General features: G+C 66.9%; 60 protein-coding genes (2 of these 60 cut by a window edge). 32 read left to right on the forward strand and 28 right to left on the reverse strand.

Going from position 1 to position 53607, the window contains the following annotated elements:
• On the forward strand, window positions 1-396 hold the 3' portion of the coding sequence (locus ACWIKC_RS13135) for an OsmC family protein (protein ID WP_454597893.1). It extends 36 nt beyond the left edge of the window; 396 of the gene's 432 nt are visible here — the last part of the coding sequence; the start codon falls outside the window, past its left edge; it ends in the stop codon at window positions 394-396.
• A gap of 30 nt (window positions 397-426) precedes the next feature.
• Here the strand turns inward: ACWIKC_RS13135 and ACWIKC_RS13140 are convergent, their stop codons facing one another.
• Window positions 427-1071, reverse strand: a complete 645-nt coding sequence (locus ACWIKC_RS13140) for a YqaA family protein (RefSeq protein ID WP_454597894.1) — start codon at window positions 1069-1071, stop codon at window positions 427-429.
• A 315-nt stretch (window positions 1072-1386) separates the two neighbouring features.
• Between ACWIKC_RS13140 and ACWIKC_RS13145 the strand changes: the two genes are divergently transcribed.
• The 20 genes from ACWIKC_RS13145 to ACWIKC_RS13240 all read left to right on the forward strand — a co-directional run bounded on the left by ACWIKC_RS13145 (window position 1387) and on the right by ACWIKC_RS13240 (window position 17446).
• Window positions 1387-2082, forward strand: a complete 696-nt coding sequence (locus ACWIKC_RS13145; RefSeq protein WP_454597895.1) for a hypothetical protein — start codon at window positions 1387-1389, stop codon at window positions 2080-2082.
• On the forward strand, window positions 2069-3400 hold the full coding sequence (locus tag ACWIKC_RS13150) for a DNA-packaging protein (protein WP_454597896.1): 1332 nt from the start codon (window positions 2069-2071) through the stop codon (window positions 3398-3400). Before ACWIKC_RS13145 ends, ACWIKC_RS13150 begins: the two co-directional genes overlap by 14 nt.
• Window positions 3401-3473: 73 nt before the next feature.
• Entirely contained in the window at window positions 3474-4643 is a 1170-nt protein-coding gene (locus ACWIKC_RS13155; protein WP_454597897.1) for a phage portal protein, read from the forward strand.
• Complete coding sequence (locus ACWIKC_RS13160; RefSeq protein WP_454597898.1) at window positions 4643-4951, forward strand: DUF6127 family protein; 309 nt, start codon at window positions 4643-4645, stop codon at window positions 4949-4951. The genes ACWIKC_RS13155 and ACWIKC_RS13160 overlap by 1 nt, the downstream gene beginning before the upstream one ends.
• Window positions 4948-5340 carry an HK97 family phage prohead protease gene (locus ACWIKC_RS13165; RefSeq protein WP_454597899.1) on the forward strand — a complete coding sequence of 131 codons (393 nt, stop codon included), beginning with the start codon at window positions 4948-4950 and terminating at the stop codon, window positions 5338-5340. Before ACWIKC_RS13160 ends, ACWIKC_RS13165 begins: the two co-directional genes overlap by 4 nt.
• Before the next feature lie 39 nt (window positions 5341-5379).
• On the forward strand, window positions 5380-6534 hold the full coding sequence (locus ACWIKC_RS13170) for a phage major capsid protein (protein ID WP_454597900.1): 1155 nt from the start codon (window positions 5380-5382) through the stop codon (window positions 6532-6534).
• Window positions 6535-6676: 142 nt separating this feature from the next.
• Window positions 6677-7216 carry a head-tail connector protein gene (locus ACWIKC_RS13175; protein ID WP_454597901.1) on the forward strand — a complete coding sequence of 180 codons (540 nt, stop codon included), beginning with the start codon at window positions 6677-6679 and terminating at the stop codon, window positions 7214-7216.
• Window positions 7213-7368, forward strand: coding sequence for a hypothetical protein (locus ACWIKC_RS13180; RefSeq protein WP_454597902.1), 156 nt, complete (start codon window positions 7213-7215; stop codon window positions 7366-7368). The genes ACWIKC_RS13175 and ACWIKC_RS13180 overlap by 4 nt, the downstream gene beginning before the upstream one ends.
• A 2-nt stretch (window positions 7369-7370) precedes the next feature.
• Window positions 7371-7769: a tail completion protein gp17 gene (gp17, locus tag ACWIKC_RS13185; RefSeq protein WP_454597903.1), complete on the forward strand. Its 399-nt coding sequence runs from the start codon at window positions 7371-7373 to the stop codon at window positions 7767-7769.
• A gap of 5 nt (window positions 7770-7774) precedes the next feature.
• Entirely contained in the window at window positions 7775-8185 is a 411-nt protein-coding gene (locus ACWIKC_RS13190) for a phage major tail protein, TP901-1 family (protein ID WP_454597904.1), read from the forward strand.
• Window positions 8182-8493, forward strand: a complete 312-nt coding sequence (locus ACWIKC_RS13195) for a gene transfer agent family protein (RefSeq protein ID WP_454597905.1) — start codon at window positions 8182-8184, stop codon at window positions 8491-8493. Before ACWIKC_RS13190 ends, ACWIKC_RS13195 begins: the two co-directional genes overlap by 4 nt.
• On the forward strand, window positions 8490-8693 hold the full coding sequence (locus tag ACWIKC_RS13200; protein ID WP_454597906.1) for a phage tail assembly chaperone: 204 nt from the start codon (window positions 8490-8492) through the stop codon (window positions 8691-8693). Before ACWIKC_RS13195 ends, ACWIKC_RS13200 begins: the two co-directional genes overlap by 4 nt.
• The gene (locus tag ACWIKC_RS13205; RefSeq protein WP_454597907.1) at window positions 8686-9261 is read left to right on the forward strand and encodes a tail tape measure protein; all 576 of its coding nucleotides are present in this window, start codon (window positions 8686-8688) and stop codon (window positions 9259-9261) included. Before ACWIKC_RS13200 ends, ACWIKC_RS13205 begins: the two co-directional genes overlap by 8 nt.
• A 28-nt stretch (window positions 9262-9289) precedes the next feature.
• Window positions 9290-11602: a DUF2460 domain-containing protein gene (locus tag ACWIKC_RS13210; protein WP_454597908.1), complete on the forward strand. Its 2313-nt coding sequence runs from the start codon at window positions 9290-9292 to the stop codon at window positions 11600-11602.
• Window positions 11599-12414: a DUF2163 domain-containing protein gene (locus ACWIKC_RS13215; protein WP_454597909.1), complete on the forward strand. Its 816-nt coding sequence runs from the start codon at window positions 11599-11601 to the stop codon at window positions 12412-12414. Before ACWIKC_RS13210 ends, ACWIKC_RS13215 begins: the two co-directional genes overlap by 4 nt.
• Window positions 12411-12824, forward strand: coding sequence for a hypothetical protein (locus ACWIKC_RS13220; RefSeq protein WP_454597910.1), 414 nt, complete (start codon window positions 12411-12413; stop codon window positions 12822-12824). Before ACWIKC_RS13215 ends, ACWIKC_RS13220 begins: the two co-directional genes overlap by 4 nt.
• A 9-nt stretch (window positions 12825-12833) precedes the next feature.
• Entirely contained in the window at window positions 12834-14999 is a 2166-nt protein-coding gene (locus ACWIKC_RS13225) for a GTA baseplate fiber-binding domain-containing protein (RefSeq protein ID WP_454597911.1), read from the forward strand.
• A 23-nt stretch (window positions 15000-15022) separates the two neighbouring features.
• Window positions 15023-15481, forward strand: coding sequence for a DUF2793 domain-containing protein (locus tag ACWIKC_RS13230; protein ID WP_454597912.1), 459 nt, complete (start codon window positions 15023-15025; stop codon window positions 15479-15481).
• Between the two features lie 189 nt (window positions 15482-15670).
• Complete coding sequence (locus ACWIKC_RS13235; protein WP_454597913.1) at window positions 15671-16789, forward strand: OmpA family protein; 1119 nt, start codon at window positions 15671-15673, stop codon at window positions 16787-16789.
• A gap of 102 nt (window positions 16790-16891) precedes the next feature.
• Window positions 16892-17446 carry a superoxide dismutase family protein gene (locus ACWIKC_RS13240; protein ID WP_454597914.1) on the forward strand — a complete coding sequence of 185 codons (555 nt, stop codon included), beginning with the start codon at window positions 16892-16894 and terminating at the stop codon, window positions 17444-17446.
• Window positions 17447-17507: 61 nt separating this feature from the next.
• On the opposite strand, the gene ACWIKC_RS13245 is transcribed toward ACWIKC_RS13240, so the two are convergent.
• The 7 genes from ACWIKC_RS13245 to ACWIKC_RS13275 all read right to left on the reverse strand — a co-directional run bounded on the left by ACWIKC_RS13245 (window position 17508) and on the right by ACWIKC_RS13275 (window position 24409).
• Complete coding sequence (locus tag ACWIKC_RS13245) at window positions 17508-19097, reverse strand: MFS transporter (RefSeq protein WP_454597915.1); 1590 nt, start codon at window positions 19095-19097, stop codon at window positions 17508-17510.
• A complete protein-coding gene (gene queC / locus ACWIKC_RS13250) occupies window positions 19090-19818 on the reverse strand; it encodes a 7-cyano-7-deazaguanine synthase QueC (protein ID WP_454597916.1) in 729 nt (242 codons plus the stop codon). The genes ACWIKC_RS13245 and queC overlap by 8 nt, the downstream gene beginning before the upstream one ends.
• A 39-nt stretch (window positions 19819-19857) precedes the next feature.
• The gene (locus ACWIKC_RS13255) at window positions 19858-20268 is read right to left on the reverse strand and encodes a DUF3617 domain-containing protein (protein WP_454597917.1); all 411 of its coding nucleotides are present in this window, start codon (window positions 20266-20268) and stop codon (window positions 19858-19860) included.
• Window positions 20269-20359: 91 nt separating this feature from the next.
• Window positions 20360-21253: an Hsp33 family molecular chaperone HslO gene (gene hslO, locus ACWIKC_RS13260; RefSeq protein WP_454597918.1), complete on the reverse strand. Its 894-nt coding sequence runs from the start codon at window positions 21251-21253 to the stop codon at window positions 20360-20362.
• Between the two features lie 59 nt (window positions 21254-21312).
• Window positions 21313-22293: an ornithine carbamoyltransferase gene (gene argF / locus ACWIKC_RS13265; protein WP_454599505.1), complete on the reverse strand. Its 981-nt coding sequence runs from the start codon at window positions 22291-22293 to the stop codon at window positions 21313-21315.
• The gene (locus ACWIKC_RS13270; RefSeq protein ID WP_454597919.1) at window positions 22293-23486 is read right to left on the reverse strand and encodes an acetylornithine transaminase; all 1194 of its coding nucleotides are present in this window, start codon (window positions 23484-23486) and stop codon (window positions 22293-22295) included. The genes argF and ACWIKC_RS13270 overlap by 1 nt, the downstream gene beginning before the upstream one ends.
• A gap of 161 nt (window positions 23487-23647) precedes the next feature.
• Window positions 23648-24409 carry a cold-shock protein gene (locus ACWIKC_RS13275; protein ID WP_454597920.1) on the reverse strand — a complete coding sequence of 254 codons (762 nt, stop codon included), beginning with the start codon at window positions 24407-24409 and terminating at the stop codon, window positions 23648-23650.
• On the opposite strand from ACWIKC_RS13275, the gene ACWIKC_RS13280 reads away from it, so the two are divergent.
• The 3 genes from ACWIKC_RS13280 (at window position 24408) to ACWIKC_RS13290 (ending at window position 25927) form a co-directional block, all read left to right on the forward strand.
• Window positions 24408-24566 carry a hypothetical protein gene (locus ACWIKC_RS13280; RefSeq protein ID WP_454597921.1) on the forward strand — a complete coding sequence of 53 codons (159 nt, stop codon included), beginning with the start codon at window positions 24408-24410 and terminating at the stop codon, window positions 24564-24566. The genes ACWIKC_RS13275 and ACWIKC_RS13280 overlap by 2 nt on opposite strands.
• A 111-nt stretch (window positions 24567-24677) precedes the next feature.
• Window positions 24678-25490, forward strand: coding sequence for a TerC family protein (locus tag ACWIKC_RS13285; RefSeq protein ID WP_454597922.1), 813 nt, complete (start codon window positions 24678-24680; stop codon window positions 25488-25490).
• Window positions 25487-25927 (forward strand): TIGR01244 family sulfur transferase, encoded by a 441-nt coding sequence (locus ACWIKC_RS13290; protein WP_454597923.1) that lies wholly within the window; start codon window positions 25487-25489, stop codon window positions 25925-25927. Before ACWIKC_RS13285 ends, ACWIKC_RS13290 begins: the two co-directional genes overlap by 4 nt.
• A gap of 16 nt (window positions 25928-25943) precedes the next feature.
• Here the strand turns inward: ACWIKC_RS13290 and ACWIKC_RS13295 are convergent, their stop codons facing one another.
• On the reverse strand, window positions 25944-27380 hold the full coding sequence (locus ACWIKC_RS13295) for an amidohydrolase (RefSeq protein ID WP_454597924.1): 1437 nt from the start codon (window positions 27378-27380) through the stop codon (window positions 25944-25946).
• A gap of 67 nt (window positions 27381-27447) precedes the next feature.
• Here ACWIKC_RS13295 and ACWIKC_RS13300 point away from each other — a divergent pair, with 67 nt between their 5' ends.
• The 3 genes from ACWIKC_RS13300 to ACWIKC_RS13310 are packed head-to-tail and all read left to right on the forward strand — an operon-like array spanning window position 27448 to window position 30422.
• Window positions 27448-27855, forward strand: a complete 408-nt coding sequence (locus ACWIKC_RS13300) for a hypothetical protein (protein ID WP_454597925.1) — start codon at window positions 27448-27450, stop codon at window positions 27853-27855.
• Window position 27856: 1 nt separating this feature from the next.
• Complete coding sequence (locus tag ACWIKC_RS13305; protein WP_454597926.1) at window positions 27857-28813, forward strand: sterol desaturase family protein; 957 nt, start codon at window positions 27857-27859, stop codon at window positions 28811-28813.
• A gap of 25 nt (window positions 28814-28838) precedes the next feature.
• Entirely contained in the window at window positions 28839-30422 is a 1584-nt protein-coding gene (locus ACWIKC_RS13310; protein WP_454597927.1) for a GMC family oxidoreductase, read from the forward strand.
• A 167-nt stretch (window positions 30423-30589) separates the two neighbouring features.
• Here the strand turns inward: ACWIKC_RS13310 and ACWIKC_RS13315 are convergent, their stop codons facing one another.
• The 15 genes from ACWIKC_RS13315 to glpX all read right to left on the reverse strand — a co-directional run bounded on the left by ACWIKC_RS13315 (window position 30590) and on the right by glpX (window position 45185).
• Window positions 30590-31951 carry an ammonium transporter gene (locus ACWIKC_RS13315; RefSeq protein ID WP_454597928.1) on the reverse strand — a complete coding sequence of 454 codons (1362 nt, stop codon included), beginning with the start codon at window positions 31949-31951 and terminating at the stop codon, window positions 30590-30592.
• A 17-nt stretch (window positions 31952-31968) separates the two neighbouring features.
• Window positions 31969-32307 (reverse strand): P-II family nitrogen regulator, encoded by a 339-nt coding sequence (locus tag ACWIKC_RS13320; RefSeq protein ID WP_067609850.1) that lies wholly within the window; start codon window positions 32305-32307, stop codon window positions 31969-31971.
• Between the two features lie 154 nt (window positions 32308-32461).
• Complete coding sequence (locus ACWIKC_RS13325) at window positions 32462-33163, reverse strand: endonuclease/exonuclease/phosphatase family protein (RefSeq protein WP_454597929.1); 702 nt, start codon at window positions 33161-33163, stop codon at window positions 32462-32464.
• A gap of 6 nt (window positions 33164-33169) precedes the next feature.
• Window positions 33170-34039 carry an alpha/beta fold hydrolase gene (locus tag ACWIKC_RS13330; protein ID WP_454597930.1) on the reverse strand — a complete coding sequence of 290 codons (870 nt, stop codon included), beginning with the start codon at window positions 34037-34039 and terminating at the stop codon, window positions 33170-33172.
• Window positions 34040-34076: 37 nt separating this feature from the next.
• A complete protein-coding gene (locus tag ACWIKC_RS13335; RefSeq protein WP_454597931.1) occupies window positions 34077-35600 on the reverse strand; it encodes a peptide chain release factor 3 in 1524 nt (507 codons plus the stop codon).
• A 120-nt stretch (window positions 35601-35720) separates the two neighbouring features.
• Window positions 35721-36473, reverse strand: coding sequence for an SDR family NAD(P)-dependent oxidoreductase (locus ACWIKC_RS13340; RefSeq protein WP_454597932.1), 753 nt, complete (start codon window positions 36471-36473; stop codon window positions 35721-35723).
• Window positions 36470-38875: a phenylalanine--tRNA ligase subunit beta gene (gene pheT / locus ACWIKC_RS13345; protein WP_454597933.1), complete on the reverse strand. Its 2406-nt coding sequence runs from the start codon at window positions 38873-38875 to the stop codon at window positions 36470-36472. Before pheT ends, ACWIKC_RS13340 begins: the two co-directional genes overlap by 4 nt.
• The gene (gene pheS, locus ACWIKC_RS13350) at window positions 38872-39993 is read right to left on the reverse strand and encodes a phenylalanine--tRNA ligase subunit alpha (RefSeq protein ID WP_454597934.1); all 1122 of its coding nucleotides are present in this window, start codon (window positions 39991-39993) and stop codon (window positions 38872-38874) included. The genes pheT and pheS overlap by 4 nt, the downstream gene beginning before the upstream one ends.
• Before the next feature lie 89 nt (window positions 39994-40082).
• Window positions 40083-40442, reverse strand: a complete 360-nt coding sequence (gene rplT, locus ACWIKC_RS13355; protein WP_454597935.1) for a 50S ribosomal protein L20 — start codon at window positions 40440-40442, stop codon at window positions 40083-40085.
• 25 nt (window positions 40443-40467) lie between these two features.
• Entirely contained in the window at window positions 40468-40671 is a 204-nt protein-coding gene (gene rpmI, locus ACWIKC_RS13360) for a 50S ribosomal protein L35 (protein ID WP_454597936.1), read from the reverse strand.
• A gap of 121 nt (window positions 40672-40792) precedes the next feature.
• The gene (locus ACWIKC_RS13365) at window positions 40793-41542 is read right to left on the reverse strand and encodes an SDR family oxidoreductase (RefSeq protein ID WP_454597937.1); all 750 of its coding nucleotides are present in this window, start codon (window positions 41540-41542) and stop codon (window positions 40793-40795) included.
• 1 nt (window position 41543) lies between these two features.
• Window positions 41544-42299 (reverse strand): SDR family NAD(P)-dependent oxidoreductase, encoded by a 756-nt coding sequence (locus ACWIKC_RS13370; RefSeq protein WP_454597938.1) that lies wholly within the window; start codon window positions 42297-42299, stop codon window positions 41544-41546.
• Window positions 42300-42324: 25 nt separating this feature from the next.
• Complete coding sequence (locus ACWIKC_RS13375) at window positions 42325-43137, reverse strand: inositol monophosphatase family protein (protein ID WP_454597939.1); 813 nt, start codon at window positions 43135-43137, stop codon at window positions 42325-42327.
• 1 nt (window position 43138) lies between these two features.
• Entirely contained in the window at window positions 43139-44074 is a 936-nt protein-coding gene (locus tag ACWIKC_RS13380; RefSeq protein WP_454597940.1) for a ribose-phosphate pyrophosphokinase, read from the reverse strand.
• 130 nt (window positions 44075-44204) lie between these two features.
• Window positions 44205-45185, reverse strand: coding sequence for a class II fructose-bisphosphatase (gene glpX / locus ACWIKC_RS13385; protein WP_454597941.1), 981 nt, complete (start codon window positions 45183-45185; stop codon window positions 44205-44207).
• A gap of 55 nt (window positions 45186-45240) precedes the next feature.
• Here glpX and ACWIKC_RS13390 point away from each other — a divergent pair, with 55 nt between their 5' ends.
• Window positions 45241-45834, forward strand: a complete 594-nt coding sequence (locus ACWIKC_RS13390) for a hypothetical protein (protein WP_454597942.1) — start codon at window positions 45241-45243, stop codon at window positions 45832-45834.
• Here ACWIKC_RS13390 and ACWIKC_RS13395 read toward each other — a convergent pair.
• The 3 genes from ACWIKC_RS13395 to ACWIKC_RS13405 are packed head-to-tail and all read right to left on the reverse strand — an operon-like array spanning window position 45794 to window position 48465.
• Window positions 45794-47104 carry a homoserine dehydrogenase gene (locus ACWIKC_RS13395; protein WP_454597943.1) on the reverse strand — a complete coding sequence of 437 codons (1311 nt, stop codon included), beginning with the start codon at window positions 47102-47104 and terminating at the stop codon, window positions 45794-45796. The genes ACWIKC_RS13390 and ACWIKC_RS13395 overlap by 41 nt on opposite strands.
• On the reverse strand, window positions 47097-47537 hold the full coding sequence (locus ACWIKC_RS13400) for an acyl-CoA thioesterase (RefSeq protein ID WP_454597944.1): 441 nt from the start codon (window positions 47535-47537) through the stop codon (window positions 47097-47099). Before ACWIKC_RS13400 ends, ACWIKC_RS13395 begins: the two co-directional genes overlap by 8 nt.
• Window positions 47538-47595: 58 nt before the next feature.
• Complete coding sequence (locus ACWIKC_RS13405) at window positions 47596-48465, reverse strand: hypothetical protein (RefSeq protein ID WP_454597945.1); 870 nt, start codon at window positions 48463-48465, stop codon at window positions 47596-47598.
• Between the two features lie 348 nt (window positions 48466-48813).
• Here ACWIKC_RS13405 and ACWIKC_RS13410 point away from each other — a divergent pair, with 348 nt between their 5' ends.
• From ACWIKC_RS13410 to ACWIKC_RS13425, 4 genes are all read left to right on the forward strand, one after another.
• Window positions 48814-49503: an energy transducer TonB gene (locus tag ACWIKC_RS13410; protein WP_454597946.1), complete on the forward strand. Its 690-nt coding sequence runs from the start codon at window positions 48814-48816 to the stop codon at window positions 49501-49503.
• 47 nt (window positions 49504-49550) lie between these two features.
• Window positions 49551-50387 carry a MotA/TolQ/ExbB proton channel family protein gene (locus ACWIKC_RS13415; RefSeq protein ID WP_454597947.1) on the forward strand — a complete coding sequence of 279 codons (837 nt, stop codon included), beginning with the start codon at window positions 49551-49553 and terminating at the stop codon, window positions 50385-50387.
• 81 nt (window positions 50388-50468) lie between these two features.
• Window positions 50469-50999 (forward strand): ExbD/TolR family protein, encoded by a 531-nt coding sequence (locus ACWIKC_RS13420; protein WP_454597948.1) that lies wholly within the window; start codon window positions 50469-50471, stop codon window positions 50997-50999.
• Between the two features lie 37 nt (window positions 51000-51036).
• Window positions 51037-51489, forward strand: coding sequence for an ExbD/TolR family protein (locus ACWIKC_RS13425; protein WP_454597949.1), 453 nt, complete (start codon window positions 51037-51039; stop codon window positions 51487-51489).
• Between the two features lie 111 nt (window positions 51490-51600).
• On the opposite strand, the gene ACWIKC_RS13430 is transcribed toward ACWIKC_RS13425, so the two are convergent.
• Window positions 51601-53607, reverse strand: the 3' portion of a protein-coding gene (locus ACWIKC_RS13430) for a ligase-associated DNA damage response DEXH box helicase (RefSeq protein ID WP_454597950.1). It continues 462 nt past the right edge of the window; the window shows 2007 of its 2469 coding nt (coding positions 463-2469); the start codon falls outside the window, past its right edge; it ends in the stop codon at window positions 51601-51603.

Below are 53607 nucleotides of genomic sequence, written 5' to 3' on the forward strand. Positions count from 1 at the left end.
GGCCTCGGCAAGGACGGCAAGGGCCATATCTCGACCGGTTCGGGGGCGCTGTCGGCGCAGCCCTACGGCTTCCAGACCCGCTTCGAGGACAAGGCCGGGACCAATCCCGAAGAACTGATCGCGGCGGCGCATGCGGCGTGTTTCACCATGGCGCTGTCGTTCAAGCTGGCCGAGGCCGGCCATGGGGACGGCTCGGTTGCCACCAGCGCCGAGGTCACGCTCGAGAAGGACGATGCCGGGTTCAAGGTAACCAAATCAGCACTGTCGACCAAGGGCAAGGTCGCCGGTCTGGCACGCGAAAAGTTCGAGGAACTGGCGCAGGACGCCAAGGCCACTTGCCCGATCTCCCGGCTGCTCGACACCGAGATCACGCTGGATATCAAGTTCGAGGGCTGAGCTCGCTCACCCCGCAAGTCGACACCGCGATCAGAGCGGATTGACGGTCGTCGCCTGGGAACAGGCGTCGGCCGTTCCGTCGTCCTCGCCGCCGGTGTCGATCATCGTCACCGCCAGGATCCCGCCGACCACCAGCACCACGAACAGCGTGGTCAGCAGCCCGAGATATTTGTCGATGAACAGTTTGATCGGCGCCCCGAACAGGCGGAACAATACGCCCACGGTCATGAAGATCAGCCCGCGCCCGATGATGCTGGCGAGCGTGAAGGTGACCAAATTCATCCCGATGAAGCCAGCGGTGATGGTCAGCAGCTTGAACGGCACCGGGGTCGCGCCGGCGATCAGGATCGCCTCGAAATCATATTCGCGCAGGTGACAGGCGGCGACCGGGAAGGCCTCGCTCAGCCCCAACGCGCCGATCAGCCAGGCGCCGATCGTGTCGTAGAGCCCCCAGCCGATCAGATAGCCGAACAGCCCGCCGAGCACCGAGGCGCCGGTACAGACCGCGGCGAAGCGGATCGCCTTTTTCGGCTCGGCCAGACACATCAGCCCGAGCAGCGGATGCGGCGGGATCGGGAAGAAGCTCGATTCGATAAAGCTGAAGGCGGCGAGCCACCACAGCGCATGCGGATGCGCGGCCTTCTCCATCGTCCAATTGTAAAGGCTGCGCAGCATGGCGTGCCGACCCTTCCGTCCCGCAAGATTGCGCGCCGGTTACGGGCTGCAGGGGATGCTGGCAAGCGGGATCGCGTGGTGAGGCCAGCCAGACATGACTAACCTATCTGGTTTTTAATGCTTGACATCGCGACGCTATATGGTTAGAGAAGCGGAACATCGCGATAGTGTGATTCGATTTCGAGCGGCGCCGGACATTCCGGCGCCGCTTTTTTGCGTGCCTGCCCCAAACGTTCCGGCCCAAACGTTCCGGCCCAAACGTTCCGGCCCAGACGCATCGGCTCAGCGCTCTCGCCCCAGCCTCCGGAACCCGCCATGACCGACACCACGACCCCAGCCAAGGACCAGCCGCGCCCGTGGGAGCCCGGATTCTTTGCCGCGCTGCGCAGCGGTCTGTCCGTCGCCGCGGCAGCCAGATTGACCGGGATCCACCCCACCACGGTCTACAGCCGCGCCAGCAGCAACCCGGCTTTCGCGCAACGCTACGCGGACACAAGAATCGCCATCGGGCGCGTGGTCCGCAGGCGGCGCGGCGCGCGGACCGTCGAAGCCGGCTGGCAGGAGCGCTTCCTGGAAGCGCTGGCCGAGACCTCCAACGTCACCGCCGCGGCCTGGCGCGCCAGGGTGGTTCCGGGTCGGGCCTATGCCCTCCGCCGCGAGGACCCCGCGTTCGCGCAGCGCTGGCTGGCGGCGCTGCTCGAGGGCTACCAGCATCTCGAGATGGAGGTGCTGGGCTATCTGCGCGACCCCGAACCGGCGCGCAAAATGGATGTCGCCTCGGCGCTGCGGCTGCTCGCCGCGCATCGAGAGACCGTGGCCCGCGAACGCGCCTTCCGCGAGGAGGAGGAGGACGAGCAGGCGGTGTTCGACCGGATCGACGCCTTTATCGATGACATGCGCAATCGCCGCGCGGCCAATGCGCTGATCCTCGCGCATGACGACACGCCTGAGGTTACATCCGAGAGCACGCCCGAACCCGCGAGCGAGAGCCACCACCATGAGCCGGTCTGAGCGGGCCGAGGCGCTGCTCGCGCTCGAACCCGGGCAGCGCCGCAAGGAATTGCGGCAAATGTCCCACGGCGAGCGTGCCGCTCTCGGGCGCCACTGGCAGCTCTGGGCGCATCCCGGCCAGCTGCCTCCACCCGATGCCTGGCATCTGTGGCTGATCATGGCGGGGCGCGGTTTCGGCAAGACCCGCGCGGGCGCCGAATGGGTCCGCGCCATCGCCGAGGCCGATCCCACCGCGCGGATCGCGCTGGTCGCCGCCTCGCTGGGCGAGGCGCGGCGGGTGATGGTCGAGGGCGAGAGCGGGCTGCTGGCAATCGCCTCACCGCGAGCACGTCCGCGCTTCGAGCCCTCGCGGCGGCAGCTGGTGTGGCCCGATGGCGCGCGCGCGACCTTCTATTCCGCCGCCGAGCCCGAGAGCCTGCGCGGACCCCAGCACAGCCACGCCTGGTGCGACGAGATCGCCAAATGGGACCAGAGCGGCGGACGCGCCGAGGCGGCGTGGAACAATCTGCTGCTGGGACTGCGGCTGGGGCGCGACCCGCGGGTCGCGGCGACCACCACTCCGCGCGCGGTCCCGCTGCTGCGGCGGCTGATCGCGCAGGATGCCATCGCGCTGACCGGCGGGCCGACCGCGGCCAATGCCGACAATCTGCCGCCGGGGTTTTTGGACGCGGTACAGCGCGACTTCGCCGGGACGACGCTGGGGCGGCAGGAATTGCTCGGCGAGCTGCTCGAGGATGTCGAGGGGGCGCTGTGGTCGCGCTCGCTGCTCGAACGGTGCCGCGCGGAGGAGACCGAAGAAAAGCGGCCCGCGCTGGTGCGCGTGGTGGTGGGGGTCGATCCGCCAGCCTCGAGCCATGGCGACGAATGCGGCATCGTGATCGCGGGCCTGCGCGCCGACGGGGTGGCACTGGTGCTCGCCGACTGCTCACTGGCGCGGCCCTCGCCCAAACGCTGGGCGCGCGGCGTGGCCGATGCGGCGCAGGCGTGGCACGCCGATCGGGTGGTCGCCGAGGCCAATCAGGGCGGCGCGATGGTCGCCAGCGTGCTGCGCGCGGCGGAATTTTCGCTGCCCTTGAGGTTGGTCCACGCCAGCCGCGGCAAGGTGGCGCGCGCCGAGCCGGTGGCGGCGCTCTACGAGGCCGGGCGGGTCCGCCACGCCGCGCTGTTCGCGGCGCTGGAAGACCAGCTGTGCGGACTGATGGCGGGCGGGCGCTACGAAGGCCCCGGCCGCAGCCCCGACCGCGCCGACGCGCTGGTCTGGGCGCTGACCGAACTGATGCTGGGCCAACGGCGCGTGCCGCGGGTGCTGCAGCTCTGAATCGCAAAAACGTCGTCACGGCGAAAACCGGGACTTCCATCGCTCCGTTCCGAACCCAAACGAGGTAATTCCCATGTCCTTCCTCACCACTCTGGCCTCCGCCTTCAAGGGCGCGGGGCCTGTTCGCGTGCCTTTGACGCGCGGTTTCGTCTCGCCTTGGGCGAGTGTCTTTGCCGGCGAGCCGCGCGAGGGCGCGTTCGACTATGCGCAATCGGTGCAGGCCGCCTATCTCGCCAATCCGGTGTCGCAGCGCGCGGTGCGGATCGTCGCCGAGGGGGTCGGCGGGGCGCCGCTGGCGATTGCCGACCCGGCGCTGGCGCGACTGGTCGATCGCTCCTGCACCGGCCAGCCGCTGCTCGAGGTGCTGGCCGCGCAGCTGCTGCTCCACGGCAACGCCTATGTCCAATTGCTGCGCGACGGCGCGGGCGCGCCGGTGGAGCTCTATCCACTGCGGCCCGAGCGGATGAGCGTGGTAGCGGGCGAGGATGGCTGGCCCGCCGCTTATCGCTACCGGCTGGCCGAGCACAGCCGGACGATCCCGCTCGAGGACGAGGCGGGCTGGCCCAACCTGCTCCACCTCAAGTGTTTCCACCCGGCGGACGATCATTATGGCGCGGGCTGCCTGAGCGCCGCGCGCCAGGCGGTGGCGGTGCACAACGCCGCCAGCGCCTGGAACCGCGCGCTGCTCGAGAACGCGGCGCGGCCCTCGGGCGCGCTGGTCTATGATGGCGGCGAGGCGGCGGGGCTGAGCTCCGAACAGTTCGAGCGGTTGAAGAGCGAGCTGGCGCAAGCCTTCCAGGGCTCGGCCAACGCCGGGCGGCCGCTGGTGCTCGAGGGCGGGTTGTCGTGGCAGGCGATGGCGCTCTCGCCCGCCGATATGGATTTCGCCAACCTCAAGGCGGGCGCGGCGCGCGACATCGCGCTCGCCTTCGGGGTGCCGCCGATGCTGCTCGGGCTGCCGGGCGACAACACCTATGCCAATTACCGCGAGGCCAACCGGGCGCTGTGGCGACTGACGCTGCTGCCGCTGGCCAAACGCGTGCTCGATGCGCTCTCGGCGGGGCTGTCGCCGTGGTTCGCGGATGCCGAAATGCATGTCGACCTCGACAAGGTGCCGGCGCTGGCGGAGGACCGCGAGACGCTGTGGAGCACGGTCACCGCAGCGGATTTCCTCTCCGCCGACGAGAAACGCGCGCTGCTGGGCCTGCCCGCCGCAACCACCACCCCTGCGGAGAACGCCTGATGAGCACCGAGGACATGCTCGCCCGGCTGCTGGCGCAGGCCCGCGCCGAGGGCGGCGAGATAGTGACCTTGCGCGCCATGGTCGAGGAGGCGAGCGAGCTGGGCGCGCAGCGCGCCTTGAAGCGGCTCGGGCTCGGCGATGAGAAGGCGCAGGGCGATATCGACGAATTGCGCGAGCTGCTCTCGGCCTGGCGCGACGCCAAGGCGAGCGCCTGGAAGGCTGCGCTGCAATGGCTGTTTCGCGGGCTGATGGCGCTGCTGCTGATCGGCATCGCGGTGCGGCTCGGCGTGACCGAGATGCTGCGATGAGGCTGGCGGGATACGCGGCGCTGTTCGACCGCGCCGACGCGGCCCGCGACACGATCCGCCGCGGAGCCTTCGCGCGCACGCTGGCCGCGCGTGGCGAGCCGCTGCCGCTCTATTGGCAGCACCGGCCCGCGCAGCGGATCGGCTGGGTCGAGCGCATCGCCGAAGATGCGCGCGGACTGCGCGTGATCGCGATGCTCGACGACCCGCAGTGCCGCGCAGGCGCGATGCTGCGGCGCCGCGCAGTGAGCGGGCTGAGCTTCGGCTTCCGCGCGCGCGGGTTCCGCCGGTCGGATGGCGGCCGCGAGCTGCTCGATATCGACCTGTTCGAGGTCAGCCTCGTCACTCACCCGCTCCAGCATCACGCGCGGGTGCATTCGATCCGCGCCTGAGACCCCATTCCCCTCCCCCAACGAAAGGTGAACTGCCCCATGGATATGCCCGTAACCGACACCAACACCGCCGCCACCGATCCGCTCGAGGCCAGCTTCGACATCGTCGCCCGCCAGGATCGCGCCGAAAGCGCCATCGTGACGCTGCGCTCCGATGTCGACGAGGTGAAGGCGCGCGTCGACCGCATCGGCCGCGCCGCCGCGCGCCCCGCGCTGGCGGGCGCCGAAGCCGAAAGCCCGGAACTGAAGGGCTTCGTCGATGGCTATCTGCGCCGCGGCCGCGAGGCCGAGGTCAAGTCGCTGAGCGGCGCGGTGCCGTCCGATGGCGGCTATGCCGTGCCGCGCCAGATCGATGCCGCGATCGCCCGCGAGCTGACCGCAATCAGCCCGATCCGCGCCATCGCGCAGGTCGTCCAGACCGGCAGCGCGGGCTATCGCAAACTGGTCACCACCGGCGGCACCGCCAGCGGCTGGGTCAGCGAGACCGCCGCGCGGCCCGCGACCGACACGCCCAATTTCGCCGAGATCGCCCCGCCGACCGGCGAGCTCTACGCCAACCCCGCGGCGAGCCAGGCGATGCTCGACGATGCCGGCTTCGATCTCGAAGCCTGGCTGGCCGCCGAGATCGCGATGGAATTCGCCCGCGCGGAAGGCGCAGCCTTCGTCAACGGGACCGGCTTCGACCAGCCCGAGGGCTTCCTCAACGCCCCCGCCACCGCTGCGGCGGATGGCGTGCGCCCCTTCGGCACGCTGCAATATATCGGCTCGGGCAATGCGGCGGGCCTCGGCAGCGAGCCCGAGGTTCGGCTGATCGATCTGGTCCACACGCTGAAAGCGGGCCACCGCCAGGGTGCCAGCTTCGTGATGAATTCGGCGACGCTGGCCACGGTGCGCAAGCTCCGCACGCTCGATGGCGGGTTCCTGTGGCAGCCCGGAATGGTCGAGGGCCAGCCCGATCGGCTGCTGGGCTATCCGGTGGTCGAGGCCGAGGACATGCCCGATGTCGCCGCGGGCGCCTGCCCGATCGCCTTCGGCAATTTCCGCCACGGCTATCTGATCGCCGAACGCAGCGCGACGCAGATCCTGCGCGATCCCTTCACCAACAAGCCCTTCGTCCACTTCTACGCCACCAGGCGCGTGGGCGGACAGGTGCTCGACGGCGCGGCGATCAAGCTGCTCAAGATCGAGGCCTAGGCCTCTTCGACGAAGACCCGATGGCGGGCGGTCCCACCAGCATTCCCTGGCCCCGCCCGTCCGGTCCGTCCGCGCGCCGTGCCCCCTGCGGGGCGCGGGCGGGCCACCCCTGCTTCCCCTCCAGACCCGAAGGAGTCTCGCCATGACGCGGGCTATCGTGGCGCTTCCCGATCTGTCGGGGGCGCCGCTCGACCAGTGCCGGCAATGGCTGGCGATCACCGGCGCGCGCGACGACGCGCTGCTGGTCCAGATGCTCCACGGCGCGCTGGCGCTGTGCGAGGGCTTTACAAGGCTGGTGCCGCTGGCGACCGTGTTCGAGGACCTTCTGCCTTCGGTGCCCGGCTGGCAGCCGCTCACCACGCAGCCGGTGCGCGAAGTCCTGGCGCTCGAGCAGGTCGCCGCCGATGGCACGCGAACCGCGCTGACCGCAGGCTACGAAACCCGCATCGACAGCGAGCAGCACGGCCATATCCGGCTCGCGCAGCCGACCCGCGACACCCATCTGGCGGTGCGCTTCGCGGCGGGGCTGGAGGCCGACTGGATGGCGCTGCCTCCGGGCCTCGCGCAGGGCGTGATCCGCCTCGCCGCGCATCATTACCGCACCCGCGACAGCGGCGGCGACGCTGCGCCCCCCGCCGCTATCGCCGCGCTGTGGCGGCCGTTCCGGATTCTGCGGCTGTGAGCGGCTCCTTCGAAAGCATCGCCGCCGCGCTGACCGCCCGCGCCGCGCGGCTGGCTGCGGATCATGGCGAGGCCCGCCGCGCCGCTCGCCGCGACAGCAGTGCCTGGCGCTCCGCCGCGCGGCTCTGGCCGCTGTTCGCGAAAGGAGACTGACCATGGAAAGCCGCTTTCGCGCCGACCTCATCGCCTGGCTGCGCGCCGATGCCACGCTCGCCGCCGCTCTCAACGCGGTCGAGGAGGAGAGCCCTGTCGCGGCCAGCCCGCCGTGGCTGGGTATCGCCGCCAGCGCCAGCGCCGACTGGAGCACCAAGACCCACACGGGCCGCGAGGTCCGGATCGCGATCGAACTGGTTGATCGGCACGACGACCCCGAGGCCGTCGCCGCGACCGTTGCCGCGATCGAACACCGCATCGCCACGCTGTCCCCGGTCCAGCCGGGCTACCGCGTAGTCGTCACCCAATTCCTGCGCAGCCGCGCCGAACGCCGGCCCCGGTCCTTGCGCGCCGTGCTGCTCGAATATTCCTTCCGCCTGCTCGCAACCCCAACGGAGTAATGCCCATGACCGCCCAGAAAGGCGCCGCCTTCCTGCTCAAGATCGGCGATGGCGCCAGCCCGCCCGCCGCTTACGAAACCGTCGCCGGTCTTCGCACCACGCAGATGTCGATCAATGGCGACACGGTGGTGGTGACCCACAAGGAATCGGGGGGCTGGCGCGAACTGCTCTCGGGCGCGGGAACGCGCTCGGTCTCGGTGAGCGCCAGCGGAATCTTCCTCGGCAGCGCCGCCGAGGCTGCCCTGCGCGGCCATGCGCTGGCGGGGACGCTCGACGATTACGAATTGTCCTTCGAGGATGGCGCCCGGATGCGCGGGCGCTTCCTCGTCCAGCGGCTCGACTATGCCGGCGATTTCAACGGCGAGCGCACCTATGCGCTTCAGCTCGAAAGCTCGGGCGCGGTGGTGCCGGCATGAGCGGCGCTGCGAACCCGCTGAGGGGCGAGGCCACGCTCGAGCTGGCGGGGCGCAAGCTGGTGCTGCGCCCGACCTTCGAAGCACTGGTCCAGGCGGAGGAGGAGCTGGGCCCGCTGTTCGCGCTGGTCGAGAGAGCGGGTGCGGGCCAGCTTCGCATCGCCGAGATCGCCGCGCTGTTTTGGTACTGCCTCGCCGAGCGCCAGGCGGCGAGCCGCGAGCAGATCGGCGAAGAGGTGGTGGCGATGGGGCTGGCGCGCTGCGCCGCGCCGCTGCGGGCGCTGCTTGGCGAAATCCTGCGGGGCTCATGACCCAGTGCTTCGCCGATTCAGCCGCGCAATGCGCCGGTCTCGCCGCGCAGGTGCTCGGCTGGCGTCCGCGAACCTTCTGGGCCGCGACCCCAGCCGAGCTGGCGCTGTCGCTCGGCCCGTTGCCGGCGGCCGCTTCCCCCACTCCGCCCAGCCGCGCCGAAATCGCGCGGCTGATCGCCAAGGACCAATGCCATGGATGACGAGCTCGACACGCTGATGGTCGAGGTGCGCGCGAGCACCGCGGGCTTTGCCGCCGATATCGCGACGATGCGCAGCGCCTTCGACAGCCAGTTGCTCGACGGTTTCGACCGCGCGGGCGGCGTTCTCGAGCGCAGCCTGCTGACCGCGATCCGCAAGGGCAGCCTGGGCTTCGACGACCTCCAGCGCGCCGCCGCGCGCGCGCTCGACCAGATTGCGGCGCAGGCGCTCCAACTCGGGCTCGATTCCATCTTTGGCGGCGCGGCCGCGGCCGGTGGCGTGGGCGGGTTGCTGGCGGGGACGCTGGGCGCGCTGTTCGGCCTGCCCGGGCGCGCGACCGGCGGGCTGGTTGCGCCGCAGCGGCCCTATCTGGTCGGCGAGCGCGGGCCCGAGCTGTTCGTCCCCGCCAGCGCCGGGCGGGTCGAGCCTTCGCCCATGACCGGCACCGGGCCGCGCGAGGTGCGCGTCGCAATCGCACTCAACCCCGAACGCGGCGCCAGCGCCCCCGCCGCCTTGCGCCGCTCGTCGCGTCAGATCGCCAGCGCGGTCCGCCGCGCGCTGCTCGACTGAACAGTCGGCCAAGAGAAGGACACCGACCATGGCATTCTGGCTGGCCCGCCAACGCGACGGGCAGGAGAGCGACGCGATCCAGCGTTTCGACCCGCGCTTCTGGACCATCAACTTCCCCCGCCCGATGATGGCCAGCGTGGTCACCACCGGGCCGCAATCGTTGCGGGTGGATTGCGAATTCCATCTGGCAGGCGAGCTGGCGGGTCTGATCTGGGCGAGCGAGGACAGCCTCGACCACCCGCTGCTCGCTTATGAAACGCACCGCGATTACGCGCACACCATGCTTGCCTTTCGCTGGCGTTCGGGCGGGATCATCGCGCTCGACCAGCCCAACGGCCCGACGCTGACCATCGAGGGGCGCGATGCCGCGGGCGCAGACCGGGTGTGGTATGTCCGGCTGTGGAACTACGCCAGCGGCACGCCGGAGGATGCCGCAGTGGTGCTGCCTTTTTCGCAGCTGCAATCGGGCTACGGCCTGCCGGGCGAGCCGATCCACCCCTCGGTCATCGACCGGATGTTCATCTCGCTCGTCCCGCCCGGCTATATCGCGGGGAGCACCGCCCCGCTGCCGCAGCGCGCCGAGGGCTGGGCCGAGCTGACCGCCATCACCTGCCACGGCGACCACGCGATGCTGGTGCTGGGCGACGCGATCCTCCCCGCGCATGGCGAGCGGATGGCCACCGCCTATGACGATGCCTTCAACCAGACGCCGGCGCGGCTGGTGCGGCAGATCGAGCAGCTCGGCTACCGCGATCGCGTGGTCCATTATCTGGGGATGAGCCATTTCTTCCGGCTCGAGCCGGGCGAAGACCGGCTGGTGGTCGCTGCCGATGGCGAAATCTGTATCCCTGCGCGCCGCTGGCACGAGGCCTTTTTCGCCGCGCTGGCCAAGGCCGGGCTCGAACCGATCCTGTCGCTGTCCTACGAACTCTTCGCCGAGCACTGCCCCGCCGCCTGGCGGCAAGTGAGTTTCTACAGCCAGCCGGCGCTGACCGGCTGGGACCCTCCCTCGAACCTGCTCTCGCCCGCCAACGCAATGGCGATGGGCTGGCTGCGCGCAGTCGCGGTGCGCTTCGTCGCGCTGGTCGAGGCGGCGGGCCTGCCGGTGCTGTTCCAGATCGGCGAGCCCTGGTGGTGGGTCATGCCCGATGGCACGCCTTGCTTCTACGACGATGCGGTGCTGGCGCAGCTGCCCGAATTGCCGCCGCATATCCCCGACATGACAATGCCGCTCTATGCGCCGCATTTCGCCTTTCTCGACTGGCTCGGGGAATTGCTCTCCGCCTCGACCGATGCGCTGACGCAGGCGGTGCGCGAGGCGGCGAGCGGACCCGCCGAGGTGCTGTTGCTGGCCTTCACCCCGACTATCCTCGACCCCGCCATGCCCGAGTTGAAACGCGCGAACCTGCCGCCGGGCTGGGCCTGGCCCGCCTTCGACCGCCTGCAGATCGAGGACTACGACTGGCTGACCGCGGGCGCCGAGGCCGAACGGCGCCGCGGCTATGCCGAGGTCCAGGCACGGCTGGGCTATCCGCTCGAGCTTCAGGACTATCTCTCGGGCTTCGTGCTCGATGCCGCCGATGCCGAAACCTATTGGCGCCGCATCGATGCCGGACTCGACGAGGCGCGGCGTCGCGGGGTGACCCAGCGCTATGTCTGGGCGCTGCCGCAGGTCGCGCGCGATGGATACACCCGCCTGCCCCTGCCATTGGAGACCGATGTGAACGATTTCGACGACACCGCCTATCCGCTCGCGCTGGGGCGCGATGCGACAGTGAGCCCCGAATTCTCGACTGCGGTCGCGGTGACCGCCTCGGGCCACGAGCGCCGCAACGCGCTTTGGTCGGATGCGCGGCTGGGCTTCGATGTCGGGCCGGGCATCCGCTCGGAGGAGGAGCTGGCGCTGCTGATCTCTTTCTTCCGCGCGCGCCACGGCCCCGCGACCGGCTTCCGCCTGCGCGATCCCTTCGACCACAGTTCCAATGGCATGACCGGTGTGCCGACACCGACCGACCAGCCCCTCGGCACCGGCGACGGGCTGCGCGCCGACTTCGCGCTTGCGAAGCATTACGGCGCGCAGCAGCGGCGGATCACCCGCCCCGACGCTGCTTCGCTGCGGGTCAGCGTGGCCGGGGTCGAGCGCTTCGACTGGACGCTGGGCGAGAAGGGCCGCGTGGTCTTCGCCGCCGCGCCCGCTGTCGGGGCGGAGGTCGCAGCAGGTTTCCATTTCGACGTGCCGGTGCGCTTTGCCGAGGACCGGCTGAATGTCTCGGGCGCGGGCTTCGCGGCGGGAGAGGCGCCCTCGGTTCCCCTGGTCGAAATCCGCGAGGACGCCTCATGACACGGGTCTTCTTCGACCGCGCGCTCGACACGGTGGCGAGCTTCTGGCGGATCTATCGCCGCGACGGCGTGACACTGGGCTTCACCACCCACGACCGCGACCTGTGGTTCGACGGCGTGCTCCACCGCGCCGCGCCCGGCATGGTGCCCTCCTCGATCCGCCGCAGCAGCGGCTTCGCCGACGACGGCGTCGAAGTCGGAGGCGCGCTCAGCCACGAGGCGATTTCCGCCACGGATATGCAACGCGGCCGCTACGATGACGCGCGCATCGTCATCGGCGCTCTCGACTGGGAGAGCGGCACGGCTTCGGTGCTCTATCGCGGGCGGATCGCCGGGCTGGTCGCGGAGGATTTCGGCTTCGTCGCGCAATTGCAGTCCGCCAAGGTCGATCTCGCGCGCGACCCGATCCCGCGGACCAGTCCGGGCTGCCGCGCGCGCTTCTGCGATACCGGCTGCACGCTGTCGGCGGCGCGTTTCAATCACCGGACGGCAGTGACCGCGCTCGACCGCGAAGCCAATCGGGTGAGCTTCGCCGGGATCGATCCCGCGCTGTTCGCGCAAGGGGAGTTGCGCTGGCTCGACGGACCGCTGACGGGTCTGCGCGGAACCGTGCTCTCTGCCGATGCGCAGGGGCTGGTGCTCGACCGCCCGCTCGACGAGGCCAGCGCCGTCGGCGACCGCGCGCAGCTGCTGGAGGGCTGCGACCACACCATCGCGACCTGCAGCGCCCGCTTCGGCAATGGGGCGAATTTCCAGGGCGAACCCTTCCTGCCGGGCAACGACCTGCTCGCGCAATATCCGATGCCGCGATGAGCGTGGATCGCGGCCTGTTCCTGCGCGAGGCCGAGACGCTGGTCGGCACGCCATTCCGCCTGCACGGGCGCCACGTCGCAACCGGGCTCGATTGCGTCGGGCTGGTGGCGCTGGCGCTCGCGCGGTGCGGTGGGTCTGACCTGTCGCCAGCGGGCTATCGCTTGCGCAACACCGACATCTCCCGCTGGCTGGCTTTCGCCGGGCCCGCGGGGCTTGAGCCTGTCGAGGACCCGATCGAGCCCGCCGACATCCTGCTGCTGCGCCCCGGGCCGGCGCAACACCACCTCGCCATCGCCTGCGATGCCGACACAATCCTCCACGCCCACGCGGGGCTGCGTCGCGTGGTCCGCCAGCCGATCCCGCGCGACTGGGCGCAGCTGTCCCACTGGCGCTTCGCCGCAGACCGATAGGAGCCGAACATGGCCACACTCATTCTCGGCGCGCTGGGCACGGTGCTCGGCGGACCGCTGGGCGGCGCCATAGGTGCGCTGGCCGGGAACCAGATCGACGGGCAGATATTCGGCAGCGGCAGGCGCGAAGGCCCGCGGCTGAGGGATCTGTCGATCACCACCTCGACCTATGGCCAGCCGATCGCGCGCCCGGTCGGGCGGATGCGGGTCGAAGGGACTATCATCTGGGCCACCGAGTTACAGGAGCGCAGCGCAACCAGCGGCGGCAAGGGCCAGCCCAGAACCACCAGCTACAGTTATGCGCTGTCTTTCGCGGTGATGCTCGCGAGCCATCCGATCGACGGCGTCGGGCGGATCTGGGCCGATGGCAATCTGCTGCGCGGCGCGGCGGGTGATCTCAAGACCGGCGGCGCAATGCGGCTCTACAGCGGGCATGGCGACCAGCAGCCCGACCCGCTGATGGCCGCCGCGTTGGGTAGCCCCTGCCCCGCCTATCGCGGCCGCGCCTATGTCGTGTTCGAGGATTTGCAGCTGGCGGATTTCGGCAACCGTATCCCGGCGCTGTCATTCGAGGTCTTCGCCGGGAGCGGAGACGATCTGCTCGGAGTCCTGCTCGAGCCGGCAGGCGGCGTGGCGGATCCCGGGACTGCGATTCCGGGGCTCGACGGGTTCGCGCTGGAAGGCGGCGCGGTGGCGCAATCGCTGGCGCTGCTCGACCGCGTCGAGCGACTGATCCCCGATGCCACCGCTACGCCCCTGCGGCTGCAGGGCATCGCGAACTTCGGCGCGATTCGCGAACTGCCCGAGCCGGTCGCCGCGCCCGAAGGGGATTTCGGTCGGGCTGCGGGTACTCGCCACCAATGGCAGGGCGAGGATGCCGAGGCGATCGCGGGGCTGCGCTATTACGATGTCGAGCGCGACTACCAACCCGGTGTCCAGCGGCATGCGACTCGCGCGTCCACCGGACCCGAGCGCCTGCTCGAATTCCCCGCCGCGCTATCGCCGCAGGCGGCACGCGCTCTGGCCGAGCGGGTCGCGGGGCGACGCCTGGAAGCGCGCGAGCGGTTGCACTACCGGACCGCCGAGCTCGACCCCGAGTTGCGGCCCGGAACCCGCGTCCGGCTGGCGGGAAGTGCCGCGCAGTGGCTGGTCGAGGGCTGGGAATGGCGCGAAACCGGGGTCGAACTCGAGCTCGTCCGCCACATACCGCGCACCCTAGCGGACCAGCCCGCCAGCCCCGGCACGCCCTGGCTGCCACCCGACCGCCTTCCCGGCGCGACGCTGTTCGAGGCCTTCGAACTGCCCTGGGACGGGCGCTCCATCCCGCAAAGCGGCACCGTCTTTGCAGCGCTCGCGGCACAGGAGGGCCGCTGGTCGGGCGCGACGATCTATGCCGATCGCGGCGGCGCGCTGGTTCCGCTCGCCACCGCCGGCCCGGCCCGCGCGGTGATGGGCAGCCTGCTCGCCCCGCTGGACCCGTCGGCTTCGCTGCTGCTGGAGGACAGGGCGCAGCTTTCGGTGCGTCTCGCCGATCCCGACATGGCGCTGGCACCAACCACCCGCACCGGCATCGCCAATGGCGAGAACCGCCTGCTGGTCGGCGGGGAAGTCCTTCAGTTTCGCGATGCGGTCGAGCCCTCGCCGGGTGAATGGATCCTCACCGGTTTGCTGCGCGGGCGCGGCGGGACCGAGGGCGCGGCGCTGGCGGGCCATGGCGTGGGCGCTTCGGTCATCCTGCTTGACGAACGGCTGGTACCGATCGATCCGGCCCTGCTCGGCAGCGACGCCACACTCGCCGCGATCGGCCCGGCAGAGGATCAGCCCATCGTCTCGGCGATCGCGCTGCGCGGCATCGCAGACCGCCCCCTCACGCCGGTCCATGCCCAGGCTGAATTCGACTCGAGTGGCGCGCTGTGGTTGCGATGGACCCGCCGGGCCCGCGGCGGCTGGCGCTGGCTCGATGGAGTCGATGCGCCGCTGGTCGAAGAGCGCGAGCGGTACGAAGTCGGCTGCGGACCGGTGAGCACTCCACTTGCCCTGTACGAGACCGCAATCTCGCAATTCACGCTCGAGCCGGCCCTGCTCGCTGCGCTGCCCGCGGGCACGCAAGTCTGGGCTCGCCAGATCGGTAGCTACGCCCCCTCGCCCGCGCTGCTGCTCGCCAACCTGCCCTGATTGCCCTTTACGGAGATACCGTCATGTCCGAACCCTATGCCCTTGAATCCATTTCGCCTCGCCACGGCCTGCCCTTTCTTCACCCTGGACAGGCCCAGAAGGAGTTCTTCGTCAACGAGGCGCTGGCGCGGCTCGACGCGCTGGTCCAGGCGACCGTCCTCGACGAACGCGCGCAGCCCCCCGTCCAACCGCAGCCGGGCGATGCCTATCTGGTCGCAGCCGGTGCCGAAGGCGCCTGGCAGGGGGAGGATGGTACGATCGCCGTGTACCAGGCAACGCACTGGCTGTTTCAACCGCCGGTTAAGGGCGCGAGCGTCCGTCGGCTGGACACCGGTCAGGTCTGTATCTATTCCAACGGCTGGACCACGGCGCCTGAACCCGTCGAACCCAGTGGCGGCACGACGATCGACGCCGAGGCTCGCGTTGCAATTGCCGCGCTCATAGCTGCTTTGCGCCATTCGGGAATTTTTTCTGCGAATTGATGGAACTACGGGTGTTACGCCGCGTTCCTAATCGCCGAACGGACGGAATCCTTCGTATTGTTATCGGGTGTTGCCATATCGCGGCATTCTTGCAACAGTTCCGGACAATGTCCGCTTGCCACCCAACTGGGTAAAAGTTAGATAACTCGCCACTCGGTGGATCAAATTCGCAATAAGGGGAATTTTATAATGCGGAAACTCGTCATAGGAATGGCGATGGCCTCAACGGCCCTTGCTTCGCCTGCTCTCGCACGCGACGGACAATGGTACGTTGGCGTCGAAGGCGGTGCCATGATCGTCGAAGACACAGAATTCGACATCGGCGCAACCGCTGACCAGCTCGTCGTCGAAGCCGACAAGGGCTACGACGTCGGCGGTTTCGTCGGCTACGATTTCGGGGCATTCCGTCTCGAAGCCGAAGCCAGCTATCGCGATGCCGATCTGGAAACCGTTACCGTTGGGACCACCGGTCTCGGTTTCGGTCCGTTCGTCGCAGCTCCCGGCCAGTATGCCGCTGGCGGCGGTGTGGACGTTCTCAGCTTCATGCTCAACGGCATGTTCGACTTCGGTCCCGATGACGGCCTTCAGGGCTTCGTCGGTGGCGGTGTCGGCGTTGCCCGTACCGGCATGGAAGGCTTCATCAGCCAGAGCCAGCCGGCTTCGTTCGACGATTCGGACAGCGGCTTCGCATGGCAGATCCTCGCGGGCGTCCGCGCTCCGCTGAGCGACAATGTCGATGTCGGCCTCAAGTATCGCATGTTCACCTCGGACAATGTCGAGCTGACCGACGCGCTCGGTCGCACGCTGCAGGGCGATGTGCGCACGCACTCGATCCTCGGCACGCTGAGCTACAACTTCGGTGCTCCGGCTGCGGTCGTTCCGGTGGCTCCGCCTCCGCCCCCGCCGCCGCCGCCCCCGCCGCCTCCCCCGCCCCCGGCGCCGCGCCCGGCACCGGTCTGCGAGACGGGTCCGTACATTGTCTTCTTCAACTGGGACAAATCGGACATCACTCCGGAAGCAGCGACGATCCTCGACAACGCGGTTTCGGCCTACGCCAACTGCGGCACGGCTTCGGTCATGCTGGCCGGTCACACCGACCGTTCCGGTACGCAGACCTACAACCAGGGTCTTGCCGAGCGTCGCAACGCTTCGGTCCGCGATTACCTGGGTGCACGTGGCATCCCGAATGGCCGGATCAACAGCCAGGCATTCGGCGAAACTCAGCCGCGCGTCCCGACTGCCGACGGTGTTCGCGAACTGCAGAACCGTCGCGTCGAAGTGACCTACGGTCCGGGTTCGGGCATGTAAGTCTGACGCCAAGCGTCAATTAGTTGGAGGGGCCGGAGCAATCCGGCCCCTTTTTCGTTGGGTGATCGAGTGCCGACCTTCAATCAATCAGGGAGACCTTCGATGTCCATCCGCTTTCCGATCATCCTTCTGGGCGCAACCGCGCTGTCAGCCTGCGCGACGGTCGAGAATATCGCCGACGACGTGGCCAATGAACTGTCCACCGAACAGGTCGGGACGGCTTCGCTGAGTTTCGCCAACGGCCAGCCCGCGGGCACCGCACGGCTGCTGTCCGACGGCGACCAGCTTTCGTTGGCCGTCACCGTCAACGGCATGGCGCCCGGCGCGCACGGGTTCCACCTCCACACCACGGGCGCCTGCCGCGCTCCGGACTTCACCAGCGCCGGCGGCCATCTCAACCCCTACAACCGCACCCACGGCACGCAGTCGCCCGGTGGCAGCCATCTGGGCGACATGCTCAATCTGCAGGTCAATGCCTCGGGTAGCGCCAGCACCACGGTCGATGTCAGCGACACGCCGGCATCCGCGCTCGAGGAAATCTTCGATACCGACGGGACCGCCGTGGTGGTCCATGCAGGTGCCGACGATTATCGCACCGACCCCTCGGGTGATGCGGGTTCGCGCATCGCCTGCGGTGTCCTGCGACCCAGCAGCTGAGCCGCGCTTTCGCGCGCCAAACTCTAGATGAATATCCCGTTGCGGCGGGAGAGCATCCGCATCAGACGGACGGCTCTCCCGCCGCCGCGGCGCGTGCCACGAGCGTCCGCTCGGCCTCCGGAACCGTCCGATAGGCGAAGTACAACAGGACCGTCCCGATCGGTGCGGCCACCAGCATCGACAGCACCCCGGTCGAGAGGCTGCCGGTCATGGTCGAAACCTGGCCCGCCATATAGGGCCCAAGCGCCAGACCCACGAGCGTCGTCGACAGGAAGAAGGTCGCGGTGGCAGTCCCGCGCATCCTCGGCAGCACGAGGTCCTGCGTGGTCGCCGCCGCAGCCCCCAGTGCGGAGCTGCCGAACAGCGAGAGGATGAAGTTGAGGAAATAGAACAAGGCCACATTCTCTGTGGTGAAAGCGATGATCAACGGGATCACCGGCGCCAGCACCCCGAATGCGATCACGAACAGGCGGCCGCCCGGATTGCGTTCGCGCAGCCAGTCGGACACCCGTCCGCCGATGATGACGCCCAAAAAGCCGCCCATCGCGCCACCGCCGCCGATCCAGAACCCCAGCACCGCTTTCGATGCCCCGAGCACGCGCTCGGCATAGGGCGCCGCCCAGAAGGACACCGAATAGGAGGCGAAGGCGACCATGCCGTAGCCCAGGATGGTGAAGAGAAACGCCGGGTTGCCCCAGATCAGCTTGAAAGTCGGCGGATCGCGCTCGCGCAGCGATATCGCCCAGGAGAAGACCGCGTAATAGCCGATCGCGATTGCGCCCCATTGTTGGTAATTGTCGGTGAGGCCTCCCATCACCCAGGCCAGCAGGAAGAACAGCACCGCCGCGAGGATGTTGACCATCAACGCTTTGGTCCCCCTTTGCGCGGCGGAGAAGAAGGTGAAGGGCGGGATCACCGCGTAGAGTTCGGTCACGAAGCCGCGGAACGGGTTGCCCACCGGTTTCTGGTCGAGCCCGTCCATCGCGCCGCGAGCCGGCTCGCGCAAGGTGAACACCCAGATCGCCAGCATCAGCCCTGGCATACCAACGACAAGGAACGCCGCCTGCCAGCCGACCAGGCCCAGCGGGCCGCCGCCCGGATAGGCATTGTTCCAGCCTTCCACGATCAACCCGCCGATCAGCAGCGAGATGCCGCCGCCGATGTAGAGGCCGGCCGAATAGATCGCCAGCGCGGTCCCGCGCATCTTCTTCGGAAACCAGTCGGATATCAGCGAATAGGCTGCGGGGCTGGCGCTGGCCTCGCCGACCCCGACGCCGATGCGGGCACCCGTCAGCATCATGCCGTTCTTCGCGAAACCCGACACCGCGGTCATCATCGACCACAGCGCGAGGCCCAGCGTCATCAACCGCACACGGTGCCAGCTGTCGGCAAGCCGGCCCAGCGGGATACCGAACAGCGCGTAGAACACGCCGAAGGCGGTGCCGTAAAGAAAGCCGAGATCGGCATCGCTGAGCCCGAGATCCGCCTTGATGTCGTTGGCGAGGATCGAGAGGATGTTCCGGTCGATGAAATTGAGCATATAGACCAGCACCAGCACGCTCAGCGCATACCAGCTGTAGGCCGGAACCTTCGCGTCGGTATCGACGGTCGGTAGATCGGTCGCCAGCGCAGTCTTCGTAGGCTCAGTCAATGTCCACTCCCTCCACCCGGGTTATTTCCCCGTCGTAGCGGGTGGTATCGGCAACCCCCGCTTCGGAAAAGCCTTTTCGCCGCAAACGGCAGGAATCGCAGGTGCCGCACGCGAGGCCGGCGGGCGTCGGATCGTAGCAGGACCAGCTCCACGCCGGGTCGAGCCCCAGCCGCGCGCATTCGCGAGCGATGTCGGCCTTGGTCATGTGTTGCAACGGCGCATGGATGGTGAAGGCACCGCCCTCGACGCCCTGCTTGGTTCCCAGCCGCGCGGTCTCGGCGAAACTGGCGATGAATTCGGGCCGGCAGTCCGGGTAACCCGAATAATCCAGCGCATTCACCCCGATGAAGATGTCGTGCGACTGGACGGTTTCGGCGAAGGCCGTGGTCAACGCGAGGAAGACCAGATTGCGCGCTGGCACATAAGTTACCGGAATCCCGTCCTCGAGACCGGTCTTGGGAACGTCGATATCGTCGGTCAGCGCCGAACCGCCGAACCGGCGCAGGTCGAGCGGCAGTTCGACATGGCGCGCCACACCCAGGCGTACCGCTATGGCGCGCGCGGATTCGATCTCGCGGACATGCCGCTGGCCGTAATCCACGGTGATGGCGTAAAGCTCGTGCCCGGCTTCGCGCGCGAGCGCGGCGGTGACCATCGAATCGAGCCCGCCCGAGAGCAGGACCACCGCCGGGCCGGGGCTTGTCTGTGCAGGATCGCTCATCCGCGCCGCGCTAGGGCGGCGGCCGCATCGGCGCAAGCGTCAGCGGCAGGAACCCACGCGCCGCGCCTCGGCGGAAAACTGGAATGGGCGGCCCCCGGCGATGCCCTGGCTCTCGACCTGGGCGAGCGTCGCGCTTTCGAGCCGGACGCTGGTCCGGCCATAGCCATTGCCGCGGCAGGTGTACTGCACCGTCACCTGGTTCGCGCCATTCTCGACCACCAGCCGACTGCAATTGGCCCCGCGGTGGCGCAGCTGGATCAGCTCGGTGCCTTCGCGCAGGCAAATCCGCTGGCTGGGCTCCCCATCGCGAAAGCGCAATTCCCATTGCCCGCGATCGAGCTCGCCAAACAAGGCGAGGTTGGCGTTCTGCGCAGCAGAAGGCGCGACAGCCAGCGTCAATGCGCCGGTCGCGCCGAGACCTGCCAATGCCGTCAGAATAAATTTGCGCATATCACACCTCGATTGCGTACCGAAACTAGCAGCGATACCGCCGTCATATTCATTACCATAGATGAACCGTGCTTTACTATCGACGAAACGATCACGCCGCGATGGGGAACTTGCGTGAACAGAAGGCACAATCGACCACGATCAGCCCGTCCTCGTCGCGCATGTCTTGGCGTTCTTCTTCAGGAAAGCGCGTCAGCACCGCGTGATAATGTTCGGCGGTGCAGCGACAGCCGCGCGAAATCGGCGCGCCCCGGACGACGCGGACCTCCTCTTCCTCGTGGAACAGCCGCCAGACGATCGCCTCGAGCGACAGTTCGGGGTCGAGCAATTCGTCGTGACGCAAGGATCCCGCCATCACCGCGACATGCTCCCATTCTGGATGGTCGAGCCGGACATGCAGCCGCTCTCGGCCCTCCTCGCCATCGGCGAGATGCTGGACGAGCATTCCGGCGGCGCGGCAACCCTGCGGGCCGCTCGTCACCGAGGTGCGAATCAGTGTCGGCAGCTGTTCGGACTGGACGAAATAGCCTTCGCAGGCGCGCGCCAGGCTGTCGCCTTCTAGCGGCACGATTCCCTGATAGCGGCCGCGGCCATCGGTCATGTCGAAGGTCAACGCGAGATAGGCCTTGCCGAACAGCGCATAGAGCGTCGGATTGGCACCCAGTTCGGCCAGCGCATCGGCGTCGAAATCGACATAGCCGCGCAGCGCCCCGGCGCGATAGTCGCACACGAACAGGTTCACCGCGCCGGTCTCGGTCTGCGCCTGCATGGTGACCTGCGAGCCGTCGTCCTTGAGCAGGCTGCCGATCAGCGCGGTGAGCACCAGCGCCTCCGCTAGCAGATTGGCGATCGGCGGCGGATATGCATGGGCCGAGAGGATCTCGTCGACGGTGCGGTCCAGCCGCACCAGCCGGCCGCGCGCGTCGCGCGAGGGGATGCTGAAGCCCAGCGTACGCTCGGAAAAAGTTTCTTCGGGTTCGGTCATCCGCGCCATATGGGGCGCGCCCGCGCTGCTTTTAAGGCCCCGGTTACCCGGAACGGCCCTCAGCCGGTCGGCAATTTCCCGTGGCACCACAGCAGGATCGATTTCTGCGCGTGGATACGGTTCTCGGCCTCGTCGAAGACAAGCGATTGCGCGCCTTCGAAGACTTCCTGCGAGACCTCCTCGCCGACATGGGCGGGGAGGCAATGGAGGAAGCGCGCATCGGGCTTTGCCAGCGCCATCAATTGCGCATCGACCTGGAACGGCGCCATCGCCGCCAGCTTGGCCTCGGCGTGACTCTGACCCATCGACACCCAGGTATCGGTGACCACCACATCGGCGCCGCGCGCCGCTTCACCCGCATCGCGAGTCACTGTGACCCGGCATCCGGCCTCGCGCGCCATGGCGAGGAACTCGTCCTCGGGATCGTAGCCCTCGGGCGCGCCGACGCGGATGTTGAATTTCATCAGCGCGGCCGCCTCGAGCAGCGAATGGAGCACATTGTTGCCATCGCCCAGCCAGGCGAGCTCCAGCCCGGGGAGCGGCTTGCCGTGTTCGATCACGGTCAAGAGGTCGGCGACGATCTGGCAGGGGTGCGAGCGGTCGGTGAGCCCGTTGATCACCGGCACATCGGCATGCTCGGCCAGCGCCTGCGCCTTGGCGTGATCGTCGGTGCGGATCATGATGGCATCGACCATCCGGCTGAGCACGCGCGCGGTGTCGGCGATGCTCTCGCCTCGGCCGAGCTGCGTGGTCGCGGCATCCAGGATCAGCGCCGAACCACCCAGCTGGCGCATGGCGATATCGAAGCTGACGCGGGTGCGGGTCGAATTCTTCTCGAAGATCATCCCCAGCACATGCCCCGCAAGCGGCGCATCGGCATCCGCGCGACCCTTGGGCCATGCCCCCGAACTATCGAACCGCGCCGCCTTGCGGTCCTGCGCATCGCCGATCATCGCGGCGATCGCATCCCCGCCCGCATCGGACAGGTCGAGGAAGCTCCGCACCGGTGACGATGCGCCAGAGGTGTCCCCGCCCGCCATCACGCGGGCTCAGGCATGGTAAAGCTCGCCGCGCCTGCGGAGAGCTTGTCGAAGAATTCGTCGAACTCGGCATCACCCGCCACCAGCGGCGGCAGGATGCGCAGCGTCTGGTCGCCTGCGGCCACGGTCATCAAATGGTGATTGTCGCGAAGGTGGACGAAGAAGGGCCGGCTTTCGATTTTCATCCGCAGACCAAGCATCAGCCCCTTGCCACGGACGCAATCGAACAGCTCGGGGTAGTTGCCGATGAATTGCTCCAGCCGGGCACGCAGCCGTTCGCCCTTTTCGGTGACTTCGGCGAGGAACGCCTCGTTCGCGACCGCATCCATCACCGCGGTGCCCGCCGCCATGGCGAGCGGGTTGCCGCCATAGGTCGAGCCATGGGTGCCGAAGGTCATCCCGCGCGCGGCCTTTTCGGTCGCGAGACAGGCGCCCAGCGGGAAGCCGCCGCCGATGCCCTTGGCGGTGGCGAGGATATCGGGATCGACGCCGTAGTGTTCATGCGCGTAGAATTTGCCAGTGCGCGCGACGCCGCACTGGACCTCGTCCAGAACCAGCATCAGATCGTGCTCGTCGGCGAGATCGCGCAAGCCCTGCATGAAGGCCTGGCTAGCGGGGCGGATGCCGCCTTCGCCCTGGATCGGCTCGACCAGGAAGCCAGCCGTCTTCGGTCCGACCAGCTTGCGCACGGCTTCCAGATCGTCGAATTCGCAATAGACGAAGCCGGGCAACAGCGGCTTGAAACCCTTGTGCATCTTCTCCTGATTGGAGGCGCTGATGGTCGCCATGGTGCGGCCGTGGAAGGCATTGGTGAAGGTGATCAGCTCGGTGCGGTTGGCATCGCCATCCTCGTGCTGGTGATAGGCGCGCGCGGTCTTGATCGCGGCCTCGACCGCCTCGGCGCCCGAATTGGTGAAGAACACTGTATCGGCGAAGGTGACATCCACCAGCCGCTGCGCCAGCGCCTCGCCCTGCGGACTGCCGTAGAGGTTGGAAACATGCATCAGCGTCTCGGCCTGACGCTGGATCGCGCCGATCAACCCGTCGTGGCTGTGGCCGAGCAGGTTGACCGCGATGCCGCTGGCGAAATCGAGATAGCGCGTGCCGTCCTCGTCGATCAGATGGCAGTGCTCGCCGCGAACGGGGCGAACCCCACAACGGGGATAGACGGGCATCAGCGGTGTAATCGACATGGGACCTCCGGAGCGAACGGGCGCGGTGATTGAGAGAGTTGGAGTGATAGAACGAGCCGTCAAATGCAAATGGCGGCCCCGTGAGGGGACCGCCATTCACGTATCCTTCGGCGTTTATTGAGTCGCGCGCGCCCGGTCAAACCGTGGCGGCGCGGCTCGCCTCATTCCGGGGCCGGAACGAGATTGACCGCCGAATATTTGCCTCGTCGGTCGACCTCGAGATCGAACTCGTAACGCTGGCCTTCGTCGATGCCCGAGAGGCCCGAGCGTTCGACCGCGCTTATGTGGACGAAGGCATCAGGCTGTCCGTCGTCGCGAGTGATGAAGCCGAAGCCCTTCATCGCGTTGAAGAATTTGACCGTTCCGCTCGCCTTGTCGCCGGTCAGCTCGCGCTTGGGCGGGCCGCTGTCGGATTGGGTTTCGACCACATCGCCCAGGATCTGGAGATCCTGTGCGGAGACCTTGCCGCCGCGATCGACGAGGTTGAACTCGAGCTCCTGGCCTTCCCCGAGGTTTTCGAGCCCGGCGCGTTCGACCGCGCTGATGTGAACGAACACGTCCTCACCGCCGCCATCCCGCTGGATGAAGCCGAAGCCCTTCTGGGCGTTGAAGAATTTGACCTTGCCCTTGCCGGTGCCGACGACCTGCGCGGGCATGCGGCTGATACCGCCTGCGCCACCAGCGCCTGCGCCGCCGCCCGGTCCGCCACGGCTGGGAGCGCCTCCGCCACCGCCGCCGCGGTAACCGCCGCCGCCCGAGCCGCCGCGGTCATTGTTGAAGCCGCCCCGGTCGCCGCCGAAACCGCCGCCAAAACCACCTGAGGATCCGAATCCCTCCGACGGGCCGCCCATTGGCTCGAAACCGTCTTCTCCAAATCCGTCGCGCTTGTCCCGTCCCCGACGGCGGCCTCTATCGTAACCCATGATTCAAATCGTACCTTATCGCGCCGCCCCGCAGGTGAAACGCCGGATCGCGGGCCGCATGGCAAACCCGGCGCAAGCGGGAACCGATTCGTCGGAAAGCCCCGCCCATTTCAACACGCTACATAGCCATAAAACCACGACCAAGCGAATGTTTTAACGTTGGGGGCTGGTCTGGCGGGCAAATGTGACATTTTCGCATGGAGATTCGGACACCTATTTGCACGCGCTTCATGTTGCGAAATGCCCTGCATCGCGGCAAAGGCGCGCGATGGATATACTCGCCCTGCTTTCCGACCCGGCCGCCTGGCTTGCGCTTCTAACCCTGATTGCGCTCGAAGTGGTGCTCGGGATCGACAATTTGATTTTCATCGCCATCCTCTCGAACAAGCTGCCCGAGCACCAGCAACAGCGCGCGCGGCGGATCGGGCTGATCCTGGCGCTGGTGATGCGTATCGGACTGCTGATGCTGATCGGCTGGCTCGTGACCTTGCAGACCCCGCTGTTCGACCTCGGGATCCAGGGTCAGCCCACCGAATACGGCGGGCCGAGCTTCGATACCGCCTTTTCCGGGCGCGACCTGATCCTGCTCACGGGCGGGCTGTTCCTGCTGTGGAAGGCGACCAAGGAAATCCACCATTCGATGGAGCCCGAAGACGATTCGGGCCACCTGCTCGACAAGACCCCCGGCGTCGCCAAGGCGGCAACCGCCACCTTCGGCGCGGTGATCGCGCAGATCGTGGCGATCGACATGGTGTTCTCGGTCGATTCGATCCTTACCGCGGTGGGCATGACCGACGACATCCCGATCATGGTCACCGCGGTTGTGATCTCGGTCGGCATCATGCTGGTGGCGGCCGATCCGCTGGCGCGCTTCATCGAGCACAATCCGACGCTGGTGATGCTGGCGCTGGCCTTCCTGGTGATGATCGGTGTGGTGCTGATCGCCGACGGCTTCGGCTTCCACGTGCCCAAGGGCTATATCTACGCGGCGATGGGCTTCTCGGTCGGGGTGGAAATCCTCAACATCGTGCAGCGCAACCGGCGGCAGAAAAAGCGGGAAGCCATGGAGGCAAGGGCATGAGCGAATTCAGGACACTATCCGATACGGTCTTTGCCGCGGGACAGATCGCGCCCGAGGATATCGCCCGGGCCGATTCGCAAGGCGTGACGTTGATCGTCAACAACCGCCCCGATGGAGAAGCGCCCGACCAGCCGGACGGCGAGACAATCGAAGCCGCGGCGCGTGCCGCCGGGATCGACTATGTCGCGATCCCCGTCGATTCGTCAGGCTTCGACCAGGGACGCATCGCGGCAATGCAGGCGGCGCTCGATAGCGCGGAGGGCAAGATCCTCGCCTATTGCCGCACCGGAACGCGCTCGACGCTGCTGTGGGCGCTGGCCGAAGCGCGGGGAGGCCGCGATCCGGCCGCTATCGAACGCGCCGCCGAAGCGGCAGGCTACGATCTGGGGCCGATCCGCCCCACCCTGATCGATCTCGCGGAGCAGGCGCAGAAATAGACCGGCAGCGCCGCGCCTAGCGGCGGAAATCCAGCGGCGGGTCGCGATCCCCAAGCAGCGAGCGATAGACATAGCCGGGGCCGCGCGACGCATCGAATTCCACCCGCGCCGCCTCGCGCAATTCCTCGTTCTGGAACAGTTCGACCGCCATCAGCGCCATCGACTTCGCCGCGACCTGCGCACCCTTCGCGCCGATCGAGTTCCCGCTCGCTGCGACCGCCTGCCAGCTGTGTGCGCTGGTGCCGGGGACCCAGGCGGCGGTGGTGAGGCCCACGGTCGGGGTCGCCCAGGAGACATCGCCGACATCGGTCGAACCATAGCCGAGCTTGGTTTCATAAGGCTGGATCTGGCCGGCGTTTTCCAGCGGCTTGCCCTGCTCGCCGAAACTCACCGCAATCTCCTCCGCCCAGGCGCGCTCCTCGGCGGTATAGGTGACGCCGCCGACCTCTCGCAGCTTGGCATTCATCATCCGCGCCAGCGACTGGTTGACCAGCAGCGGATTGTTGCCGTGGATGATCTCCCAGCTGACCTCGGTCCCGGTCCCGAGCGCGGCGCCTCTGGCGGTGGCCTCCAGCCGCTCCCACAGCGCGCGCACCTCGTCGGCCTCCGAATGGCGGACGTAATAGAACACTTCGGCGAAATCGGGGATGACATTGGGCGCCGAGCCGCCCTCGGTGATGACGTAGTGGATGCGCGTATCCATGCTGGTGTGCTCGCGCATCATATTGACCATCATGTTCATCGCCTCGACCCCGTCGAGCGCGGAGCGCCCGCGCTCGGGCGCGGCGGCGGCGTGGGCAGAAACCCCCTTAAAGCGGAACTTCGCCGAGCGGTTGGCGAGGCTGGTCTTGGCCGCTGCGCTGGTTTCGTCGGCGGCGTGCCAGTGGATCGCGGTGTCGACATCGTCGAACAGCCCCGCGCGCGCCATATAGACCTTGCCCGAGCCGCCTTCTTCCGCGGGGGTGCCGTAGAGCCGGATGCGCCCCGGCGTGCCCGTCGCTTCGAGCCAGCGCTTCACCGCGATCGCCGCGGTCAGCGAGCCCGCACCGAACAGATTGTGCCCGCAGGCATGGCCCGCGTGCTTGTCCGCCAGCTGCTCGCGCGTCGGCGCGGCGGATTGGGAAATGCCCGGCAGCGCATCGAATTCGGCGAGGATCGCGATCACCGGCCCGCCCTCGCCCCATTCGCCGACGAAGGCGGTTGGGATCTCGGCCACGCCGGGAGTGATGGTGAAACCTTCCGCCGCCAGCTCGTCCTGCAGCAGCCGGGTCGAGCGCGTCTCGAGATAGCCGAGCTCCGCCCAGTCCCACAATTGCTGCGCCACGCGACTGGTGCGTTCGGCCTCGCGTTCGACGATCGCGACCGGGTCGGCGCTCTGCGCGAAGGCTGGATGGACCAGCAGCGGCTGGGCGGCGAACAGGACCAGGCCTGTGAGACTGACGGATGGTTTCATTGGTGTGCTTCCCCCTATTTCCGGCCCTACTTGCCGCAATCGGCGCGCCGTGCCAATCCGTACGGTGATGGAAATTCCTCCCGCCCTGCTGCAATTCGTGGGATCGCTTGTCGCGATCGTAGCGCTGGCGGGACTGGCATGGTGGTTCAATCTGGGGCCGGCAAGGCGGCTGGAAAGCGAAGACGATGCCCGCCGCGAGGCGAGCGAGGCGGTCGACGGTTTCGCACCGGTCGAAGTGGCGCTCGACCGAAAAGGCCGCGCAGGGCTGCTGCGCGATGCCGAGGGGCATATCCTGCTGTTGCGCCAGCACGGAACCCATTTCGCGGGACGGGTGCTGACCCGCGCCGCGAGCGCGCGGATCGAAGGCGGTGCGCTGGTGGTCGATACGGCGGAAAAGCGCTACGGCGGGGCCCGGCTCCACCTCGACGAACCTTCAGCCTGGGTCCAGCATATCGAGAGTATCAAGAACCGCTGACATGCCCGAATTCGATCCCGTCACCTACGCCGTCCCGGTCTTCGTCCTGCTCGTGCTGGCGGAGATGGTCTGGGCGCGGCGCAAACGCCCGCATGCCTATGAACCGCGCGACACGCTAACCAGCCTCGCCTTCGGGCTGGGCAGCACGGTCGCGGGCGTGCTTTTCGGCGGCGCGATCCTGGCCGCCGCGCTGTGGATCTACGACTACCGCCTGTTCGATTTCGGCGAGACCTGGTGGGCGGTGTGGTGGGCCTGGCCACTCGCCTTCGTGCTCGACGACCTGCTCTATTATGTTTTCCACCGCATGGCGCACCGGGTGCGCTGGTTCTGGGCAAGCCACGTCAACCACCATTCCAGCCAACACTACAATCTCAGCACCGCGCTGCGGCAGACCTGGACCGGCTTTTTCGCGCTGTCCTTCGCCTTCAGCCTGCCGCTGATCCTGCTCGGCTTCCACCCGGCGATGCTGGCGATCGTTTCCGGCTTCAACCTGATCTACCAGTTCTGGATCCACACCGAGGCGATCGGCACGATGCCGCGCTGGTTCGAGGCGGTGATGAACACGCCGAGCCACCACCGCGTCCACCATGCGACCAACCCGCGTTATCTCGACCGCAATTACGCCGGCGTGTTCATCGTCTGGGACCGGATGTTCGGCACTTTCGAGCAGGAGCGGCCCGAGGAGGAGACGATACGCTACGGCATCGTCAAACAGCTGGGCAGCTTCAACCTGCTGTGGGCGGTGTTCCACGAATGGGTCGGCATCGCGCAGGACGTGTGGCGCGCGCCGTGGAAGCACAAATTGTCATACCTGCTGCGCGAGCCCGGCTGGAGCCACGATGGCAGCCGCGAGACCAGCGCCACGATCCGCGCGCGCTGGGAAGCACGACGCGGCGGCGGGGCCGGTAAACCGGTTGCAGACGAAAACCCGATTGCGGGATCGGGCGAGCCTGCGTAACCTCTTCTGCGGAAGAGGAGAAAACATGGACGAATTCGATGTAATCGTGATCGGCGGGGGCAGCGGCGGCAGCGCGGCTGCCGGACGGCTGGCCGAAGCGGGCAAGAGCGTGTGCCTGCTCGAAGCGGGGCCGCGCAACAACACCATGCTGATCAAGACGCCGGGCTTCATGCCCTTCCTGCGCAACAGCTCGAACTATCGCTACGAGACTGTGCCGCAGAAGGGGCTGAACGGACGGACGGGCTACCAGCCGCGCGGTCGCGGCCTGGGCGGGTCCTCGGCGATCAACGCGATGATCTATATCCGCGGCCACAGCTGGGATTACGACCATTGGGCCGAACTCGGCTGCAGCGGCTGGGCCTATGACGATGTGCTGCCCTATTTCAAACGCGCCGAAAGCAACGAGCAGGGCGCCGATGAATTTCATGGCGGCGATGGCCCGCTGCATGTCTCGGACCAGCATTGGGCCAACCCGGGCAGCCTCGCCTTCATCGAGGCGGCGACCCAGCTGCAATTGCCGCACAATCGCGACTTCAACGGCGCGCGGCAGGAAGGTTTCGGCATCTATCAGGTGACGCAGAAGGACGGCGAACGCTGGTCCGCCGCGCGCGCCTATATCGAGCCCAAGCGCGGCAACCGCAATCTCGATGTGCGGATCGGCGTGACCGTCCAGAAAATCGAGATCGACGACGGCAAGGTGACCGGGGTCACCTATTCGGTCGGCGACAAGCAGCGGACGGTGCGCGCGCGCGGCGGCGTGGTGCTGTCGGCGGGCGCGTTCAACTCGCCGCAGGTGCTGATGCTCTCGGGCATCGGTCCGGGCACGCATTTGGCCGAGCACGGCATCACGGTGAAGCGCGATTGCCCCGCGGTCGGTTCCGACCTGCAGGACCATATCGACTACGTCTCGAGCTGGGAGACGCAGAGCACCGATTTCATCGGCGACAGTCTGGCGGGCACAGTGCGGATGGCCAAGGCCATCATCGAGCACCGCCGCAAGCGGACCGGGATCATGACCACCCCCTATGCCGAGGCGGGCGGGTTCTGGAAGGTGATGGAGGATGCGCCCGCGCCCGACGTCCAGTGGCATTTCGTGCCAGCGATGCTCGAGGATCATGGCCGTGCCAAGGTGAAGGGCCACGGCTTCTCGCTTCACGCCTGCGTGCTGCGCCCCGAGAGCCGTGGGACGGTGCGGCTGGGTTCGCGCAATGCCACGGATGCGCCGGTGATCGATCCCAACTTCCTCGATGACGACCGCGACATTGAGGTGTTGCGCAAGGGCGTGCGGCTGTCGCATCGCATCGTGGAAGCGCCAGCGCTGGCGCAATATGCGCCCAAGGATCGCTATCCGGCAGACCTCGACAACGATGCCGCGCTCGACAATCTGATCCGCGACCGCGCGGACACCGTCTACCACCCGGTCGGCACCTGCCGCATGGGCGGCGACGAGGACAGCGTGGTCGATCCCCAGCTCAAGGTGCGCGGGATCGAAGGGTTGTGGGTGGCCGATGCCAGCATCATGCCGCGGCTCGTCGGAGGCAACACCAATGCGCCGAGCATCATGATCGGCGAGCGCTGCGCGGATTTCCTGAAAGCAGAACTGGCCTAGTAAACCCGACTGTCTGTGCGCCGGATTCGCCTAGCGCCTCCCATCGAAAAAGAAAAAAGGGGCCGGAACCTTTCGCAAGGTTCCGGCCCTTCGTAGTCGGTGTTCGCAGGAGGAACACATTTGGACGGGAGCGCCGAGAGGAGAGAGAGAAGCGCCCCCGCCGAACTTCAGGATCCAGAGGTGCGGGTGAACTCCGGATAGGCTTCGATGCCGGTTTCCCCGAGATCTAGCCCCGCCAGCTCTTCTTCTTCGCTCGGACGCACCCCGATGGTGGCCTTGATCGCGAACCAGACGATGGCGGAGAGCGCACAGACGAAGACACCGGTGGCGACCACGCCGGTGAGCTGCGCGAGGAACGGCACTTCGGTGTTGGTCAGCGGCACGGCCAGCGTGCCCCAGATACCGGCGACGAGGTGGACCGGAATGGCGCCGACGACATCGTCGATCTTCAGCTTGTCGAGGATCGGCACGAAGATAACCGGCAGCAGCCCGCCGATCCCGCCGATGACGATTGCCATCCCGACACTGGGTGTCAGCGGCTCGGCGGTAATCGCCACGAGCCCTGCCAGCGCTCCGTTGAGAGCCATGGTGGTATCGGCCTTCTTGTAGCGCAATTGGGTAGCGATGATCGCGACCACGACACCCGCGGCGGCGGCCATATTGGTGTTGACGAAGATCTTCGACACATCGGAGACATCGCCTATCGTGCCCATCGCCAGCTGCGATGCGCCGTTGAAGCCGAACCAGCCAAGCCACAGGATGAAGGTACCAAGCGTGGCGAGCGGAATGCTCGAACCCGGGAATACCGCGACCTTGCCATCCTTGCCGTAACGGCCCAGCCTCGGGCCGATGATCAGCACGCCCATTAGTGCCGCCCAGCCGCCGGTCGAGTGAACGAGGGTGGAGCCGGCGAAATCGGAGAAGCCCATCGCGTCGAGCCAGCCCGCACCCCATTCCCAGCTGACGATCACCGGATAGATGAAACCGGTCAGCACCGTGACGAAGATGAAGAAGGGCACCAGCTTAACCCGCTCGGCGACCGCGCCCGAGACGATCGAGGCGGTGGTGGCGCAGAACACCATCTGGAAGAACCAGTCGGACGCAATCGAATAGCCGGTCCCGGTATCCGCCTCGCCCACACCCTGCATCGCATAGGGGAAATCGGCGATACCGAAGAAACCACCTTCGAAGCCCGGATAGGCGATCGAATAGCCGATCACCCAGAACATCAGGCCCGCGATCGAATAGAGGCCGATATTCTTGAGGCACTGGACCGAGACGTTCTTAGAGCGGACCAACCCGGCTTCGAGCATGGCGAAGCCGGCTGCCATCCACATGACCAGAAAGCCGCCGATCAGGAACAGCAGCGTGTTGAGAATATAGGCTGTGCCCCCCGAAACGGCTTCGGCTGCGGCAAGCGCAGCGGGATCGGCGGCGTCCTGCGCCAGGGCGGGCGTGGTCAGTCCCACCCCGGCCAGCGCAAAGGCCCCCAGCGCCGGGGCGGCGGAGCGAAAGAATATGCGTTTCATGGTGTTGTCCCCTCGGATCAAAGCGCGGTGTCGCCGGTCTCACCGGTGCGGATGCGGGTGGCGCTGGCGAGATCGAAGACGAAGATTTTCCCGTCGCCGATCGCCTCAGTGCTGGCGGTCTGCTGGATCGTCTCGATCACCTGCGGCGTGAGATCGTCGCTGGCGGCGATCTCCAGCTTCACCTTGGGCAGCATGTTGGTAGAATATTCGGCCCCTCGATAAATCTCGGTCTGGCCCTTCTGGCGCCCGAAGCCCTTGACCTCGGACACGGTCATTCCCGCGACCCCGATCGATCCAAGGGCTTCGCGCACCTCGTCGAGCTTGAACGGTTTGATGACGGCGATGATGTATTTCACACGGCCCCCCTGAGCTATCGCTGCCGGGCTCGTTCCCGGCGCAGAGGAGGTTTGCAAAAGCTGTGCCAAAGCCGGATTCAACGCAATATGGCGGCGAAAGGGCTAACCGGCGGGTAACTTTAGTTCAGACAGTGCCCATCAAGCAGGCGACTGCTTAAATTTCAGGCAGGTCCAATTGCGCATAAACGGGCAGATGGTCCGAGGCTACGCTGGCGAGCGGGCTGCGGTGGACATGCGCATTGTGGCAGACCCAGCTGGGCGAGGTCACGATGCGGTCGAGCCGAGCAATCGGGCCGCGGCTGGGGAAGCTCGGCCCCGGCGAGATCGCATGCCAGTCCTCGCCGAACTCGCGCATCGCGCCGGTGAATCGGCCCCATTGGTTGAAATCCCCGCCGATGACGGTCGGGCAATCCTCGGTGGTCTCGGCGATGAAATCGAGCAGCGCACGGACCTGGTCGCGGCGGCGCAGGCCCGAGAGGTCGAGATGCGTTCCGATGATGCGGATATTGCGCCCCTCGATCCGGATCACCGCATTGGCGGCACCGCGCGGCTCGAGCGTGGGCAGATGGAGCGCTTCGGCATCCTGCACCTCGCAGTCGCGCCGCACGAGAATCGCGTTGCCGTGCCAACCGATGCTGCGCGGGCGCCGGGCGATATCGACCACTTTCCAGGGATAGTCGTCGAGCAGCGCGCGCGGCAGGACGCTCGCCCTATCGCCGAAGCGCTGGTCCGCCTCCTGCAGGACGATCACATCGGCATCGATCTCGCGCAGCACCGACATGATCCGCTCAGGGTCGCATTTGCGATCACGACCGATCGCCTTGTGGATGTTGTAGCTGGCGAAGGTGAGCCGCATCGGGCGTCAGAGGAAATCCGCCAGTGTCGCCATGAAGCGGTCGAACTGGTCGTGGTGGAGCCAGTGCCCGGCCTTGTCGAATTCGATGACGCGCGCGGTGTTGAAATTGTCGAGCCGCCCGTCGCCCTCGGGATTCGAGGCCCAGCTGTCGGCACCATAGAGCAGCAATGTCGGCGCGGTGATCGCCGCCCAGGTCTGGTGGAGGAATTCGTCGGCCACGTCCTCGACCGGCCAGACGTTGAGATGCGGGTCGAACTTCCAGGTGTAGGTGCCATCCTCGTTGCGGTTGACGCCGTGGACGGTCAGATGCCGGGCCTGTTCCTCGGTGAGGTAGGAGTTCTCCTCGATCATCCGTTGGAAGGCGGTCTCGATGCTCTCGTATTTGCGCGGGCTGCGCGCGGAGGCGGCGCGTTTCTTGCCGATCCATTCCTGCAGCCGCTCGGGATAGGGGGTCGCGCGCATTTCCTCCTGGCGCTTGGGGCTGGGCCCGAGGCCTTCGATGGCGACGAGCTTGGTGACCATGTCGGGGAAGGTCCCGGCATAGCGCAGCGAGACGTTGCCGCCCATCGAATGGCTGACGATGGTGACCGGCCCGACGCCGAGCTGATGGATCAGCTGCGCCAGATCGTAGACCATGTCGCTGGTCTGGTAATTGCCGTCGCTGACCCAGTCCGAATCGCCATGGCCGCGATGGTCCATCGCGATGACATGCCAGTCGTCGCGCAGCTGCTCGGCCACCCAGTCCCAGCTGCGCGCATGATCGCGCCCGCCATGGACCAGCACCAGCGGCGGCTTGCCGCGATTCCCCCAGTCGACGTAATGCAGCCGCAGGCGCTGCGAGATGAAGGTTTGCGATGTGGGTCCGGAGTGCGTCATGGGCGACCCCATGCCGGGAAGCCGCAGCCCCTGCAAGTCAGCGCTCCTTGGTCCCCGAGAAGACCAGGCCGGGGTTCTTTTCTTCCTGATAGGTCACGTCCCATGGGCTCTTGGCCATGAACACCAGATCTCCATCGCGGTCGCGCGCCAGATGCGGGCGGTTGAACTTCTCGAAATCGTCGAGCGCGGCCTGCTCGCCCTTGAGCCAGCGCGCGGTCGAGAAGGGTGCCATCTCCAGCCCCGCCTCGACCTTGTATTCGGCTGAAAGCCGCGAGACGAGCACCTCGAGCTGGAGCTGGCCGACCACGCCGACGATCCACTGCCCGCCGATCTCGGGGTAGAACACCTGGATCACGCCTTCCTCGGAAAGATCGTCGAGCGCCTTCCTGAGCTGCTTGGTCTTGGTCGGATCCCGGAGCTGGACGCGGCGGAGGATCTCGGGCGCGAAATTGGGCAGGCCGGTGAAGCGCAGCTCGTTCTTCTCGGACAGCGTATCGCCCACGCGCAGGGTGCCGTGGTTGGGGATGCCGATGATATCGCCCGCCTCCGCGGTGTCGGCGATCTCGCGATCCTGCGCGAAGAACAGGATCGGCGAATGGATCGCGATCGGCTTGCCCGAGCCCGAAGGAGTCAGCTTCATGCCGCGTTTGAAAGTGCCCGAGACCTGCCGCATGAAAGCGATCCGATCGCGGTGGTTGGGGTCCATATTGGCCTGGACCTTGAAGATGAACCCAGTGACCTCGTCGCGCTCGGGGCTGATCTGTTGGTCGCCGGCGGGCTGTGGGCGCGGCGGTGGCGCGATCCTGGCGATCGTATCGATCAGCTCGGTGACCCCGAAGCTCTTGAGTGCCGAGCCGAACAGCACCGGGGTGAGATCGCCATTGCGATAGGCCTCGAGATCGAATTGCGGATAGCCGATCTGCGCGAGCTCGATTTCCTCGGCGAATTGCGCGGGGATTTCCGGATCGCAATCGCGCTTGCCCTGGAATTCCTTCGACGGACCTTCGGGCCGGGCGACGCAGCCGGTGGCGAAATCGAGCACGCCCTCGAACTGCCCGCCCATCCCCACCGGATACATCTGCGGCGAGACATCGAGCGCGAGCATATCGGCAATCTCGTCGAGCAGCTCGAACACCGGGCGGCCCTCGCGATCGACCTTGTTGACGAAGGTGATGATCGGGACGGAGCGCAAGCGGCAGACCTCGAACAGCTTGCGGGTCTGCGGCTCGATGCCCTTGGCCGCGTCGATCACCATGATCGCCGAATCGACCGCGGTCAGCGTGCGATAGGTGTCTTCCGAGAAATCCTCGTGCCCGGGCGTGTCGAGCAGGTTGAAGGTGATGCCGTCACGTTCGAAGGTCATCACGCTCGACGTGACCGAGATGCCGCGCTGCTGTTCGATCTTCATCCAGTCCGACCGCGCCCGCCGCGCCTGACCGCGCGCCTTGACCTCGCCGGCGAGATGGATCGCGCCGCCTTGCAGCAGCAGCTTCTCGGTGAGCGTGGTCTTGCCCGCATCGGGGTGCGAAATGATCGCGAAGGTACGGCGGTTGGAGGTCATGTTCTGTCTTACCGTTTGCGTTGCGAACCCAAAGGCCGTTTTTGCTGAGCCTGTCGAAGCACGTTTTGCGTAAACCAGCCCCGCTAGCCCTTCGACAGGCTCAAGGCGAACGGTGAAGCGCTAAGGCTCGCGCGCGATGCGGAATCCGGCGTAGCTCTGGCTCACCGGCATCAGCTCAAGCGTATTGATGTTGAGATGCGGCGGCAGTTCGGCGACCCAGCGGACGGTCCCGGCGATATCCGCCGCGGTCATCGGCTGCGCGCCGCCGTAGAGTTTCTCGTGAGCATCCTGGTTGCCACCGGTACGCACCAGGGTGAATTCGGTCTCGACCATGCCCGGTTCGATCGCGGTGACGCGCACCCCGGTACCGTGAAGATCGGAGCGCAGGCCGAGCGTGAACTGGCTGACGAAGGCCTTTGTCCCGCCATAGACGTTGCCGCCCGGATAGGGGTAATTCGCCGCCACCGAGGAGAGGTTTATGACCGCACCCTTGCGCTCGATCAGCCCCGGCAGGAGCTTGTGAGTGAGCGAGACCAGCGCGGTGACATTGGTCGCGATCATGGTCTTCCAGTCGGCCAGATCGCTCTCCTGCGCGGGCGACGTGCCCAGCGCGAGCCCGGCGTTGTTCACCAGCAGGTCGATATCGGCGAACTCGCGCGGCAGGGCATCGAGCGCGGCATCGCGCGCAGCTTCGTCGGTCACGTCGAAGGCGGCGGGATGGACCTTGTCCGCGCCAAGCTCGTCGACCAGCGCCTGCAAGCGTTCGGCCCGCCGACCGGTCGCGATGCAGCGCCAGCCGCCGGCGACCAGTGCGCGCACCGTGGCCTCGCCGATCCCCGCGGTGGCGCCGGTGACGAGGGCGGTCCGGCTCATGCCCGCAGCTCCGCGCCGAGTTTCGCCGCACTGGCGATCACCTTGTCGGAGATCGCTTTTATCTCCTCGTCGGTGAAGCTCTTGTCGCCCGGCTGCAAGGTGACTTCGACGGCGACCGATTTGTGGCCTTCAGGGACGCCCTGCCCGGTGAAGACGTCGAACACCCGCGCTGCGACGATGGCCTGCTTGTCCGCGCCGCCGACCGCGCGCAGCAAATCGCCTGCAGCGAGCCCGAGGGGGAGGAGGAACGCGAAATCGCGCGTCACCGCCTGCAGCGCGGGCGGCGCATAGGCGGCGCGCGCGAAACTCGGCTTGCCCTTCTTCGCGGGGATCGCATCGAGGAAAATCTCGACCGCCATCACCGAACCGTCGAGATCGAAGGCCTTGAGCGTCGCGGGATGCAGCGCTCCGAAGCGCGCCAGCACGTTCTTGGGACCAAGCCGAAGCGTGGCGGATTGCCCGGGATGGAATTGGTCGCCGGCCTCACCCATCACCATCAGATTGGCAGTGGGAGCACCGGCGGCCTCAAGCAGCGCAAGCGCTTCGGCCTTGGCGTCAAAGGCGTCGAAACTCGCTGCCTTGCCGCTGGACCAGCTTCGCGCGGTCCTGTCGCCCGCCAGCACCAGCCCGAGCGTCGCCCGTTCATCGCTGGCGCCAGTCTTGCCGCGGAAGTAGCGGCGGCCGATTTCGAACAGCCGCGATCCACTGAGACCACGGTCCGCATTGCGCGCGGCGGCGGCGAGCAATCCCGGCAGCAGCGAGGGACGCATCGCCTTCATGTCCTCGCTGATCGGATTGTCGAGCACCCAGAGCTCGTTTCCGTCTGCGAAGTGCTCGGCCTGCACAGTGGGGAGGAAGGACCAGGTCACCGCCTCGTTGAGCCCGCGCGCGGCGGCTGCACGGCGCAGCTTGCGCTCGAGCTGCTGCGCCGGCGTGGCGGTGGGCCGCGCAACACCCCATTCGTTTTCATTGGCGGGGCGCGGCAGCGGCACGCTTTTCACCTTGTCGAGCCCGTGGATGCGGACCACTTCCTCGACCAGATCGGGGGCTCCCTCGATATCGTGACGACGCAGCGGGACGGTAACCTGCCAGTCGTCCGCCACGCCGAATTCGAGCGCCTCGAGAATGCGGCGCTGTTCGGCCGGCGCCACATCGACGCCACCAAGCCGCGCGGTTAGCATTGGATCGAAGGCGATCCGCTTTGCTTCGGCGGGCGGCGCTCCGGCGCGCACCACCGTGCTCGGCTCGCCGCCGCAGCAGGTCAAGATCAGATCGGTCAGCAGCGCCAGCCCATCGTCGAGGAAGGCCGGATCGACTCCGCGCTCGAACCTTGTGCGCGCATCGCTGGCTAGGCCGAGCTTGCGCCCCGCCACCCCGATCCGCTCGGGGTCGAAATAGGCGATCTCGAGCAGGACGCCGGTGGTGCCCTCGCTGGCGCCCGAATGCGCCCCGCCCATGATCCCGGCGATGTCGTGAACCCGGCTGTCGTCCGCGATCACCGTCATGCTGTCGTCGAGCGTATAGGTCTTCTCGTTGAGCGCCTCGATCTGTTCGCCCGCCACCGCACGCCGCGCGACCATGGCACCCGAAAGCGTCGCTAGATCGTAGACATGCGCCGGTCGCCCGCAGGCGAGCATCAGGTAGTTGGTGCAGTCGACAAGCGCGGAAATCGGGCGCTGCCCTGCAGCGAGCAAGCGACGCTGCATCCATTCGGGCGAACTGCCATTGGCGACCCCGCGGATCACGCGGCCGTAGAAGGCCGGACAGCCCTCGGGGTCCTCGGTGCGGATTTCGACCGGACAGTCGTAAGTGCCCTCGATCGCGGGCACCTCGACCGGCTTGAAACTGCCGAGCCCCGCCGAGGCGAGATCGCGCGCGATCCCCATCACGCCCATGCAATCGGGCCGGTTCGGGGTGATAGCGACATCGAAAACCGGCGAGGCGGAGTGGTAGTCGGCGAAGCTCGCGCCGACTGGCGCATCCTCGGGCAATTCGATGATCCCTTCATGCGCATCGCCCAGCTCGAGTTCGCGCACCGAGCACATCATACCGTTGGATTCCTGCCCGCGGATCGCGCTCTTGCGCAATTCCATGCCGTTGGACGGTACGACCGCACCCGGCAGGCCGAGCACGCCCTTCATCCCGGCGCGCGCATTGGGCGCGCCGCAAACGACCTGGAGCGGCTGGCCGTCACCGCTATCGACGGTGAGCACCTGGAGCTTGTCGGCATCGGGATGCGGCAAGGCGGTGAGGACCTGGGCGACGCGGAATCCCGCAAGCCGCTGTGCCGGGTCCTCGATCCCCTCGACCTCGTGACCGACCGCGTTGAGCGCGGCGGCGATTTCGGCGGTCGAAGCCTCGGTGTCGAGGAAATGCCGCAGCCATTCGAGCGAGAACTTCATGCGCGCGCTCCCACACCGCCCGAAAGCGTCGGCTGGTCGAAGGGCGAGAAGCCGTAATGCGCCAGCCAGCGCTGGTCGCCGTCGAAAAAGGCGCGCAGATCGTCCATCCCGTATTTGAGCATCGCCAGCCGGTCGACCCCGACCCCGAAGGCGAAGCCCTGCCATTCTTGCGGATCGAGCCCGGCGAATTCGATCACGCGGGCGTTGACCATGCCGCTGCCGAGCAGTTCCATCCAGCCATGGCCGGGGGCATCGCCATCACCGCCCAGCGCGCGGCGGCCATCGACATCTTTCCAGCCGACATCGACTTCGACACTGGGTTCGGTGAAGGGGAAATAGGAGGGCCGCAGTCGAAGCACGATATCTTCGCGCTCGAAGAAGGCCTTCAAGAAGGTCTCGAGCGTCCATTTGAGATGGCCGAGATGGATGTCGCGATCGATCACCAGCCCCTCGATCTGGTGGAACATCGGGGTGTGGGTGGCATCGCTGTCGGAGCGATAGACCCGGCCCGGCGCGATCAGCCGGATCGGTGCGCCCTGCTCGACCATCGCGCGGATCTGCACCGGCGAAGTATGCGTGCGGAGCAGCATCCGGTTGCCCTGCGCGTCGCGATCCTGCTCGCCGAAATAAAAGGTGTCGTGCATCGCCCGCGCCGGATGGGTTTCGGCCATGTTGAGCGCGGTGAAATTGTGCCAGTCGTCCTCGATCTCCGGGCCGGTCGCGACCGAGAAGCCCAGATCGGCGAAGATCTCCGCCAGCTCATCCATCACCTGGCTGACCGGGTGGACCGATCCGGCCGGGGTTTCGGGTGCGGGCAGCGTCAGGTCGAGCACTTCGGTCGCCAGCCGCCGCTCCAGCTCCGCCGCCTCGAGCGTGGCCTTGCGCTCGTCGAGCGCTTCGGAAACGCGGGTGCGCATGCCCTGCAGCCGCGGCCCTTCGACCTGCCGCTCCTCGGGGCTCATCTTGCCCAGCGTCTTCATCAGCTGGTTGAGCCAGCCCTGCTTGCCCAGCGCCTCCACCCGGATCGCCTCGACCCCGGCGAGATCCCCGGTACGGTGAAGCCGCTCGAGAGTGTCGGCGATGGTCTGCTCGTGGTCGCTGGTGATGTCGCTGGTCATATAGGGGGGCTCGCTAGCCGAAAGCCGGACAAAGAAAAAGCGCCAACCCCGGGAGGGGCGGCGCTATTTCCTCTCGCGGATGCGAAGATTCAGGCGGGAAGCGCGCCCTTGGCCTGCTTGATGATCGCACCGAAGGCAGCGCTTTCATTCATGGCCAGGTCGGCCATCACCTTGCGATCCAATTCGATGCCGGCAAGCTTAACACCGTGCATGAACTGCGAATAGGTCAGGCCCTCGGCGCGGACCGCTGCGTTGATGCGCTGGATCCACAGGGCGCGGAAGTTGCGCTTCTTAACCTTGCGGTCGCGATAGGCGTACTGACCGGCCTTTTCGACCGCCTGACGCGCAATGCGAATGGTGTTCTTGCGACGACCGCGATAGCCCTTGGCCTGGTCGAGTAGCCGCTTGTGCTTCTGGCGTGTGGTCACGCCGCGTTTGATGCGAGGCATATCTCTTTCTCCTTAAAGCGGGGGCTCAGCCGAGCCCGTAGGGGGCCCATTTCTTCACCGCGGCCCAATCGGCCTTGGAGAGAAGCTTGGTCCCGCGCTGCTGGCGGATATACTTCGCATTGTGGCTCATCAGCCGGTGGCGCTTGCCCGCGACACCGTGCTTGACCTTGCCCGTGGCGGTGAGCTTGAAGCGCTTCTTGACGCCGCTCTTGGTCTTCAGCTTGGGCATTTTCATCTCCTTTGCAGAGACACGTCGAACCAGCCCTGGCAGCCCTTGTCGCCAGGCCGGCACATGAATTACGTGTCGGTGAAGCTCGCGCACATAGCCAATTCGTCCGGAAAGGCAAGCATCAGAAGTGGCTGAGGTAGCCGCCATCGACCGCCAGCGTCTGCCCGGTGACATAGCTGGCGGCGGGCGAGGCGAGGAAGACGACCGCACCGGCGACCTCCTCGGGCTGTCCCCAGCGACCCAGCGAAGTCCGCCGCACAAGGTGCGCCGCCACCTCGGGATCGGCGACCATCGCAGCATTGGCCTCGGTGGCGAAATAGCCCGGCGCCACCGCGTTGACGGTGATCCCGCTCCCGCCGAGCTCGGCGGCAAGCGCGCGCGTCAGCGCGGCGAGGCCACCCTTGCTGGCGGTGTAGAGCACATCCCCGCGCGCGATATCCGCCGCGATCGAAGTGATATTGACGATCCGCCCATAGCCGCGCGCCTGCATCAGCGGCGCGGCGCGGCGCGCAAGATCGAAGGGGGCGACGAGATTGGTGTCGAGCATCGATGCCATGTCGCTGCGACCAAGCTCGGCGAGCGGGCGCCGGTCGCGCTGGCCGACATTGTTGACCAGGATGTCGAGCCCGCCCGTCGCCGCGATTCGTGCGAAGGCCGATTCGCTGGCCGTATCGTTGCCTATATCGAAGGCCAGAGTGCGCGCGAGCGGACCGATATCCTTGGCCGCCGCTGCCAGCGCATCCTCGTCGCGGCCGTTGAGCCAGACGCTCGCTCCGCTCTCGGCCAGTCCGCGCGCGATGGCGAAACCAAGCCCGCGCGCCGCTCCGGTGACCAATGCTACGCGATTGTCCAGGGGTGGTGACCAGGCCATGTCAGTGCTCGTAGATAATCTTTTTCGTCATGCCACCGTCGATGTTGAGATGCTGTCCGGTCACGAAGCCCGCGTGGTGCAGATAGGCGACCGCCTCGGCGATGTCCTCGCAAGCGCCGATCCTTCCGACCGGGTGCTGCTTGCGATCCCTCGGGCGATGCTCGGGTTCGCTACGCTGGCCGGCCTTCTGCCACGGTCCCGCCTCGATCCACCCCGGGCGGATGGCGTTGACGCGGATGGCCGGGCCGAGCGAGACCGCCAGAGCATGGGTCAGCGCATCGAGCCCGCCCTTGGCGGCGGCATAGGCGAAGCATTCGGGCTCGCTCATGACCGCACGGGTCGAGGAGATGTTGACGATGCTCGCATTCTCGCTGCGTTCGAGCAGCGGAACCGCAGCCCGGCTGCAGAGGAAAGCCGCGGTCAGGCTCGCGTCGATCCAGCCCTGCCAGGCGGAGAGCGAGAGGTCCGCCAACGGACCGCAATAGGGGTCGGCGATCCCGGAATTGTTGACCAGGCAATCGAGTGCATCCTCACCCAACCATTCGCCGATTCGAGCGAAGGCGCGGGTGACCTCGCCTTCCTTGCCGACATCGCAGGTCAGCAGCAGCGCTTCGGAGGCGGGGAGTGCCGCGCGCAATTCGGCCAACGCCTCGGCATCCTTGTCCAGCCCGGCAACACGCCACCCGAGGCCGTGGAAATGAAGGAGAGTGGCACGGCCGATGCCGTTGCCTGCGCCGGTTACGAGGATAGTGGTCATGCCCGGCAAACGAACCGCCGCACGCTCAGTGCCCGTGCCCGTGCGCGTCGTTGCGCCCCATCGCCTCGAGAACATCCTCGAGCCGCGCCGGCTCGCCGAGCGCAAGCACGCGTCCGTCGCTGGCGGCGTGGAGCGGTTCGCCCGACCAGTCGCACATGGTTCCGCCCGCCCCTTCCACGATGGGAACCAGCGCGGCAAAATCGAACAGCTCGAGCCCGGCCTCGCACACCACATCGAGATGGCCCGAGGCCAAAAGCCCGTAATTGTAGCAATCGCCGCCATAGACGATCATGCCCTGCCGCTTGTCCTGCGCCACCGCCTTGGCGAGCGCCATGTAATCATCGGCTTCCTCGCTGGAGAAATAATGCGGGCTGCTGGTGGCGAGCACCGCATCAGCGAGGCGGCGGCAGGCGCGGGTGCGCGCGACCTGCCCGTTGAAGGTCGTCTCGTGCCCGATCCGCCCGACCCAGCGCTCCTTCGCGATCGGCTGGTCGATCACCCCGAGCACGGGCCAGCCGCCTTCCATCAGCGATACCAGCGTCCCGAAGATCGGGCGCCCGGCCATGAAGCTGATGGTCCCGTCGATCGGGTCGAGCACCCACTGGCGCCCGGCGCTTTCGTTGCTTGTGCCGTATTCCTCGCCGACGATGCCGTCATCGGGCCGCTCGGCCTCCAGGATTGCGCGCATCGCCGCTTCGGCGGCGCGATCGACCTCAGTCACCGGCGAGGAATCGCCCTTGCGCTCATCGGTCCAGGGCCCGCGGAACAGCGGCCGGATCGCCGCGCCCGCCGCATCGGCAAGGCGGTTGGCGAGCGCGAGATCGGCGCTGCTCGCCATCTCAGTCGAACAGGCTGGAAACGCTGCTTTCGTCGGCGATGCGGCGCACCGCCTCACCGATCAGCGGGGCGATGGTGAGGATACGCAGGCGGTCGGAATCATTGACATCGTCGGTCGGCCGGATGGTGTCGGTGATGACCAGTTCCTTGAGCGCCGATTTGTTGATCCGCGCGATCGCGCCGCCTGACAGCACGCCATGGCTGATATAGGCAGCGACGCTCGAGGCGCCCTGCGCCAGCAGGGCCTCTGCGGCGTTGCAGAGCGTGCCGCCCGAATCGACGATATCGTCGATCAGGATGCAATGCCGCCCCTTCACCTCGCCGATGATGTTCATCACCTCGCTCTCGCCCGGGCGGTCGCGACGCTTGTCGACGATCGCGAGCGGGGCGTTGTCGAGCCGCTTGGCCAGCGCGCGCGCGCGGACCACGCCGCCGACATCGGGGCTGACGACCATCAGGTCCTGGTCGCCGTAGCGCGCCTGGATATCCGCCGCCATCACCGGAGCGGCGTAAAGATTGTCGGTCGGAATATCGAAGAAGCCCTGGATCTGCCCGGCGTGGAGATCGACCGCCAGCACCCGGTTCGCGCCCGCCTCGGTGATCAGATTGGCGACCAGCTTGGCCGAGATCGGGGTGCGCGGTCCGGGCTTGCGGTCCTGGCGGGCGTAGCCGAAATAGGGCACCACTGCGGTGATCCGCCGCGCCGACGCGCGGCGCAGCGCATCGATGCAGATCAGCAGTTCCATCAGATTGTCATTGGCGGGATAGCTGGTCGACTGGACCACGAAGACGTCCTCGCCGCGCACGTTCTCGTGGATCTCGACGAAGATTTCCTCGTCGGCGAAGCGCCTGACGCCGGCATCGACCAGCGGCATTTCGAGATAGGCCGCGATCGCGCGGGCGAGCGGCAGGTTCGAGTTGGCGGCCATGATTTTCATGCGAACGAATCCCTGTCAGCGCGTCGCGCAACGACCTAGCCGAGCGTCACGCGATTGCAACACGCGGCGGGCCGGTTTCCGGCAAGTTCCGTGGGGCATGCGCGGGAGGATTGTCGCGCCCACGCCCCGCCTAGCGCGTCTTGTGCTCGCCCTTGATCCAGCGCACGGTGCCGCTGCTGGCGCGCATCACGACGCTCTCGGTCGTCATCAGCCCGCCGCGGCGGCGCTTCACGCCCGCCAGCAGCGATCCGTCGGTCACGCCGGTGGCGGCGAAGATGCAGTCCCCGCGCGCCAGCTCTTCGAGCCTGTATATCCGGTCGAACTCCTCGTCGGGGATCCCCAGCTTGCGCGCGCGGCCCTTCTCTTCCTCGTTGCGGAACACGAGGCGACCGTTGAACTGGCCGCCGACGCAGCGCAGCGCCGCTGCCGCGAGCACGCCTTCGGGGGCGCCCCCCTGGCCCATATACATGTCGATAGTCGTGTCTTCGTCGGTCACCGCGATAACCGCCGCCACATCGCCATCGTCGATCAGCACCACGCCGCAGCCCAGCGCGCGCAATTCGGCGATGAGATCGGTGTGGCGCGGACGGTCGAGGACGCAGACAATGATCTCGGAGGGTTCGACGCCCTTGGCCTTGGCCACCGCGCGAACGTTGTCGCTGGGCGATTTGGCGAGATCGATGATCCCCTCGGGATAACCGGGACCGACCGCCAGCTTGTCCATATAGGTGTCGGGCGCGTTGAGCAGATCGCCTTCCTTGGCGGCCGCCAGCACCGCCAGAGCGTTGGCACCGGCCTTGGCGGTGATGGTGGTGCCTTCGAGCGGGTCGAGCGCGATGTCGATCTTGGGGCCCTTGCCCGGCGCGCCGCCGACCTTCTCGCCGATATAGAGCATCGGCGCCTCGTCGCGCTCGCCCTCGCCGATCACGACGGTCCCATCCATATAGAGTTCGTCGAACGCCTTGCGCATGGCTTCGACCGCTGCGGCATCGGCGGCCTTCTCGTCGCCCCGACCAACCAGCTTCGACGCGGCGATCGCGGCGGCCTCGGTCACTCGGACCATTTCGAGGACGAGAATACGGTCGAGCGGGTTGTCGGCGGGCAGGTTCATAATCGGTTCAGTCCCCAAAGCGAGTTTGGCGCGCGGATATACAGGGAGCATGGCAATGTCGAGACACGCGGGCGCGCTCGCCGCCTTGTTGGTGCTCGGCATCGGCCAGCCGGCAGTGGCGCAGGAGAGCAGCCCGCCCCAGCGAATCGACCTGCTCGTGACCCAGGCGGTCGAGGAAGAGGATGAGGAGAGCTCCGCGGTGCCCTGCGTCCAGGACGATTACGCCACCTTCGTATCGGGCGAGATCGTGGTCTGCGCCCGGCGGGGGGAAAACACCGACGGCGTGTGGGACAAGGGCGAGTGGGAGCGACGCCATGCGGCCGAGACCATGAACCAGGGCAATCCCCAAGCCCCCGAAGCGTTCGGCATCCCCAATCACGGCACGGTGGTGGCGCGCGGCTGCTTTATCGGGCCGTGTCCGCCACCGCTGGCGATCATGATCGCCATCGAGGCCCTGCCCGAAGCACCCCCCGGATCGGATGCGGATCGGATCGCGCGTGGCCTGGCCCCGCTTGGAAGCGGCGGTGACGCCGGGCGTCGGCCCGCGTCGCCTGTGAGAGAGGGCGAGCTGGGCCTGCCTCCGCCACCCGATTTCGACGAGGAGGCGGTCAGTCCCGCAGAATCGGAAGGACCAGCGGCGGAGCGGTAAGGCTGGCCGAGCCTTCGAGCAGTTCGAGCGCTCTGGTCACGCAGCGTTCGGGCCCTTCGTGGGTGACCATCGCCACCAACACTTCGCCGCCATTGGCCGAACGGCCCTGCTGGATCAGGCTTTCGATCGAGAGGTCGGCATCGCGCATCGCGGCGGTGATCTCGGCCAGCACGCCGGGGCGATCGGCGACCGTGAAGCGCAGATAGTCGCGGCCCACCCGGTGCCCGGGATCGGCGGCTTCGAGCGGTTCGAGATCGGCGACCGGCACCGAGAACGGCAGGCCGGTGTCGCCGCGCGCGATATCGACCAGATCGGCGACCACAGCGCTCGCCGTGGGTCCGTCCCCGGCACCCGCGCCCTGGAACAGCAGGCGACCCGAGAAATTGCCCTCGACCACCACCGCATTGGTGGGCCCGGTGACATGCGCCAACGGGTGGTTCTTGGGGACGAGGCAGGGGCGCACCCGCTGCAGCAGGCGAGGCGCGCCATTGCCCTGCGTGTCGCAATCCGCGACCCCGACCAGCCGGATGACGAAGCCCAGCGTCTCGGCACGCGCAATATCGGCGGCGCCGACCTCGGTGATCCCGCTGATCGCGACCGCGTCGAAATCGATCCGCGAGCCGAACCCGATCGCAGCGAGGATGGCGAGCTTGTGCGCCGCATCGACGCCTTCGATATCGAAGCCGGGATCGGCCTCGGCAAAGCCCTTGGCCTGCGCCTGGGTCAACACATCGTCGAAATCGGCCCCGCTGCGCTCCATTTCCGAGAGGATGAAATTGCAGGTCCCGTTGAGAATGCCCGAAATACGCTCGATCCGGTTGGCGGCGGCGCCTTCGCGCAGGCCCTTGACCACCGGGATACCGCCAGCGACCGCCGCTTCGAATTTGAATGCCGCACCATTGGCTTCGGCGAGCTCGGCGAGCTCCATGCCGTGCAGTGCTACCATCGCCTTGTTGGCGGTGACCAAGTGGCGGCCCTTAGCGAGCGCATCGCGGGCCAGCGTCAGCGCCGGACCGTCGGAGCCGCCGACCAGTTCCACCACCACATCGACATCCTTGCGAGCAGCCAGCGCGGTCATATCGTCCGCCCAGTCGTAGGCGCTCAGATCCACGCCGCGGTCGCGCGACCGGTCGCGGGCCGACACCGCGACGACTTCGATCGGGCGGCCCGCGCGCTGGGTCAGGGTTGCGCCGTTGGTCTCGAGCAGCCGCAGCATCCCGGTCCCGACCGTGCCCAGCCCCGCAAGCGCGATTCGCAGCGGCTCAGCCATGGACCGCTGCTCCGACCGGAAACCCGAAGGCTTCACGCAACGAATCGGGGATCGTTTGCGGCCGGCCGGTGGCGAGATCGACATGCACCTGGACCAGCACGATCTCCGCCCGGAGGTCGTCCGCAACGGAATCTTCGGCGTCGCCATCGACGCCGTGCAACGCGATCCGCATCGCCATGCTGGTGTTATCGATCCGCTCGACGCTCAACCGCCCCTCGACCAGCTCTTCCGAGCGTATCGGACGGATGTAATCCACCTCCGCGCGGCGGATATGGAATTCCAGATCGCCGGGTAGGCCATGCGCGCGCCGGTCGCGGAAAAACTCGCTCACCAGAATGTCGGCATATTCGAGATAGCGCGAGTTGAAGACGACCGCCTGCGGGTCGACCTCGGCATAACGCACGCGGAAACGATGGGTAAAAAGCTTGTCCATGGGAGCGCGCCTAGCCCAAGGCAGGGGCGCGCGTGAACCAGTTTGTCTTGGCGCGAGGCTAGCTGCGGTTGCGCTCGCACGGGCCGAGGCGGGCCATCACCAGCGCATAATCCTCGGCGGCGCGGGCGCGGCTTTCCTCGTCACGTGCCAGGTTCGTCTCGGCAGGCAGTTGCTCGGGCAAGGCACAGGCGAGCCGGTACCAGGCCAGAGTTCCCACCTCGGGCGGACGGGCCGCCTGATCGACGATCTCGGTCCAGGACACGCCCCAGCGCGGCTCCATCCCGGGACGCCGGACGACGGTAACAGACACCGGTCCGTCATTGGCGGTGTCGAGAAACAGCTGGGTTTCCGATTCCCCGGTCAGCGTTCCGGCGATCGACAGGGCATCGCGCACCCCGGTCACGACCGGAGGACGATCGGCGCTGGCCAGTTGCGCCAGAACCGGGCGCAGCCGGCTCTCGAGTTCGGGAGTGGCCGCGAGCTGCGCGCGCGGGTCAACCAGCTGCACTTCGCGCGGACGGTTCGGCACCGGGCGGGCGAACAGCACCACCTCCTTCTTCTTCAGCTTGGGAAGCTTGCCCCTGGCGTCGAACGGCACATCGACGAGATAGCGCAAGGATTCCCCGATCGGCACATTGCCCGAGAGCAGCGCCAGCGTCTCGGCCTCGATATAGAGCCGCGCAAAACCCGCAGCGAGCCCCGGCGCACGCTCGGCAGAGACCTGGGCCTGCTGCTTGATCCGCGCCCGGATAACCAGCGGCGTGCCCTCGGCAAGATCGACCAGATCGGCATAGGTCAGGCCTGTGCCAGCAGCGGGAGCGGCAGCAGCCGCGGAAACCGCCGGGCGAGACTGGGCGGACAGCGGCGTGGCTACTATCGCGAGGCAGGCGGCCAAGGGCAGCAGGAATGGGTGTCGGGCGTTGATCATCTGAGGATTTCCAATACGGAACGGCGAAACTCCACCGGCTTGTGAAATCAAAATGGTGGAGCGCGCCGCCCGTTCCAAGCCGAGATGCGCTGAATCCGGGGTTAACCGATAAAGGGTTTGCGGTGCATAGGCATGATGGGTAAAGGACCGGCCAGACCGAAGCGCATGATATAAAATTGCTTTGGCGGGTTCGCGGTGGGACATTTCGGAAACCTTTTGGGCCCTTGGTCCTTTAGAATACCGATGGAGTGCTGACGGATATTTTTTTGGCACCTTGCGACGCTGTTCGTGGCAAGGCGCTTTAATCGCCGGAGCATTCCGGCGTGGACGATGGAGTGATGCGACCGAATGGCTTATGCTGACCAACAGATGAGTGGCAATCGCGTGATCGCGATTATCATCGTTGCTCTGATTCATATTGCTCTCGGTTACGCGCTGATCACCGGTCTTGCCTATGAGGCGGCGACCAAGATGATTGAGCGTGTGACGACGATCGATGTTGAAGAGCCGCCGCCCCCGGAGCCGGAGGAAGAACCGCCGCCCCCCGAGCCTCAGCCCGATACGGCGCCGCCGCCTCCGGTTGCTCCGCCACCGCCGATGAATATCGCAACGCGGCCGCCGGACATCCGGACCCAGGTAACGATTCCGCCGCCCGCACCGCCGGCCGTGCGGATTCCGCCGCCCGCTCCGGTAGCTGCGCCACGTCCTGTGCCGCCGCCGCCGCCGCCGCCGCCTTCACAGGCTCGCGACGCGTCGCCTAGCAACCTGAACAGCTGGGCTGGCCGGATCCAGAACGACTATCCGTCGCGCGCACTTCGTCAGGAAGAGCAGGGTACGGTGAACATGCGCATCACGATCGGTGCAAATGGTCGTGTCGAAGGATGCTCGGTTGTGGGAAGCTCCGGCTCGAGTGCGCTTGACGATGCCGCGTGCCGGGGAATGCAGCGTTATGCGCGCTACAACCCCGCACTCAACGCGGCAGGCAATCCGATCTCGTCGACGACGACGCAGGCGATCCGTTACGTTTTGCCGGACTGACCGGCGTACCAATCTAATTTGACCTTTATCGAAAAGGACCATTCGCTATGATTACTCAAATTCTTGCCGTCGCGGGCGAAGCGGCACCGCAGAACCAGTTCGGCTTCATGGAAGCCATGGAACAGGGCGGCGTTATCGCCTGGTCGATCTTCACCGTGCTCGTCATCATGTCGGTCGGCTCGTTCTACATCCTGTTCACCAAGCTCTTCGAGCAGAACAAGATCATGCGTCAGTTCAAGGATGTGCAGGGCTCCTTCTGGAAGACCAGCAGCCTCAAGGAAGGCGCCACCAAGCTGGAAAAGAACAGCGCCTGGCGTCAGCTGGTCGACGACACGGTTCAGGCCGACGAGCAGCATGGCAAGATGACCGACAGCCTCGAAGCCCATGAGTGGCTGCACGGTTCGCTGGCGCGTTCGGAAGCCTATGTGAATGCAAGGCTGGCCGGCGGTCTGCCGTTCCTCGCTTCGGTCGGCGCAACCGCACCGTTCATCGGCCTGCTCGGTACCGTTATCGGTATCTATCGCGCCCTGATCAACATCGGCCTCGCCGGTTCGGCCTCGATCGACAAGGTCGCCGGCCCGGTCGGTGAAGCCCTGATCATGACCGCCATCGGCCTGCTGGTCGCGGTTCCCGCGGTGCTGGCCTACAACTGGCTGCAGAGCCGCAACCGTCGCATTGCCGAGCACCTCTCGGCCTTCTCGACCGATCTGCTCGCCTATGTCAGCTCCAAGGGTACGGTGAAGCCGAACACGATGACGTCGAACTCGACGACGACCGCTGCCAAGGCCTCGGCCGCTCCGGCTGCTGCGCGTCCCGCCACGGCGACGACGACGGCCAAGCCGATGAGCGGCGGTTCGACCCCGACGAGCACGATCAAGAAGTAAGACAGGATCGGGTCGGGCGCCCAGCGTCCGACCCGGCCTCTTTTCACCATCACGCAATTCAAGCTACGGACAGGATAGGCCATGGCGGTTCAGGTAGGCGGCGGCACCGAAACGCCGATGTCGGACATCAATACCACCCCACTGGTGGACGTGATGCTCGTGCTTCTCATCATCTTTCTCATTGCGGTTCCCGTCGCGATTCAGACGATCGAGAAGCTGCGCATCCCCATTTTCGAAGCGGTGGAATCGAACGACAAGGTTGAAAACCTGCTGCTGACGGTCAGCACCACCGACCAAAACGGATTGGCTGCAGGCGAACCTGGCTTTGCTGGCGCATCGCGCGAGGGTCAGTGCCGGGTCTATTTCAACAACATCACCCCGGTCAGTTCCGAGGAACTGTACGATCAGGCCTTCGAACGGCTCGATGCCATCGTGCAGCGCGCCGGCGGCCCGGAAGAGATCATGAAGGATCCCGAGCTCATCCCGCAGGTTCACATCCGCGGCGATGTCAACGCACCGTGGTCCTGTGTCGCGGGCGCGATCTACAACGTCCAGGCGGCCGGCTATCCGACCGTCGGCTTCATTTCCAACCCGGTCGACCCGAACGGCTAAGCCGTCGCTCGCGTAGAGACTTCAGGAGTAATCAATCATGGCAATGTCAGGCGGCAAGGACGATGGCGCCCCGATGCTCGAGATGAACATGACGCCGTTGATCGACGTCCTGCTCGTTCTCCTCATCATGTTCATCATCACTATCCCGGTTGCGACGCATTCGGTCGATATCGACCTCCCGCAGCCCAGCGATGTGCCGGTGAACCCGGAAGATATCGACCCGATCAAGAACAAGATCGTTCTTACCCAGACGGACGAAATCCTCTGGAACGGCGATGCGATCAATGAGGGCGAACTCGTCCGCAACCTCAATGTCACCCGCGAGATGGCGCTCGAACCCGAGCTGCAGTTCGAACCCGAAGCCCTCGCGAGCTACGAGCTTTCGGCCCGTGTGCTCAACGTGATCAAGGCCAGCGGCGTGACGAAGTTCGGCTTCGTCGGCAACGAACGCTACCGCACCTTCGGTGCCGGTGGGACCGTGGCGCAGTAAAACGCGGCGAGATCTGCAAACACACGGAAAAGGGCGGCTTCGGTCGCCCTTTTCTTTGCCCGCGACAAACGCTCGGCAACATCGGCGAGTATCGCCCCCCCATATCGACACTCACGTCCCGTCTGAAGGCTCCTCGACGCGCATCGCCGCGCTCGCCAGGCTCTCCGCCTCGAGCAGCAATTCGTCGTCCACCGCGCCTTGCGGGGTGGCCTCGCGGCCGATCATTACCATCACCGGCACCGCCAGCGGGCTGACCCGGTCGAGCTCGACATGGACCAGCTGCTCGGCGGCGCGGTCGAGCAGGCTGCCCAGCCTGCCGACATCGGTCATCCTCGTGCGGGCATCTGCCCAGGCTGCCTCGAGCAGGACATGGTCGGGCTCGTATTTGCGCAGCACGTCGTAAATCAGGTCTGTCGAGAAGGTAACCTGCTTGCCGGTCTTGCGCTTGCCCGGATGCTGGCGCTCGACCAACCCGCCGATCACCGCCACCTCGCGGAAGGCGCGGCGAAGCAAATGCGAATTCTGCACCCAGTCGATGAATTCGTCCTGGAGGATGTCGGGCGACAGCAGCGGCGCGGGGTCCAGCACCGGCTTCAGCCCCCAGACCGCGAGCGAATAGTCGTTGGCGACGAAACCGCCCGGGAGCAGCCCGCGATCCTCCATCCGCCGCGTGATCAGCATGCCGAGCGACTGGTTCGCGTTCCAGCCCTCGAAGGTGTAATAGACGGTGTAGAACCGTCGGCCATGCGGGAAGCTCTCGACCAGCAATTGCCCCGGCCCCGGCATTTGCGAGCGCCAGTCCTGCACCTCGAGCCATTCGCGGACATCGTCGGGGAAACGCGCCCAGCCCGCGCGGTCGACCAGCATGGCGCGCACCCGCTCGGCCAGATGCGTAGTCAGCGGCAGGCGCTGCCCGCCATAGCTGGGGATCATCGCCGAGGCCTTCGAGGCTTTCACCAGCACTTCCATGTCTTGCAGCTTGACCACCTCGAGGCTCATGCCGGCGAAAGCGAAGGTGTCGCCCGGCGACAGCGAGGCGGCGAAGCGTTCCTCGACCTTGCCCAGCGAGCGCCCGCCGCGCCCGCCCCGCGCGCTGATCCGCACTTCGAGCATCTCGCTGTCGATGATGATCCCGGCGTTCATCCGGTGCCGCGCAGCCTGCTCGGGATGGGACAGCCGCCAGACGCCCGCGCGGTCGCGGGTGATGCGCTTGAACTTGTCATAGGCCTGCAGCGAATAGCCGCCGGTCGCGACAAAATTGAGCACCCGCTGCCAGACAACTTCGTCGACCCAGGCGTAGGACAGGCTGGATCGTACCTCGGCGAGCAGTTCGTCCTCCTGGAACGGCGCGGCGCAGGCGCAGGCCATGACATGCTGCGCCAGCACGTCGAGCCCGCCGGGGCGGAAATCTTCGCCATCGCGCTGGCCCTCGTCGACCGCCTCCTTGGCGGCGGTCGCCTCGAGGAATTCGAAGCGGTTGCCCGGAACCAGCAGCGCGCGGCTGGGCTGGTCGAGCCGGTGGTTGGCGCGCCCGATCCGCTGGAGCAGCCGCGAGGAGCCCTTGGGCGCACCCATCTGCACGACGAGGTCGATATCGCCCCAGTCGACCCCGAGATCGAGGCTGGCCGTGCAGACCAGCGCGCGCAGCTCGCCGCGCGCCATCGCTCCCTCGACCTTCCGCCGCGCCTCCTTCGAGAGCGAGCCGTGGTGGATCCCGATCGGCAGCGTGTCCTCGTTCACATCCCACAGGTTCTGGAAGATGTACTCGGCGAGGAAACGCGTGTTGGTGAAGACCAGCGTGGTGCGGTTGGCGCGGATCGCCGCGTAGAGCTGCGGGATCGCCCATGTCGCGGCGTGACCGCCCCAGGGGACGCGCTCCTCCTGCGGAAGCAGGATCTCGACCTCGGCGGGGGCGCCCTCCTCGCCCTGAACCAGCGCGACGCTGTCGATATCGCCCCAGGGCGCCAGCCATTCGCGAAACACCTCGGGCTCTGCCACCGTGGCCGACAGCGCGGAGCGGCGCATGGCGGGCGCGATTCCCTGCAGCCGTGCCAGCGCCAGCGCCAGCAGATCGCCGCGCTTGCCGGTGGCGAAGGCGTGGACCTCGTCGATCACCAC

The organism is Qipengyuania sp. SM2507, assembly GCF_053714505.1.

What these genes read in the sequence shown, in the direction of transcription:
- ACWIKC_RS13390 (WP_454597942.1), top strand. Translation starts at nt 45,241, where the DNA reads ATGTCGAGACACGCGGGCGCGCTCGCCGCCTTGTTGGTGCTCGGCATC.
- ACWIKC_RS13290 (WP_454597923.1), top strand. Translation starts at nt 25,487, where the DNA reads ATGAGCGAATTCAGGACACTATCCGATACGGTCTTTGCCGCGGGACAG.
- ACWIKC_RS13225 (WP_454597911.1), top strand. Translation starts at nt 12,834, where the DNA reads ATGGCCACACTCATTCTCGGCGCGCTGGGCACGGTGCTCGGCGGACCG.
- ACWIKC_RS13190 (WP_454597904.1), top strand. Translation starts at nt 7,775, where the DNA reads ATGACCGCCCAGAAAGGCGCCGCCTTCCTGCTCAAGATCGGCGATGGC.
- ACWIKC_RS13270 (WP_454597919.1), bottom strand. Translation starts at nt 23,486, where the DNA reads ATGTCGATTACACCGCTGATGCCCGTCTATCCCCGTTGTGGGGTTCGC.
- ACWIKC_RS13305 (WP_454597926.1), top strand. Translation starts at nt 27,857, where the DNA reads ATGCCCGAATTCGATCCCGTCACCTACGCCGTCCCGGTCTTCGTCCTG.
- pheT (WP_454597933.1), bottom strand. Translation starts at nt 38,875, where the DNA reads ATGAAGTTCTCGCTCGAATGGCTGCGGCATTTCCTCGACACCGAGGCT.
- argF (WP_454599505.1), bottom strand. Translation starts at nt 22,293, where the DNA reads ATGGCGGGCGGGGACACCTCTGGCGCATCGTCACCGGTGCGGAGCTTC.
- ACWIKC_RS13165 (WP_454597899.1), top strand. Translation starts at nt 4,948, where the DNA reads ATGAGGCTGGCGGGATACGCGGCGCTGTTCGACCGCGCCGACGCGGCC.
- queC (WP_454597916.1), bottom strand. Translation starts at nt 19,818, where the DNA reads ATGAGCGATCCTGCACAGACAAGCCCCGGCCCGGCGGTGGTCCTGCTC.
- rplT (WP_454597935.1), bottom strand. Translation starts at nt 40,442, where the DNA reads ATGCCTCGCATCAAACGCGGCGTGACCACACGCCAGAAGCACAAGCGG.
- ACWIKC_RS13280 (WP_454597921.1), top strand. Translation starts at nt 24,408, where the DNA reads ATGATTCAAATCGTACCTTATCGCGCCGCCCCGCAGGTGAAACGCCGG.
- ACWIKC_RS13255 (WP_454597917.1), bottom strand. Translation starts at nt 20,268, where the DNA reads ATGCGCAAATTTATTCTGACGGCATTGGCAGGTCTCGGCGCGACCGGC.
- ACWIKC_RS13235 (WP_454597913.1), top strand. Translation starts at nt 15,671, where the DNA reads ATGCGGAAACTCGTCATAGGAATGGCGATGGCCTCAACGGCCCTTGCT.
- ACWIKC_RS13340 (WP_454597932.1), bottom strand. Translation starts at nt 36,473, where the DNA reads ATGAGCCGGACCGCCCTCGTCACCGGCGCCACCGCGGGGATCGGCGAG.
- ACWIKC_RS13380 (WP_454597940.1), bottom strand. Translation starts at nt 44,074, where the DNA reads ATGAAAATCATGGCCGCCAACTCGAACCTGCCGCTCGCCCGCGCGATC.
- ACWIKC_RS13365 (WP_454597937.1), bottom strand. Translation starts at nt 41,542, where the DNA reads ATGGCCTGGTCACCACCCCTGGACAATCGCGTAGCATTGGTCACCGGA.
- ACWIKC_RS13240 (WP_454597914.1), top strand. Translation starts at nt 16,892, where the DNA reads ATGTCCATCCGCTTTCCGATCATCCTTCTGGGCGCAACCGCGCTGTCA.
- hslO (WP_454597918.1), bottom strand. Translation starts at nt 21,253, where the DNA reads ATGACCGAACCCGAAGAAACTTTTTCCGAGCGTACGCTGGGCTTCAGC.
- ACWIKC_RS13310 (WP_454597927.1), top strand. Translation starts at nt 28,839, where the DNA reads ATGGACGAATTCGATGTAATCGTGATCGGCGGGGGCAGCGGCGGCAGC.
- ACWIKC_RS13400 (WP_454597944.1), bottom strand. Translation starts at nt 47,537, where the DNA reads ATGGACAAGCTTTTTACCCATCGTTTCCGCGTGCGTTATGCCGAGGTC.
- rpmI (WP_454597936.1), bottom strand. Translation starts at nt 40,671, where the DNA reads ATGCCCAAGCTGAAGACCAAGAGCGGCGTCAAGAAGCGCTTCAAGCTC.
- ACWIKC_RS13155 (WP_454597897.1), top strand. Translation starts at nt 3,474, where the DNA reads ATGTCCTTCCTCACCACTCTGGCCTCCGCCTTCAAGGGCGCGGGGCCT.
- ACWIKC_RS13275 (WP_454597920.1), bottom strand. Translation starts at nt 24,409, where the DNA reads ATGGGTTACGATAGAGGCCGCCGTCGGGGACGGGACAAGCGCGACGGA.
- ACWIKC_RS13220 (WP_454597910.1), top strand. Translation starts at nt 12,411, where the DNA reads ATGAGCGTGGATCGCGGCCTGTTCCTGCGCGAGGCCGAGACGCTGGTC.
- ACWIKC_RS13230 (WP_454597912.1), top strand. Translation starts at nt 15,023, where the DNA reads ATGTCCGAACCCTATGCCCTTGAATCCATTTCGCCTCGCCACGGCCTG.
- ACWIKC_RS13170 (WP_454597900.1), top strand. Translation starts at nt 5,380, where the DNA reads ATGGATATGCCCGTAACCGACACCAACACCGCCGCCACCGATCCGCTC.
- ACWIKC_RS13200 (WP_454597906.1), top strand. Translation starts at nt 8,490, where the DNA reads ATGACCCAGTGCTTCGCCGATTCAGCCGCGCAATGCGCCGGTCTCGCC.
- ACWIKC_RS13425 (WP_454597949.1), top strand. Translation starts at nt 51,037, where the DNA reads ATGGCAATGTCAGGCGGCAAGGACGATGGCGCCCCGATGCTCGAGATG.
- ACWIKC_RS13325 (WP_454597929.1), bottom strand. Translation starts at nt 33,163, where the DNA reads ATGCGGCTCACCTTCGCCAGCTACAACATCCACAAGGCGATCGGTCGT.
- ACWIKC_RS13285 (WP_454597922.1), top strand. Translation starts at nt 24,678, where the DNA reads ATGGATATACTCGCCCTGCTTTCCGACCCGGCCGCCTGGCTTGCGCTT.
- ACWIKC_RS13410 (WP_454597946.1), top strand. Translation starts at nt 48,814, where the DNA reads ATGGCTTATGCTGACCAACAGATGAGTGGCAATCGCGTGATCGCGATT.
- ACWIKC_RS13375 (WP_454597939.1), bottom strand. Translation starts at nt 43,137, where the DNA reads ATGGCGAGCAGCGCCGATCTCGCGCTCGCCAACCGCCTTGCCGATGCG.
- ACWIKC_RS13160 (WP_454597898.1), top strand. Translation starts at nt 4,643, where the DNA reads ATGAGCACCGAGGACATGCTCGCCCGGCTGCTGGCGCAGGCCCGCGCC.
- ACWIKC_RS13300 (WP_454597925.1), top strand. Translation starts at nt 27,448, where the DNA reads ATGGAAATTCCTCCCGCCCTGCTGCAATTCGTGGGATCGCTTGTCGCG.
- ACWIKC_RS13415 (WP_454597947.1), top strand. Translation starts at nt 49,551, where the DNA reads ATGATTACTCAAATTCTTGCCGTCGCGGGCGAAGCGGCACCGCAGAAC.
- ACWIKC_RS13140 (WP_454597894.1), bottom strand. Translation starts at nt 1,071, where the DNA reads ATGCTGCGCAGCCTTTACAATTGGACGATGGAGAAGGCCGCGCATCCG.
- ACWIKC_RS13395 (WP_454597943.1), bottom strand. Translation starts at nt 47,104, where the DNA reads ATGGCTGAGCCGCTGCGAATCGCGCTTGCGGGGCTGGGCACGGTCGGG.
- ACWIKC_RS13335 (WP_454597931.1), bottom strand. Translation starts at nt 35,600, where the DNA reads ATGACCTCCAACCGCCGTACCTTCGCGATCATTTCGCACCCCGATGCG.
- ACWIKC_RS13405 (WP_454597945.1), bottom strand. Translation starts at nt 48,465, where the DNA reads ATGATCAACGCCCGACACCCATTCCTGCTGCCCTTGGCCGCCTGCCTC.
- ACWIKC_RS13215 (WP_454597909.1), top strand. Translation starts at nt 11,599, where the DNA reads ATGACACGGGTCTTCTTCGACCGCGCGCTCGACACGGTGGCGAGCTTC.
- ACWIKC_RS13330 (WP_454597930.1), bottom strand. Translation starts at nt 34,039, where the DNA reads ATGACGCACTCCGGACCCACATCGCAAACCTTCATCTCGCAGCGCCTG.
- ACWIKC_RS13195 (WP_454597905.1), top strand. Translation starts at nt 8,182, where the DNA reads ATGAGCGGCGCTGCGAACCCGCTGAGGGGCGAGGCCACGCTCGAGCTG.
- ACWIKC_RS13210 (WP_454597908.1), top strand. Translation starts at nt 9,290, where the DNA reads ATGGCATTCTGGCTGGCCCGCCAACGCGACGGGCAGGAGAGCGACGCG.
- ACWIKC_RS13145 (WP_454597895.1), top strand. Translation starts at nt 1,387, where the DNA reads ATGACCGACACCACGACCCCAGCCAAGGACCAGCCGCGCCCGTGGGAG.
- ACWIKC_RS13295 (WP_454597924.1), bottom strand. Translation starts at nt 27,380, where the DNA reads ATGAAACCATCCGTCAGTCTCACAGGCCTGGTCCTGTTCGCCGCCCAG.
- gp17 (WP_454597903.1), top strand. Translation starts at nt 7,371, where the DNA reads ATGGAAAGCCGCTTTCGCGCCGACCTCATCGCCTGGCTGCGCGCCGAT.
- ACWIKC_RS13175 (WP_454597901.1), top strand. Translation starts at nt 6,677, where the DNA reads ATGACGCGGGCTATCGTGGCGCTTCCCGATCTGTCGGGGGCGCCGCTC.
- ACWIKC_RS13370 (WP_454597938.1), bottom strand. Translation starts at nt 42,299, where the DNA reads ATGACCACTATCCTCGTAACCGGCGCAGGCAACGGCATCGGCCGTGCC.
- ACWIKC_RS13315 (WP_454597928.1), bottom strand. Translation starts at nt 31,951, where the DNA reads ATGAAACGCATATTCTTTCGCTCCGCCGCCCCGGCGCTGGGGGCCTTT.
- ACWIKC_RS13420 (WP_454597948.1), top strand. Translation starts at nt 50,469, where the DNA reads ATGGCGGTTCAGGTAGGCGGCGGCACCGAAACGCCGATGTCGGACATC.
- ACWIKC_RS13150 (WP_454597896.1), top strand. Translation starts at nt 2,069, where the DNA reads ATGAGCCGGTCTGAGCGGGCCGAGGCGCTGCTCGCGCTCGAACCCGGG.
- pheS (WP_454597934.1), bottom strand. Translation starts at nt 39,993, where the DNA reads ATGACCAGCGACATCACCAGCGACCACGAGCAGACCATCGCCGACACT.
- glpX (WP_454597941.1), bottom strand. Translation starts at nt 45,185, where the DNA reads ATGAACCTGCCCGCCGACAACCCGCTCGACCGTATTCTCGTCCTCGAA.
- ACWIKC_RS13205 (WP_454597907.1), top strand. Translation starts at nt 8,686, where the DNA reads ATGGATGACGAGCTCGACACGCTGATGGTCGAGGTGCGCGCGAGCACC.